This window comes from Priestia sp. FW507-14D1A (assembly GCF_058781295.1).
Window position 1 is genome coordinate 173014 of the sequence record NZ_JBYSWQ010000002.1, and the last position, 56397, is coordinate 229410.

The window sequence follows — 56397 nt, forward strand, 5'->3', positions numbered from 1 at the left end:
GGTAAGCTTTACGAAACTTTTTTAAATGTTCATCACAACGGGCTCTTTCAAACCAGCTGTGCGCATCTTTTGGGTTTTCTTTTAATAACGCGTCGAAAAGATTTCTGGCTTCTGCATATCTTTCTTTCTCCATTAAAATAAGTCCGTGATTGATTTGTGTATAAGATTCATCGCCATACATATTTAAGGAAATGGTCGAGCATTCAAAAGCTTTTTCGAGGTTTCCTTTGTACATATATGCAAGTGCTAAATAGCTCCAGTTCAAATGCTGCTCTACGTCTAATTGCAGGGAGCTCCGCAGTGCTTCAACAGCCTCATCATATCTCTCTTCATCGAGCGCAATTCTTCCTTTAAGATAGTGATAAAAAGAGCTATGCTTTTTGTTATCTATGTGGTGTAACAAGGAAGATGCTCCCTTACTGTCGTCAAGTTTAAAAAAGGCATATGCAGCGTGAAGCTTAAGATAATCATGATTGCTATACTTCTCTAACACATGGTTAATACACGTACGAATATAAGCTTCATGCTCTTTTCTATACAAATGCTTCATACTGTAAATAGCGGCAAATGGAACATGCTCATTTGCTTTTAGTAAAGAAACGAGATCATTAATGTGTGCCTCTTCATCCGCTTCAACTAGTTCGATTAAGTCATACAGCTGACGAATAAACACATCTTGCTCTTTAGAAAGTGAAGCGAGATCCGCTTCCGCTTTAGAAGCAACAATTGATAAAAAACCCGAATTAGCGTAATGCTGATCAAAATTTTTATATTCTACATACGTTGGACTTAGAAAATTAGCATCTTGTACATGAAAAAGTTCAAGTTCATCATCATAGCCAAATACAACTTGAACATGGGAAGCTTGTTCAAATTCCAGACTGACCAAAATAGGCAGCCCTTTGTCTAATAGTTCTTTAAACTGTTCAACTGTGCCTGTAAAAAACATCGCTGCAAAGCCAAGAGATTCAAAGTAGCTCACCGCAGTTGATAATTTGGAGCCTAACCCTCCGTAAATACGCGTCCCAATCTCATCCTGTGTTTTTTCGGTATGTAAAAGCCTTAACATCATACTCATACTAGCTGGCACGCAATAATTATCTTTTTGAACAATCGGTACAATAGGAAGCTTGATTGTACTGCATTTATCGTCTGTATTCTTTCCAATTAATTTTTGATAAGGTGAATCTTTTAAACACCGCTTAGTCGAGAGCAGATGCGTAAGCTGAGATTGCTGCTTCTGTTCAAAATAAATGTCGGCGCGCAGCAGCGTAAAAAAATCTTGATAATCGTGATAGGGTAACTTTGAATCGATAAATTCAATCGTTTCAAGCAAAAGAGAATACTCTTTTAAATCTTTTAATCGCATCACTTTATCCATATATAAAGACGGAAGCTGTGGGTAGCGGACAATAGCCTCGTTAATTTTTTCAAGCGATTGTTTATGCTTCCCTTCATAGGCATATAGATCTGCGAGCATTGCATAGCAAAAATCTCCATTCTCCTTATATGTCGTTCCTTCTTTTAAGCAGGCTTCAGCTTTCATTCTGTCGTTGAGCTGCAAATAAAAATAGCCCCATCTGTCAGCCATACCCTTTTGATTATGGGACGTTACTTGTTTCATCCACTCAGAAGCTTCATCCACTTGTTTCATTTCTAAAAGAATTCTTACCTTTAAAAAATAGATTTTCTCAAGCTGTTCCTCTTTAACTGATTCCGTATCCAGCTGAGAAATTAATAAAGAAAGTCTATCATCAGCGTCGAGTATCTTGCCTTCTCGCAGGAGATCATCACAATAAAGAGTTACCATTCGAATCGAGCTAAATCGACGATATCCATATGTCGTTAACATTCGACTTAAACGATTTAATAAAGCTTCATCACAAAAGCGGATAAGCTCGTACAGCTCTTCTTCCGTTTGTAAGTTTGCTAACCATTCTTTCACAATACCCGTAAGGCTCTTTGGTTGAAGGCTTTGTACTTCTTCTGTTATATACGCTACAAGATCAAATATTTGATAATGATCCACCATGCTTTTTAATTTCTGATAATTTATACTCAATTCAAAACCACCTTATTCAATAAAATAAGAACTATTGCATCTGCTGTCTATAAATTGAAGTATAAGAAATTTCAAGGATTTTTTCTAGACACAATATAAATTTAAGCATATTGACGGGTCTTTAAATAGCAAAGAGCTGTCTTTTATCATAAGACAGCTCTATAAAATCACACTTCAGCTTTCTTCAGTTTTACGCCGCCTTCAGGTTTTGGTTTGATCGCTTTTAAAACTAAAATGGCACCTACTGCACTAACCCCTAGAGACGTTTGGAACACAGCCATGTCCGACCACTTCATAAGCAATGTATAAAGAGGAGGTCCAGCTGCTACTCCGACAAAGCGCATCGAACTGTAAAGAGACGTAATGGTTCCTCTCTCTTCCTTTTCAATTCCTTCTGTAATAAGCGCATCAAGACTGGGAAGAGCTGCTCCAATTCCAATTCCACCAAGCACTAAAGTGAGTAAAATACTAAAAAGAGACGTATTAAAAAATAAAATGATGAAAGAACATGTTAACAATAAAAAGCCAAAAAAAGCAGACCACTTCATAACGATTTTATTGTTGCCAACTTTTTTCCCCGCTACAAAAGAAGAAATAGATAAAGCGAGCAAGGGAATAGCCATTACTAAACCTTTTTTCGTATTCACAATATGATAACGCTCCTCTAGTATGGTCGATAGGTAAAATAAAACCCCGAATAATACAAGCATAATAATGGCGCCTAAAATAAAAATAGCCATAAGCCATCCCATATTTTCTTTGAGCGTCTTCTTCAAATCCTTTAAAAACTGCGTAATACTTTTCTTTTTTTGTTCAGATTCAGAAGAACTGTCATTTTTCGGAACTTTTACTAAAAAGATAACTAAAAGAATCGAAATAAGGCAAAGAATAGGAATGAACCAAAAAGGAAGAAACCAAATCATAGCCGCTAAAAAAGCTCCCAGTATTGGGCTTAGTACTTTCCCAAACGTATTAGCTGTTTCAATTAAACCTAGTCCTTTTGTAATTTCTTGCTCGTCTTTGAACATATCTCCTACACAAGGCATCACAACAGGCATAGCTCCTGCTGAACCTATTCCTTGAATCGCGCGGCCAATTAAAATAACCCAGAATGGATTGGCCATTTGCCATGAAGCCCAGCCTGTTAAAGCCCCTCCTACTGCAGCAAGCAGCAAACTAGGAATAATAATTTTCTTGCGGCCAAATCGATCTGATAAATAACCAGCAATCGGGATTAAAAAAATAGCGAAAATTGAGTAGACCGTGATAATCATGGATACCTGCAGCGAGCTTATCTGTAGACGTTTTTCAATCACCGGCAACACCGGAATTAACATTGAATTTCCGAGGGTCATGATAAGTGGCACAGAAGCAAGAGCAAGTAAATCCAATTTTTTTCTACTTTCCATAGCGTCCTCCAAACCTTACTTCTAATTAACGTCACAATCACACGTTTTTCAATTTAAGCTTTATAAAACCTCTCGTGTTCATTGATTTTAAAGCTTAACTATCTCATTACATAAGATGATGTATATCTATATTTTTTAGCTAAAAAGGTGATTGCTATTCATGGTTTCACTGTTCTTCTTCAATTTATTGAACTTTGTTATTTATCCCTGTTAATACTTGTAAAATCACATATTTTTAATCCTATATATGAAGAAGCGTACGAGTATCTCCGTACGCTTCTTCATATATAGGTGTCATCTTGTTACACTACTTCACCTCGATGACCATCTCCATCATACATAAACTGTTTATCAATGATATGTTCGATATATATGGTTGTCAAATCACTTTTTTTCACTTGAGCTACAATTAATCCTAACGGATCGCCAATGGTGAAGCTTGTTCCATTTTGAAACATTAGCAGCTGCTCATTTAAATGCAATACGCGCTTATAAATTTGCTCTTTCTCTAGGTTGCTGCGGCTCTTTGCTGCTTCGAGCGTTGAAAATAACAAAATGATTTCTTTTCCATTTACTTGTGTACGATACATACACGACCCACTCCTTATCACCGCGTTAAAATTATGCTGACTATACTTTTATTATAAACTAAATTTTCAGTTATTTTTCATCTCATAAGAAATTTTTTTAGTTATAATTGTACTACGTCCAGGTTACATAAAAATTTAATTTTCAGAAAAGTTAAATTTTAATATTGAAATTTTATTTCTTCTTATTATATAATATAAACAATCATTTACCTCTATTGGAAATGATAATTCGAGTTTCAGCAGCATGAGGCTGCACAGTACTAGGGGGATTCAAGTTATGCAAAATGGTAAAGTAAAATGGTTCAACAATGAAAAAGGCTATGGCTTTATTGAAGTTGAAGGCGGCAGCGACGTATTTGTACATTTTTCTGCCATCCAAAGCGAAGGTTATAAATCCTTGGAAGAAGGACAAGAGGTATCTTTTGAAATTGTAGAAGGCAATAGAGGCCCGCAAGCCGCTAATGTCACTAAGCTATCATAAATAGATCTTTTTATTTTATAGTAAAAGAGACTCTTTTCCGAGTCTCTTTTTTGTTATACCTAGCGTTTGGCCTCAGTAAGCTGCTGTTCACATGTTTGAATAGACTGCATGCACTGCTGAAGAAATTGCTCGTCTACTCCTGTGCCATGAGCTTTGGCAGATTGAAGCTGTGCTTTTGCATCATTAAGCGCATTCGTTGCCTCTTCAAGCTGCTGAGGACTCATACTCATCGTAGCTGTCCCAATCATCTTTTGAGCAGATTGAATAGACACTTCTACTTGCTTTAAATCATTATATCCCGTTGTTACTTCTTCATTTGAAAACTTATCCATTGAAAGAACACCTCCATATGGATAGAATGAAGCTGCTGCCGGCAAATTATACACGCTTACTTTTTAGTCAGCAAATCTCCATACTGCTTAATTTTTTCTCCTACGGTACACTCTTTAATACAAAACGTCTGAGCGTATGTTTTGCCCTTTTCTTTATTAAACGTTTTTTTTACAAAACAATCACTACAGTAGTAATCCAATAACTCCGTTACTTCTTCTAATAATTGTTTACGTTCCACTCTCGTTCATCTCCATTTCGTTCTGTGTGTTACACTTGCTTCCTGCTAGCAATTGGTATCCCTTGAAGAGCTTGAGTAGCAAGCTGGTCGGCCTCTTCATTTTCTTTCCTTGAAATAGGCTCATATACGGGTCGGATACCAAGTTCCTGCATTTTATCTTCTATTCGATCTAAGTACCGATTAAACTCTTCTTCGAAACAGGGCCACTCCCCAGCCAGCTGATTTAATACAACCTGAGAGTCACCTCTAAACGTTACCGGTATATGATGAACACCAAGTTCCTCAAGCTCTTGTATCAAATAATAAAAAGCAGCATACTCTGCCTCATTATTTGATTCAATCTCTTGCAACCTTGAGTTGCGTCGTATTCGGTAAGAGCTGTTGTTCTGTTTAAAATAAATCACAACCCCAAGCCCCGCTAAGAGCGTATCATGCTCATAGCCTCCGTCAAAATATGCCACAATATCGTGAGGCTCTGTCTGTACTTCCTGTAAGAGCTTTTTCGCTTCTTTTACAGTCCATTTTTGCTGTTGCTCATCAAGTAGGAAAATTTCCTTCGTTCGACCTGTTTTTTCTAAATCACCCACAATCATTAGCGCCTCATTCGCATCTGTGAAATCGGATGTGAAAATTAACTGTTTATGTTTCGAGGATTTATAATGCCATTCAATTTGGAAATTCATAACGAGCATTCCTTTCATCAGCAATTTTGAATTCAACACTTTTTCTGCTTTTTTGTATTTTATCTTCTATTATGTCTTTTCATGACAGTTTTCTTACCTAATAAGCGGATTTTAGCGTTTATACGTGCTAATATAAAATAGCTGAAGTACTTATGATACAATACTATTGATGAAAAAACATGGTTTAAGCTTATATTGTTTTAACAAGGAGGCTGTATGATGATTGAAGTTTATATAGACGGAGCCACTGCTGGTAACCCTGGTCCTTCTGGAGCTGGTATTTTAATTAAAGGAAATGGTGAACATCATCGTTACGCTATTGCTCTTGGGACAATGACGAATCATGAAGCAGAGTACCATGCACTTCTTCATGCATTAAAAATTTGTTTAGAAAAAAAGTATACGAGCGTATCTTTTCGAACGGACTCTCAGCTAGTAGACCGCGCAATGAACCAAGAATACGTTAAAAATAAAGCGTTTGCTCCTTTACTGGAAGAAGCCCTCAAATTGTCCAGTCAATTTGAGTTATTTTTTATAAAGTGGATCCCTAGCTCTCAAAACGCAGGTGCTGATCAGCTGGCAAGACAAGCCATTAATCAAAAAGAAGCAGGAATGTAATCCTGCTTAAATCATACCTGATGACTTTAAATATTGAATGGCTTGTTTTTGATTGCTAATACGATGTGATGTCAAATTCTCGAGGAGCGATACAAAAAAACTGCCGTCAAATTCTTTTTGTACTTTTAGTGTCCATTCAATTGTAAATATGACCATCTCGTCAGCTGCACGCGTATACTGCTGACCAAATGAAATAAATCCACGTGCATCTTCTGCTAAATGAAAGCCTTTTTCTTCAAGATAAAGAAGATACTCTTCAACGGTTTGAGCTGTTTTTGTCACTTTTTCGTCCCATCCTTTTGCAAAGGTTCTTCTTTATCTTAGCTTACTTTTGGCTGTTTGACTATGATTTCCCTTCTAAAAAATAGCCAATCGCTCCAAGTGCTACTCCTAAAATGGCTCCGCCAATCACTTCTTCGGGCTGATGCCCAAGCATTTCTTTCAAGCGCTGTTCCGTCAAATCGTGAAAGCCTCCGTCTGGAAGACCCGCAAGCTTTTCAATTTCTTCATCTAACGTATTCACTTTAATAGTAATTTCGCCAGTCTGCCTTCGAATTCCTTGTGCATCGTACATCACAATAATTCCAAAAACAGATGCTAACGCAAAATCAATCGTAGAAACACCTCTTTTTAACGCTACATAGGTCGCTAAAGAAGATACGCCGGCTGAATGAGAGCTTGGCATTCCACCCGACGCAGCAATCATCCGCATATCCCATTTTCCTGTTTGATACTTTTTAATGGGGATTTTTAAGGCTTGGGCTAAACCGATTGATGAAAGAGCAATGACAATTCCTTTATTCATATTGCTTCACCTCATCTATAGTTTGCGATGGATTGACATCTCGTACCCAAGCAAATATTGCCCAACAAAAAACGCTGGGCTAATCTGCTGACAGAGCAGACTAATCCCGGCGCTTTTGGAAACAGTTCTGTTATTTTTTACGCTTTTTTTGTGCAGCATTATTCATTTTGGCAGATTCAACTTCAGCATAAGAGCCGAATTCTTGGCCATATTGATTATTTGCACTTTTATTAGCTTCTAACTTCTTGTTAACAGAATTGTTTTGGTTTTGTTGCACGTTGAACTCAGAAGCAAACTCCCCAGCATAAGTGTCATTTGCACTTTTTGCACGCTTTGCTTTTTGAGCCTGATTTGCTTTAAACTCAGAAGAGAACTCTTGGTTATAATTATGCTTTGCATTGTTATTCGCTTGCGCATTTTTATTACCTAATTTTTGACGACCCATCGCTATCTCCTCCTATTTGTACCTCGTTGGTACACTATTAGTATGGATCAAGCGGTACGTCATATCCTGTTCAAATTAAGGTAAAAACACCAGAGCTTAGCACGTTTATATTCTTGCTACGTACTCTTTAACCATTTCTTCTGTCACTACTTTACGGCCTGGAATGATGGTATATTTTTGAGACAGTTCATTAATTTCTGCTGTTACAGCATTAATACCATCTACAGAAAAGGGTTTCCCTTCTTTACACAAAAGCACAGCTGCTTCAATAGCTTGCTCGCGTCGAGCTTCTAAGCTGGCAAAAGCACGTACTAATTCGTGTTGTTTTTTAGAATGGGCTGAAATTTCTTTATGTACACTCATGTTCGTTCCTCCATTATATTATGCTGAGTTAGTAAAAATAAGTTAATGTCCTCATAACTGATTTGCTTTTCCGGTAATTCTTTTAAGCTTTTTTCTATCGCTGCAGCTTCTTTCTTAATGCTGTCTAAAAAGTTTTTCATCTTTTCATTAAAAGCAACTTTCCGGCTTATCTTGCACTGTACAAATTGCTCAATGATGGATTGCTGCCTATCGTCGAGATTTGCCTGCTTACATAAATCGGCAAATAAAATAACAGGGAAACTGCGCTGCTTTACTACTACTTTCAGTGATAAAAATGCACGAATCAGTTGAAGCATCACTTTTATATCCTCTATTGTAACAGAAGATGTCAGATTTCTTTTACTATTTATCGTTAAAATTTTAAAATAATGATATCCCAATGCTTTTAAGGAATATGATTGAGCCATCATTTGCCGCAGTGGCTCAGCAAACGATGGCTTCTGATAATAAACAAGAGGCGACCATAGCCACTCATAAAGCGAAGGGTTTGATTTTGCAAACAAATAAATGGTTTTGTACAAATCCCACCCTTGCATATCATAATTGCCTTCTGCTACATTAATGACCTCCTGAGGTCTATTGAGATGAAGATAGCGTGACGCTTTATATTTGTATATAAAGCGAACGTCAAAATCACTCATTGACGTGTCGAGTCCGTAAGCACGGCTGCCTGATTCACATGCAAACAAAATTTCCACATTATATTCTTTTTCAATTTCCTGTAAACGTTGATTTATGTGTGTAGACATAAAAATTAATGACCCTTTCTTTCCTCCAATACATGTTCTAACACCGTCATTGTACTTACCAATTCTTGAATTGGAAATTCTTCAGACACGGCTGCTTGCAGCTGTTTGTAATAATCATACCATTCTTCAGACACAGACTGTTTATGCGCTAAAACGTACTGATTCACTAAATGGGTATAGTGTGAATGAAGAGCGGCTTCTTCTTTCGCAATGTAGTGATTAACCTCTGGCTTAATACGTTCTAGTAAAGCAGCGTGAAGCTTTGCTTTCTCATTTTTTTCAAAAAAGCTTTTATTGTTTTTATACAGTGAAAGCTCTTTTTGATACGATTCATTCTCATCAAATTGATGACTTGTCACAACTTCACTGCCATTTGGAGGCTCTAACGAGTTCAACGTTGGAGTAAACGTCGGTTCATAGCGCTGGAGCTTTGTAATGATCATTCGATGCCAGTCTTCGATTAATTTTACGATGTATTTTTCGATTCGCAAAGTGGTCGCACGCACTTCTTGCGTTGCGTCAAAGGCAATAGACGTTAATAACTCCTGCAAACACAGGCGCAGCTGCTTTTGCTTTTCACCTCGATCATCCCTTAAGTTTGCCGGACTGAAGGCTTCTTTAAAGAAGTCATCGTACCTCACAAACAGACGTTTTTTCACATAAAATAAAAGCTCTTCTAATTCTCGGTCAAACTGCTGTTGTTCATATTCAAAATGAATTTCATGCAGTTTTGCTGCTACCTGCTCATTCTTTATGTGAAGAGATTGAATGTATCGCTTTTTATCCACTTCTGATTTTGTTTGCACCTGTTTCATTTCATTGGCAACTGCTAAAATTTGTTCGAAATCTGCATAAACACTTTGGATAGCAAGCTCTGGTAATTCATAATTTATGAAGCGGTAAAACGCATTTTTGAATGGCAGAAACATTTTATCCTCGTGGTTTTGCAAAGCCTGTAAGCTTGATACCGGGTATAAGCGCGGAAAGCGTATACCATACTGTTCAAGCTGCTCTTTTACGTACGTCTGAACTAACTGCAGCTCTGTATCCGAGCTGGCTAGGTCCGCTGCATTTACTAAGAAAAACATTTTATCAAGCGCAAATACATCTTTTACACGGCCAAGCTGAATAAGAAATTCGCGGTCAGCTTTTGAAAACGCATGATTATAATACGTTACAAATAAAATGGCATCTGCATTTTTGATATACTCAAACGCTACTCCCGTGTGCCTCGCATTGATTGAATCCGCTCCGGGTGTATCAACGAGCGTAATGCCTAAGCGAGTAAATTCACAGTCATAATACAGGTTAATAAATTGAACAAAGCACGCTTTTTCTTCTTTGGCTACATAATCATGAAATCCTTCCGTATCCACTACTACTTCTGAACCGATATGCTGCTTGACTTCGCCGTAGCCTTTTTCTACTGCCTGTAAAAACGACAAATGCAGCTGCAGCTCTTCTGTTGCCTTCAGGGTTGGAATAATTGTTAGCGCTTCGTCAATTGATTCTACTTCATGATGAAACAGCTTAAGTGCACCATTTAAATCTTGGATCATCTGCTCGTTTGTTTTCATTTGCACAACAGCTGTTTTATGCGGCCGTTTTTCTGTTGGAGGCATAATTTTATTGATGGTTGCTGTTGTTGGGTTCGGAGATACAGGAAGTAATCTTTCTCCAATCAACGCATTAGCAAAAGATGACTTACCGGCACTGAACGCCCCGAATAAAGCTACGGTAAACGTTTGATTTGATAGCTTTTTACGCTTTTCTTGAAGCCTGTTAATAAAGCGGTCTAACTTTCCAAATGAACGGAGCTGTTCGAGAACAGCTGATACATCTTGAAGAACCCTTTCTGTTCCTGTTTCATGCGCAGCTTCCTCAGGCTCTGAAACTAACTGCTGCTCACTCACGGCTTCATGCTTTTCTTCAGCTTTCATGATGCCCGTTTCATATTCTTCTTGTAACATATATGACAACTCGTTCGCATCTTCTGCCGTTAGGTCGTCATCAGTTTGCTGTAAAGATTGAAGCAAAGCTTTTGTACGTGCCAATTTTGCTTTCATTTCCTGAAGAGATGTATACGCTTCTTCAAATGCTTCACATTCCTGCAAGTGCTGATAAATTTTTTCACGCTTTACTTCATCTTGCTCCATTTTGCTTTGTTCAATTTGCGCATAAAGCTCATATAATAATCGCGTCGCTTTTTTCTTAATATGATCGGCTACATCTTTTGCGTACGTTAAAACATAATCACCATTAATTGTAGCTCCTGCCTTTACCGTTTCAATTAAATCATGCGGCTCTAACGGAATTTCAAACTGCTGAACCTGGCGTATAAGATCCGGGTCGGTAAGATTTTGATTTTTCACCAGCTCTTGCACATATTGCTGCAAGTGCCACTGCAGCTGAGAAGCTGCACGTTCTTTCATATCATCAAAAAATAACGTCAGCCGCTCTTTTTTTACTTCCTCGGTCTTTTTCTTAGCAAATAAAAGACCCACTTTAAAATCAGGCTTTGTCGTTTCTAAAAACAGCCTAGCTTTTTCTCTCATTTCATATGGTGTCAAATTGGCGTTGCTTAGTATCTTACCTGTTTCTTGTTGGTACGTTTCTGCTAGCTGCTTTTCAGCCCACCTCATTTCCGCTTCTTTTTCGAGAAGCTGCTCTTTTTGCTGCTTATTGATTTCATGGTTCTCAAGCGTCAGCTTATGGCGCAGATCGTCATGAATCGTTAACTTTTCTTCTTCTTGGTCTTCAATAAAGGCAAGGTGATCGTCAATTACCATTTGCATCGCATGTTGAATATGCTGATGTCGGTTTTCTTTTTCCGTCATCATAGCAAGTAATAGAGATTTTACGTACGAAAGGTCGTTATGACGGTTGGTTGGCTCTTTTAACGACGTATAGAAGATTCCTTCTGGTCTCACATTCCACTTTAAAAATGACGTTTCTACAGATTCTTTAAATGCTTGAAATGTTAGCTGATCTTCTTGGTGTTTATCGATTTGATTTACAATTAAATAAAGCGTTTTATTAGCTTCTTGCAGCTGTTTTGCAAATTGAAGATTTAATTCTGCCTGCACATGATTATAATCCATCACGTAGAAAATAACGTCCGCTAAGTGAAGAGCTGACTCGGTCGATACACGATGCGCATCATCTGTTGAATCAATTCCCGGTGTGTCCATCACCACAACATTTTTAGGAATAGCATCTGTATCTATCGATAAATGAATGGACTCTACTTCATCTCCATCGACAGCAAACTGCTTAATTTGCTCATACTCATAAGGCGCTTCATAACGCACCGGCGGCTGTTTGCGGTAATAAACGGTTGCATGCTCATCCCCAGCTTTTACTGATACTAAGTTTGCGCTTGTTGGAATAGGACTTGCAGGCAAAATTGCTTGCCCCATTAATTCGTTAATCATGCTCGATTTTCCAGCCGAAAAATGTCCGCAAAAAGCTACAACAAATTCACCGTTCACCCACTTTTTTAACAGCTGTATTGCTTTTGCTGCCTGCTGTTCATCTCCAGCTGCTTGAAATTGCTTATGTAAATGAAAAAGAGATGCTTCCAATCGGAGATTTTCTTGATGTTTCACACTCACTTTACCCATTATTACTCTACCCCTTTTGCCTCATTCAAGACTGTATTTAAATGTTCTCTATCCAGCTTCATTTCTGCTTATTCTTTCTCTATTTTACTTGATTCGCATGCGTTTTCCCATAAAAAACTGAATTTTTAGTTACAAAAACAATAAAAAAAGCTGTCAATAATTTGACAGCTTTTTTTATTCATCGCATGTATGTTACGCCTTTTGGGCTTTTTCAATATTTTTCATTACATACGTTGTGACGCCAACATATGTAGCAAGAGCTCCGATCACAAAAAGACTAACCATTACGTCCACCACCGTTTCTACTTGATGAAATTGATAATCTTTATCATTTGTTTCATCTTATCATGAAAGATAATCATTTTCAATTAGTTTTAAGATTTTTTTACAGGAAAGAAACGTCCCCTGTTTTGCATCACTTCGCCGTAATTTGTTTCATTCGTTAACGCTTGCTCTTCTAAGGGAATTCTAACAGCTAATATACACAAATTGAAAACAGAAAAAATAGCTAACGTCCAGTATGCCTGAAACATAAGCGGAACTAACACCAATTCTGCCGCTACTACCGTATAGTTAGGGTGCTTCATAAAACGATAAGGACCTCTTAGCACAACCTTCGCATTAGGCAAAACGATAATTTTTGTATTCCAATACTTTCCTAACGAAGAAATAGCCCATATTCTTGCAAGTTGCACAAGCGCAAAAAAGCTAAACAACAAAAAAGAAAAGTGATACATTCCATCGTTTAATACATACACTTCCGTAAAAAGAGCAGCAAAAAAAGCGGCATGCATGCTTACCATCCATTTGTAGTGACTTTGACCAGCTTCGTATGCTCCCTGCTTCTTCATCCAAGCTTCATTTCTTTTGGCAATAACCAATTCACATAGACGCTGTAAGATAATAAATACAAAAAAGCTATAAAAAAACAATCGCTTTACCTCCACTCTAATAGAAGCATTTCAGAACTAAATCCAGGGCCAAGAGCTGTTAATAAACCGTATTCTTCACTCGAAATTTCTTTCTTCATAAAGCGGTCTAATACATACAAAACGGTTGCGGAAGACATGTTTCCATGGTTTTTAAGTACATCTAGGGAATCAGCAATCATATTTTCGTTTAGCGACAGCGTTGATACATATGCTTCAAGCACTTTTTTCCCTCCAGGATGAGCAACAAAATGCTTTAAATCCCGACTGGTCAAATGCTGTGTTTGTAAAAATGACTCAACTTCTCCGCCTAACCACGAATCGATAATCGTGGGAATATCTTTTGAAAAGACAACAAATAGTCCATCATTTTTGATCTCCCACCCCATTACATCTTCTGAATTGGGCATGAGTGTCGATTGTGTATGTAAAATGTAAGGATAGCTTTTTGCAAGGGCAAAAGTGGTATCAGCTTCGTCACCTGCGACTAAAGCAGCCGCTACTCCATCTGCAAATAAAGACGTACCGATTAAGTTGCTTTTTGAACGATCATTTCGCTGAAAAGTTAAACTGCAAAGCTCAATGGATAAAACAAGGACTTTAGCACGCGGAAAGGCTTTGCAATACTCATAAGCTCTTGAAAGCCCAGACGCTCCTCCAGCACACCCTAATCCCCAAATAGGAATTCGTTTTGTGTGGTCTGAGAACGCAAGCTTATTCATAATTCGTGCTTCAATGCTAGGCGTAGCTAAACCGCTTGTTGAAACATAAAAAATAGCCTCAATTTCTCCACATGGCAAAGGGGTACTTACATAGTTCTTATTTGTTAAGCAGTCTTCAATTGCTTTTGTACCTAATTCAACAGCAGATTCTATAAAAGCATCATTTTTTTCTTCAAATGTATGGTCTTCTTGAAACCAAGATAAGTCTTTGGCAAAATTACGTTTCTCAATTTGACCATTTTGAAAAACGGTTAGCAGACGATTAATATCTTTAAACGATTCGGAAAAAAGTTCTTTTGCAAATAGCAGCGTGTCTTGCTGAGTTAATTCATAGGGGGGAACTCCAAATCCAACTGAGATAATCTTTGGCATACACTTCACCTCTTTGATTGCGTTACATTTAACATTTGTAATAGCTGGGGATTTATTCAATGCTTTTTTAGTGGAATGGAGGCGAAACATAAAAAAACTTTCCTGTAACTCAGGAAAGTCTACGTTTTGAAGAAGTGTATGTTTGTTGTGCACTTTTATTATAGCGCAAATAATCTGAATGTACAGATACAATTTATGGATTGACGAAAATAAGTGCTTATTTTTTATGAAAAGAAAATGGACATATAGATTTCATCTACATATTCATTGTTGAAATAAGCTTGTTCTTTCATAACGCCTTCTTGTTCAAATCCTACCTTTTTATACAATTCGTATGCCACTTTATTCGAAGCAAACACAGTTAAAGAAAGTTTATGAAGATTATTTTCTTTGCACCAGTTTAGCGTATAATTCATAAATTGTTTTCCTATTCCCATTCCCTGTGCTTTTGAAATAAGCCATGTACGGAAGAGCCCCGTGTGGCGCTTCATTTTAATTTCGCCTCTAAGAACACGTGCAATTCCAAGAACTTCACCTTCGACTTCAGCTACAACGTACATGTGATTGTTCTTTTCTACTGATGCAATAAAATCTTGCTCTTCTTGGACTGTGCGCGGCTCATCTTTTTGAATAAATTCACCGGCTTCAATAATTTCTCTTACCGCTGTTGTAATATGCTCTGCATCGCTTGCCTGCGCAGGGCGAATAGTGACTTCACGTCCGTCTTTTGCTTTAAATTTCACTATGTTTTTCTCTGCTGTAATCATCTATATCAACTCCTATATTTTTCACCATTCAGTACTACTATTTTGGTTCTAGCTTGCGTAATTTATCAGTGGTAAAGTTCTGCTTTTCATTTCATCTAACAAGCAATCATGTGCATTTGTTGTATTACCCACGCTTTAAACAAAGCTAAACCATTTTTGAAATATTTATTCTTGCACAGACACCCTAGAAATGCAATTAATTGCGCTAAAGAACTATTATTCCAAATTTTCTTTACAAAAGTGCATAAAAAAAGCTAGGACACAACGAAACACCTGAAAGTTACGTCCACCTTAACAACAAAAAAATACGAACTAACAACCAATCATTTTGATTATTAGTTGCTAGTTCGTATTTCACTTCGACTAAAATATTTTTGTCCCTCTGCTTTTGATTAAAGTCCCATGGAGATATATTTTACTTCTAAATAATCTTCAATGCCGTAATGACTTCCTTCGCGTCCAAGACCACTTTCTTTAAAGCCGCCGAATGGAGCTTGAGCTGCAGATGGAGAGCCATCATTTACTCCTACAATGCCGTATTCTAACTCTTCAGATACAAACGTTGCTTCCTTAATGTTTTCTGTAAATACGTAAGCGGCTAAACCATAAGGGCTATTGTTTGCTCGTTCTACGGCTTCTTCTACTGTTTTGAATGTTGCTACAGGTGCCAATGGTCCAAACGTTTCTTCAAACATGCAATTCATGTCATCAGTTACATTTGTAATAATTGTCGGCTCCATAAAGAAACCGTTTTTAGTTGTTATAGCTTGTCCGCCAACCACAACTTTAGCTCCTTTACTTTTTGCATCCGCAATTTGTGCTTTTACTTTCTCAACCGCTTTATCGTTAATTAACGGTCCAACTTGTGTACCTTCTTCTAATCCATTTCCTACTGTTAATTCCGCCGCTTTTGCTGCAAATTTTTCAACAAAAGCATCTGCAATGGATTCTTGTACATATACGCGGTTTGTGCAGATGCACGTTTGACCTGCGTTTACGAACTTAGAAGCAATTACGCCGTTTACAGCAGCGTCTAAATCTGCATTTTCTGTTACGATAAACGGTGCGTGACCGCCTAATTCCAGCGATAATTTTTTCACAGTATCAGCAGCACCGCGCATTAAATGTTTGCCAACCGCTGTTGAACCAGTAAATGTTAATTTTCGGATACGTCCGTCTTTTTGCCATGTGTCACCAATAGCTGCTGCATCTCCAGTAACAACATTGATCACACCTTTTGGAACTCCAGCTTCTTCTGCGAGCTCTACTAAACGATATGCTGTAAATGGTGTTTCTTCAGATGGTTTTAGAACAATTGTACATCCTGCTGCAAGAGCTGGGGCCACTTTACGCGTAATCATTGCTGCAGGGAAGTTCCATGGTGTAATAGCTGCTACAACGCCAACAGGCTGTTTTTTAACCGTAATACGTTTATGTGTATGATGAGCTGGAATCGTTTCACCGTATACACGCTTTCCTTCTTCAGCAAACCAAGCAATATAATCATTGCCATACTGCACTTCACCTTTTGCTTCTGCAAATGGTTTGCCTTGTTCCGTTGTCATAATTTCTGCTAGTTCATCTTTATGATTTTCAATTAGTTGATGCCATCTCATTAAAATAGCACTGCGCTCTTGAGCGGTTCTTTTCGACCATGTTTTAAAAGCTGCAGCCGCTGCATCAGCGGCAAGTGCTGCTTCCTTTGCGCCTGCCTTTGGAATTTGTCCTATTACTTCTTTTGTTGCTGGATTGACTACATCAATTTTCTCTTCTGTTGTTGTCCATTCACCGTTAATATATAGTTTGTTTGGATACATCATTCATCCTCCTAGTTGTGTGAATTTCTTTGTGCTGTGTTAACTACACTATATACACTAGCATCTTCATTGATTTATGAGAACTTCCCTTCTATACTATGGGTATAACAAAAGGTTATAGGTGATAAATATGAAAACAGAATGGCTTGAGTCTTTTATTGAAACAGCCAAAACAAAAAGCTTAAGCAAAGCAAGCGAACAGCTGCATATGACGCAGCCCGCGCTCAGTAAGCAAATGAGAAAACTAGAAGAAGATTTAGGGGTAACATTATTTATTCGCTCCGCTACAGGAGTAGAATTAACCTCAGCAGGTGAAATTCTTTTACAAGAAGGTGAATCCATACTATCAAGCGTTCATGCTCTTCAAAAAAAATTAGTGTCTACGCAAGAAGCTTGTGATTTAACTATCGGAACGTGGCAGAGTATGGCTGCTTTTTACTTACCTTATCAACTGGCTTCTGCTAAAGATCACAATCGCCATATTGATATAAAAACCTCGCATCACTATTATGATTTGTTAGAGCAGTTAGAAAGCAATCAAATTGATGGGGCTTTATTTGATGATCGAGAGGTTCAACATACTTACTGGTCAAAACTATTATTCAAAGAAGATTTTTATTTATTTGTGAATGATCAGCACCCGTTAGCCGAAAAAGAAAGCGTATCATTTAAAGATTTTAAAGAAGAACCCATTGTAGTTCTCCCGCCAGGGTGCGATGTTCGGACACTAGTAGAAAAAGCGTACAATCGTCATAACTTAAAAATTTCCATTGCCAATGAAATTGAATTTGCGCAAAGTATTATGGGATTTATTTCAGCTAATTTAGGTATTTCAATTCTGCCTGAAATTTTTATGCGCCATTTACAAAGCTCAACCATTAAAGCGTTACCCATTACAGACTTCAAATTCAAAAGAGAAATTTCATTAGTGGCAAAAAACCCTGATGTGGGAAAAATGCTTTATACACTGTTTTTCAAAACACGGTCTTAATAGGAAAAACGAACAAATTAGGCCTATGTTCCCCATTACAATGAAAAGATCCGAACGATTAATCGTTCGGATCTTCTCAACTAAAATATTTTTGTCCTAGCCTCTTTTTATTTCGATACTACTTCATTTGTTAACTTTGTTTCTGCAACTTGCGTACGTGGTGATTTCATCATATTAAAGACAATATTTAAAAAGATTGCTGTAAAACTCCCCATTACAATACCGCTTCCAGTAAGAACTTGAAGACTATCTGGTAAGTTTTTGAAGAGTTCAGGTACAACCGTCACCCCTAGACCCATGCCAACCGAACATGCAATCACAAGAAGGTTTTCTTGTTTTGCTAAATCAACTTGACTAAGGATTTTAATACCTGAAGAGATTACCATTCCAAACATAGCTACCATTGCTCCACCAAGGACAGAGCTCGGGATAACCGTCGTCACGGCTGCGATTTTAGGTAGAAAACCCAAAACGATTAAAATTCCACTCGCTGCAAATATAACATTTCTTGTGCGAACACCTGACAATTGTAAAAGTCCTACATTTTGAGAATACGCTGTATAAGGAAATGCGTTAAAAAATCCGCCTAATAAAATCGCCAGTCCTTCTGCACGATAGCCTTTAGATAAATCTTTTTCATCCACTTCTTTTTTACAAATATCACTAACAGCAAAATAAACGCCTGTTGACTCGACAATACCAACAAGTAAAACAAGGAACATTGTCAGAATGGCCATAATATTAAAAGTTGGCATCCCAAAGTACAAAACATGTGGCATATGAACCCACGCTTCTTCTTTTACGCCGGAAAAATCTACTTTTCCCATAAAAGAAGCTGCGATTGTTCCAACAACTAATCCTAATAACACAGAGACGGAGCGCATAAATCCTTTTGTAAATCGATACAGAACAATAATTAATAGCAAAACGCCAAAACCTAAACCTAAATTGCTCAAGCTGCCAAAATCTTTACTTCCTTCTCCTCCGGCTAAATCTTTAATCGCTACAGGAATTAACGTAATTCCAATAATCGTTACAACCGAGCCCGTAACTAAAGGAGGGAAAAACTTAACCAATTTACCTAAAAAAGCAGAAAGAAGGACAATGAGTAAACCAGCGACGATAATAGAACCATATATGGAAGAAACGCCGTAAGAACCTCCAATTGAAATCATAGGTCCTACTGCAGTAAACGTACACCCTAATACAACTGGAAGACCAATTCCAAAAAAACGATTTTTCCATACTTGCAGCAGAGTTGCCACACCACACATAAATAAGTCAATCGCCACTAAATACGTAAGCTGCTGCTGAGTCAAGCCAATGGCTCCTCCAACAATAAGCGGAACAACAATCGCACCTCCGTACATAGCTAAAACATGCTGTAAACCAAGTGAAAAGACTTTTCCTTTATTCATATTAAACCTCCACTGTTGGTTTATCTTCAGCAAATGTAACTTTACCATTTGATAAAGACTGAATGCGTGCTAATGATTCTACTTTAACGCCTGATTTACGAATTTGTTTTCCTCCATCTTGGAACGCTTTTTCAATAACAATCCCAATGCCGCCTACTTTAGCACCTGCTTTTTGTACGATATCCATCAAGCCGAATGCAGCTTGGCCGTTTGCTAAAAAATCATCAATAATTAAAATCACGTCATCTTCTCGAATAAATTTATCAGCAACTGAAATTTCATTTTCTTCTTTTTTTGTAAATGAATATACTTTTGATGTAATGAGTCCGTCTTGAAGTGTTAAAGATTTTCTTTTTCTGGCAAACACCATCTCAACGTTTAGCTTCAATGCGGTCATAATCGCTGGAGCAATTCCTGATGATTCAATCGTTAAAATCTTCGTAATTCCTGCATCTTCAAAACGTGAAGCGAATTCTTCTCCAATTTCTTTCATTAATACAGGATCCATTTGGTGGTTTAAAAATGTGTCTACTTTTAAAACCGTGTCCGATAATACGATACCATCTGTTAAAATTTTGTTTTGCAAAGCTTTCATAGTTCGTTCCTCCAACGTTTGTATTAAAAAAGCTCAAAAACATAGCTGCACTCGTATATGAGTAGAGCAATGTCCTTGAGCTGTTACGCACAAAAGTGAAAAACAAACTTCATCGCTCACCCATAGTCAAACTATTTACGGTAGTTTGGTAGATACTTACGAGCCTTATTCTCGTCATTATATGAGTGCGTTATTGAGTTAATTGTATTATATCAGCAAATCTTTTATTTGAAAATATCTAAAAGCGATATTTTCGAACATTTACTTGCGATACAAAACATAATATTCGGTTATAGCGCTTTTTATACGTGATAAATTTCTCCATATTTCTTTTCTAGATATTGAATTAAATAATCTACGTTTAAGCCTTCTCCCGTTACATCGTTTAAAATTTCAAGAGGCTTTTTCATTTTTCCGTACTGATGAATATGTTCTGTTAGCCAATTTGTAATCGGCGAAATTTCTCCTTTTTCAAGAAGTTCATCATAATTAGGCAAGTCTTTTAACATGGTATGCTTAAACTGCGCTGCGTACATATAGCCAAGAGCATAGGAAGGGAAGTACCCAAAGCTTCCTCCGGCCCAGTGTACATCCTGAAGCACGCCTTCTCCATCGTGACTTGGACGAACTCCTAAATATTCTTCGTATTTCTCATTCCAAATTTCCGGTAAATCTGCAACTTTATATTCTCCGTTTATTAATCCTTTTTCAATCTCATAGCGAATCATAATATGAAGAGGATACGTTAACTCATCTGCTTCAATACGAATAAGAGACGGTTTCGCCTCATTTACTCCTCGGTAAAAATCTTCTAAATCTACATCGTCAAATTGTCCCGGCGCATGCTTTTTTAGTACGTCGTAATGATGCTGCCAGAATGCCTTATTTTTACCGACAAACTGCTCAAAAAACAGTGACTGTGATTCATGAATTCCCATTGAAGTACCTTCACATAGAACTGTACCGACAAGATCCTTTGAAATATTCTGCTCATATAAAGCATGGCCGCATTCGTGAATTGTTCCAAAAATAGCCGTTCGAAAATCGTTTTCGGCATATTTAGTCGTGATGCGCACATCTCCCGGGTTTAAACCAGTAGCAAAAGGATGGACTGTTTCATCAAGTCGCCCCGCTTCAAAATCATAGCCAAGCGTTTTTAACACGTCTAGACTAAATTGCTTTTGCGCTTCTTTTGGGAAAGTACGGAATAAAAATTCCGTATTTGGCTTTGTATTCGACCCGGCGATTCGCTGAACAAGAGGCACAATATGCTTCCGTAGCTTTCCAAATACCTCGTCTAAGATTTCAACCGTCATCCCCGGTTCAAAAAGGTCTAATAAACGATTATATTTGTTTCCTTCATACCCCCAATACTCCACAAACTTCTGATTGAACGCTACAATTTTTTCGAGATACGGTTGAAATAAAGCAAAATCTGCTTTTTCTTTTGCGTCTTCCCAAACCGACTCAGCTTTTGAAGTTAATGTAACGTATTCTTTATATTCATGCGGAGGAATCTTTTTATTTAAGTCATATTCTTTTTTACATTCTTCCACTGCTTTTTTCGTAATATCGTTTATGTAAGGCTGTGACTCAGGGTTCGTTAATTTCTCAATAAAACCTGCCATTTCATCAGAAACCGAAAGATTGAACGCTTCTGATGACATCATGCCAATAACTTCAGAACGCTGATCCGCCCCTTTTTTTGGAGCACCCGTCCTCAAATCCCAGTACATCACTCCGATTGCCTCGTGATAACTTTTGATTTTATTCATGTATTCATAAAACTGTTTCTCAATTTTCTGTATGTCTTCTCTCATTGTTTTTCCTCCTTACTTTCCTTATTTCACCATAAATTATTTTATCATAATAGTAACGGCGTGTATATAACTGAATATTCAATCTATTATACGTATAAAAAAACGCGGCTACAACCGCGCTTTTTTATACGTTTTCTATTTTTGTTGGGACATTTTGTTCAATGATTGAACGCACTTTTGAATCTGTGCTTTTTGGCATAAAGATCGTGATTAGACCCTTATCGTTATGAGAGCGAATCAGCCTTCCAACTCCTTGCTTTAAGCGAAGAAGCATATACGGCATATCTGCATCCCAAAATGGATCGACTACTTGATTGCGCTTTGCTTCAAAGACCGGATCATTTGGTGGATACGGCAGAGACCAAATAATTACATTAGATAGCGAAGGTCCCGGAATATCCAATCCTTCCCACAAATGAACAGCGCATAAAATCGTTTTTTCTTCCCTTTGGAACTGAGATACTAATTTACTGATTTCTTGATCGCCTTCAAATAAGAATGTGTACTGATTTAACTCTTTGGAAACTTCTTTGAACATCTCTAGTTCTTCTTTGCTGTTAAACAGTAAAAGTGCTCGTCCGTTCGTTTTTTCGAGCTGCGCAACAGCAAAGGCGAATTTTTCAGCAAACGCTTCTTCTTGATCATCTGAAACATTTTTTACCGCAATTTTCATTTGCTCATCATAATCAAATGGCGATTCAACGGAAAAAGAAAGCGGCTTTGCAATTCCTAAGCTATATGCTAAATAATCGAACGATTGGTTATCTGACAGAGTGGCAGACGTGAAAATGTATGGTATTTTCTTTGCAAATACTCGTTCTTTTAAGACGTCTTTTACTGCTTGCGGCATAATAACCAACGTCAGCTGCCAGTTGTTTTCTTCCACCCAGTAGATGGCATTTTCGTTGTCCATAAATAAGCGCAGCGAATAATCAATTTGATCTAGGTACTCATCTACAATTCGCAGCGTATATTCGTCTACTGTATAGGTCTCACTCTCAAACACAAGCTCGTTTCCGATATGCTCAAGCAGCGATAAAAGTTCTTTTCCTACACTTTGTAATCCGTTTGTACGGGCTACTTCTTTACGGCTAGAACCGACGATTTCTGTGCTTGCTTCACTTAAACGGTCAAAGAACATTGCGTACACATCGATAGCGTGCTCGATCTTCACAGCAAATTCTTCTCGCACGTCATTTTCTAATAGACGCGTTAACAAGTTTTCTAACGTATCTTCTTGAATTCGATATGTTAAAGCCTTTTGTGCAGCAAATTCCAGCAGGTGACCTTCATCAAATACAACACAGCTGCTTTCAGGAAGAAGGGGAAGCTGTCCTTCACGCTTGCGGGCTTCATATGTCCAAATGTGCTCCATGTAAAAATCGTGAGAGCAAATAATTAAGTCATGTGCTTTTCTATAGTGCTCACGTGAAAGCGTTAAGCCGCATCTATGACGCTGCTCACAGGAAGAGCAGTCTTGAAACGTATCCCAGTTAATTTGATTCCATTCCTCATCCGTTAAATGAGGATATTCTTTACGGTCTCCGTAGTGATAGAACGACTGCATACCGCTATGATCATGAACAAAATCAGGAAGCGTATCGTAAATTTCTTCAATGTTTTCATTATCTGTTCGTGCTGTCACAGCATCTAATTTCTTTAAACACAGATACTGATCTTGAGATTTTGCTAGGCGAACATCCATGTTAATATCTAAAATACCAGAGAGCTTGGCAATGTCTCCTTCGGCTTTTACTAACTGTTCAATTAATGTTTCATCCGCACAGGCAATAATAGCTGGCTTGCCAATATACCTTGCATAACAAATAGCATACAGTAAATACACAATAGTTTTTCCTGTTCCTACACCTGCTTCTGCAAAGATTACATTTTTTTCTTTAAAAGCTCGTTCGATTTGAAAAGCCATAAAAATTTGTTCGTCTCGAAGTTCTAACCCTGCGTCTGGAAGATGATCATAAAAAACATCACCTATCCATTCATTTAATTTGTCAAAAAAGTTTTCATCCCGCTCAATTGTAAAAGGCAACCGCTCTCTCATCATCGATACTGACTCCTTTATTTATGTAAATATCTATCAATAAAAATTAGCTTCACTTCTTTTTTTCTAGTAAATTTCTCATGTAAGCAAAACTTAATTATTGACTACTTTATCTAAAATGTCAATAAAAAGAGCTGAACATAAAAAAGTTCTGCCTGTAAGGACAGAACCTTTTTGTATAAAAGCTGAGTGTATAGAACGCAAACGGAATAAGTGCTATTAAAAAATTAATTACAGCGGAATTTTGAGTCCGTGGAATGAGACAATAAAAAGGCCGCTTCATACTCGGCTTTTGCTTGTTCCAGCTGAGTAAGCGTCTCTCCGCTCACTTCTATTCCCTGCTGCATTAAATGATAGCTGTTTTCCAACGCTTGACGAATCATAGTGAACTGCGTGTTTCTATCCATTTATAAACATCCTCTCTCTGTAGTGCTTACTATAAAAGTGAATACTATCATTCTATACACCAGCTGTTTATTTTATTCTCAAAACCAGCATCTCTGGCTTAATAAATGGCTTCTTTCATTTAAGAAAATAATCGAACTTATTAAAATATTTTAATTCTCACTTGACTTATAGGAATAATATATTTTAAAATTACTTACAGATTCAATCACTCAAAACTACATAATACAGGCTTACCGGTCAACCGATAGCCTCTAATTGCCAGATACACGTACAATCCGTCTGTGCAATTAGAGGCTTTTATTTTTTTAAAAGCCTGCTGAAAGGAGAAAAAATGGCAGAACTGCAGTTACAGCACGTGTATAAAAAATACGGAAAAGATAGTCTTGCAGTTGATAATTTCAATCTTCATATTCAAGACAAAGAATTTATTGTGTTTGTAGGACCTTCAGGGTGCGGCAAATCCACTACCCTTCGAATGATCGCCGGCCTTGAATCGATAACAGAAGGAGAATTGCTTATTAATGGAGATCGTGCAAACGATTTACCTTCTAAGGACCGGGATATTGCAATGGTGTTTCAAAACTACGCGCTTTACCCTCATTTAACAGTTTACGACAACATGGCATTTGGCTTGCAGCTCCGCAAAGTCCCAAAACAAGAAATTGATGATCGCGTTCGTGAAGCGGCTCGTATTTTGGACTTAGAACCCTATTTAAAACGCAAGCCAAAAGCGTTATCAGGAGGGCAGCGTCAGCGAGTGGCTTTAGGAAGAGCCATTGTACGGAATGCCCAAATTTTTTTAATGGATGAACCTTTATCTAATCTTGATGCGAAGCTTCGCGTACAAATGCGTGCTGAAATCAGTAAGCTTCATCAGAGGCTGCAGACGACCATTATTTATGTAACCCACGATCAAACAGAAGCGATGACGATGGCAAGCAGAATTGTAGTTATGAAAGACGGAAAAATTCAGCAAATAGGTTTACCTATGCAAGTTTATAATGCTCCAGAGAATACGTTTGTAGCCAGTTTTATAGGATCGCCGGGAATGAACTTTTTCACAGGAAAAGTAGTGAACAACAAACTGTACATCAGTGAACATGAGTTTCAGCTGACAGAAAATCAAATGCATTCGTTACATGAAAAAGGCTACAACAATCAGTTCATTACTGTAGGAATTCGACCAGAGCATATTACGCGCGCCTCTTCTGATGCTTCTCATATTTCATTACCGGTAGAGGTGTCTGAGTTATTAGGAGCAGAGTACATACTATACAGTAGTTTAGGAGACCAGCTCTTTGTAGCTAAAATCCCTGGGGATGAACATATTCAAGTTCATCAGCACTTTCCATTTCATTTTCAAATGAATCATGCTCATTTCTTTGACCAAGCATCTACCAACCGTATCAAAATTGACCAATAACTATCTAAAAAGAATTCTATAAGTGGGGGAACTAAAATGAAAAAATTATTAATTCTGTTAGCAATGTTCACCGTGATCATCGCGGGCTGCGGCAAAAACAGTTCAACAAGCAGCGACAGCAGTGACTCTTCTAAAAAAGTAACCATTAACTTTACGCATTGGCGAGGAGAAGATTCGAAAGCTTTTGATTCTATCATTGAGCAATTTGAAAAGAAAAATCCAAATATTCATGTAGAAATGACCGTCTTTCCTTCTGATTCCTATCAATCACAAATTCAAGGATCTCTATTATCTGGAGAAGGTATCGATGTATTTGCTAGTTTTCCAGGAAGTCAATTTGAAACGATTCGCAAAGCAAACGGTTTTGCCAAGCTGGACGACCAAAACTTACTCAGCAAATTTGACGAAAAGCTAATCCAAGCGGGCAAAGCGGATAATACGCAATATGCTCTTCCTTATCAGCTAGTCTATAACATCCCTGTCTATAACAAAGGCATTTTTGAAAAACTAAATTTAGATGTTCCTAAAGATTGGAATAGCTTTTTAAAAACATCTGAAACATTAAAGAAAAATGGATACACTCCGATTTTATTTTCAGGAGACGTAAGTCCTTCTCAATTTATTAATCCAATGATTATGAATAACGAACCTACAAACAACGCCCTTCACGAAGTAGAAACGGGCAAGCGCAAGCTAACTGATGAATGGTTTATCAAAACCCTATCTCAAATTAAAGAATTAAATGACAAAGGTTACTTCCAAAAAGATGCTCTTGGTACGAAAAAAGAAAGTGCTGCAGCACTTTTTGCTCAGGAAAAAGGCGCAATGCTTGCTCAAGGTTCTTATATGATGGCTACAGTCAAACAGCAAAATCCGAAGATTGATCAAGGTTTGCTTGCCCCGATTACAGTGGATCAAGATAAAGCAAAATACGAAGGTGTTCATACCACGACATTCTTATTAGGTGTTGCTGAAAAATCAAAACACAAAGAAGCTGCTAAGAAATTTTTAACTTTCCTTGCAGATCCAAAGATTTCTTCTGAGTATGCGAATGCTACTGGCCAGTTATTAACGGTCAAAGACGTGAAATATGATTCACCTGAACTCAAAGAAAGCGCAAAATGGAAAGACAAAAAAACGGTTTTCCAACCTCGATTTACAATTTTAAATGAGCGCGTATCAAAAGCTGTTGAAACATCTGTACAGGACGTACTATCCGGTATGTCAGCGAAAAAAGCTGCTGAAAAAGCACAAGGAGAGGTAGAACGTGTCGCTAAAAACTAATACGTCTATTCAAGAAGAAGAAAAGAGAACCCCTTCGTTCTCTTTTCCTCTCTTTTCATTTAAAAGTATCTCTAAAAACAGAAATCTATGGTTGTTTTTACTTCCCGGTTTTATCATATATACTGTTTTCTTTGCATTGCCAACGCTTTCTGCTTTATTTTTAAGCACAACTGATTGGAATGGATTGTCTTCTCAGTTCTCATTTGTAGGGTTTCAAAACTTCAAAGAAATTTTAACAAACGATGCTATTTTTACACAGTCTCTTACAAACAACTTAAAGTTTACAATTGGCGTGCTGATCTTTCAAACATTATTGAGCTTAGGCTTTGCACTTTTACTTTATAAAAATTCTGCATGGAATACATTTTATCGTTCACTCTTTTTTGTACCGACGATTATTTCGTCCGTGTCGATTGCCTTCACGTGGAACTTTATGTATGACCCCAACATTGGAGGAGTGAACCTATTTTTAAGTAAAATAGGCCTTGAGCATTGGACCCAGTCTTGGATTGGAAATGGACATATCGCCATTTACAGCTTGGCTTTTGTACAATTTTGGGCACATACTGGTCAAATGCTTATTATTTTTGTAGCTGGAATTCAAGCTATTCCCAACGAGTTATATGAAGCTGCTAGTATTGATGGAGCAACAAGATGGCAAAAATTCAAGCGCATTACGTGGCCTCTTTTAGCTCCAGCTACGACAATGGTTGTAGCTTATACGACCATACAAAGTTTTAAAGCATTTGATTTAATCATTGCAATGACAAATGGAGGTCCCTCCAACTCAACTGAAATTCTTTCGACACTGCTTTATCACGAAGCTTTTATTAATTTTCGTTTCGGCTATGCCTCTGCCATTTCAGTTGTATTTATGATTGTAATTGCTCTTTTAACGTTTCTTCAATTTCGCGTACTTCGCTTAACCAAAATGTAAAAGGAGATTCTTTTATGAAACAAAACCCATTCAGACAACTGATTTTAGGGATATACGGTTTAATCATTCTGTTGCCCTTAAGCTTGGTTTTATTAACAACCTTTAAAACAACGCCTGAGCTTTACAGCAACCCAATCGGATTACCAGCAGGCTGGAATATTGAAAATTATAAACAGCTGCTCGTCAATGAACCCATCTTTGGCTATATTAAAAACAGCGTGATTGTTACCGTCTTTAGCACGTTTTTTATTCTATGGTTTTCAAGCATGATTGCTTATGCTATTATTCAGCTACCTCAAAAGCTTGGATGGATTGTATACGGCTTTTTTGTTTGCGGAATGATTGTCCCTACCCAAGTCAATATGATTCCTGTCTTTTTGCTGATGAATAAGCTTGGGCTCGTCAATACGCTAACAGGCGTCATTATCGTCTCCATAAGTTTTTTGCTTCCCATCGGTGTGTTTATTATCACGGGGTTTATGAAAACTTTGCCAAAGGAACTATTTGAAGCTGCTCGCATGGACGGAGCGTCAGAGTGGAAAATATATTCAAAAATCGCTCTTCGACTCTCAATACCATCAATGGCTACAGTAGGAATTTTTTCGTTTGTGATTGTGTGGAATGATCTGTTATTCCCTTTGCTCTTGTTAAAATCTAAAGAAGTAAAAACGCTGCCTATTGCACTATTGGACTTTCAAGGGGAATTTCTGACTAATTACCCTATGCTGTTTTCAGCAGTCGTTCTTTCTTCTATTCCATTATTGATTGCGTACGTGTTTTTGCAAAAGCATTTCATTTCAGGAATGACATCTGGAGCATTAAAATAGCGGGCAAGAAAATCACGCTTCCCTGCCTGCTCCTTTATTCTATAGGATTATTTTTTAAAGCACGCTGAGATTTTGGTTTCTCTACTACTAGATGTTGGTAAACGTACATTAAAGCAGCTTTCAACAGAAAGATACCTAGCAAATGGTACTCTTTAAATGTGCCTACCCTAAAAAGCTTTGCACGGCTCATAGCTCGTTGAAAAGGATAAACAAAAAATGTATCTACGATTGCATTTAATAACATATACCTTCCAAAATGGCCATATGTGAACTTTTTAATCCATAAAGAACCTGCTAAAAATGGACCTAAAAGTAAAGCAGCTTCACCTGTTAGATATGGATGAGGAGGATTAGGGAATATCCACCACTTCTTTTTTTCAGCAATATAGCTTTCAACCATAATCAAAAAGGAAATAAACATAGTAGATGATAAATAACGCTTAATATGCTGTCGTCCTATAAAAGGGATGGTTAACCATGAAAGAAGCATCATCCCGCCAAAAACCCGTGCTGATCGATTTTTTCTCATTTTATCACCTCTTAGGTTTTAGTATGAGATTTCCCTTTCGTAAATATGTTAGAAATAAGCTGATCATTTCTCGTTTTAAGCCTGCTAGTAAAAAGAAATGAATACATATATTGCCCCGCTACTCGCCCATACTATAAAAAAACACAATGGGGTGAGTACATGCATGATTATTATGACGGACTATATAAATACCTGCTTAATGCCACGTTTTGGTTTATTTTATTAATTGTCGTGCTCGGTATAGGCATGTTTGGAATGCTAGCTTATCGCGGTTTAAAAAAGAAATAACGTAAAAAAGCCAAGCTGTTTTTACACCGCTTGGCTTTTTATTATTGGTCGTTGCGTGGAGGACGAGGTCCCCAGTATTGATAGTAGTCTGTTTTAATAAATCCGTTAAATAATTTGCGTTTTTTCGTCGCTTTTTTACCGTAGTACTGTTCAAACTGTTCATGAGATGTAAGCATATAAATTGACCACGTATCAAGCTTAGAAAACGCTTGGCCCATTTCAGCATACATTTTTTCAACAGAAGGACGATCGCTTAAACGTTCGCCGTACGGAGGGTTACCAATAATGATTCCATATTCTTTCGGCGTCGTAAAATCGCGCACTTGCATTTGTTTAAATTGAATTAAATCTCCAAGTCCAGCTTCAAATGCATTTTGCTCCGCTACTTTTACCATACGATGGTCAATATCATGACCAGCAATATCTAGCACTTGGTCGTAGTTCGCTAAGTCTTCTGCTTCTTCGCGCGCTTTGTCCCAAATACTTGCTGACATCCACGGCCACTCTTCTGATAAAAAGTCACGGTTAAACCCTGGTGCGATATTTTGACCGATAAGCGCTGCTTCGATAGCAATTGTACCAGAACCGCAAAAAACATCGACAAACGGACGATCCGCATTCCACGGTGTTAGCATAATCAAAGCCGCTGCCAGCGTTTCTTTTAAAGGAGCTTCCCCTTGTCCTACGCGGTAACCGCGCTTATGAAGTCCTGCACCGCTTGCGTCAATTGTTAATGTAGCAACATCTTTTAATAGCGCTACTTCAATTTTAAACGTTGATCCTGTTTCTTCGAGCCATCCTGTTGTTTTGTTGTAATGTTTTTTCATGCTGTCAACAATTGCTTTTTTCACAATGCTTTGACAATCTGATACGCTGAAAAGTTTAGATTTAACTGATTTTCCCGATACAGGAAACTGTGCATCTACGGGCAAGTAATCTCCCCAATTTAATGCTTTTGTTTGTTCAAAAAGCTCATCAAACGTACGAGCTTTGAACTGTCCAACCTGCACTTTAATTCGATCTGCTGTACGAAGCCATAAATTGCAGCGAGCAATTGCGAGCTCGTCTCCTTCAAAGATAACCTTGCCATTATCTACTTCACATTCATATCCTAAAGCACGCACTTCTTTAGCGACCAGTGCTTCAATTCCCATTGCTGCTGTTGCAATAATTTTATATTTCGCCATTTTTCAACCTCATTTTGTTTCTAATTATCTACACTAAGTGTAAAAGTACCATATACATGCGCCGTAGTCAAAGCTTTCTCCGTCTTTTTATTAAAATACAAAAACCGCTGGCTCTTGACAGAGCCAGCAGTTTCTTCACCTATGTCGCAGATAAATGCGTTTTTAAAAGCTTTTCACTTTAAAGTTGCGCAATCGGTTGCTCAACTTGTTTATGAAAGTAAGTATACACGTGTTTCATATGGGTGCAGCGTACATTTTTCAAGCGTTTCGTTTGTATCCAACGGATAATTATGAATCAGCACTTCTCTGTTTGTAAATGCGCTCTCTGAAGGAAACTCGAACGTTTGATTTTTCGGTGACATATTACAAATAACAACAGCAGTTTTACCTTCTAATGTTCGCGTATACGCGTAAATAGCGGTATCTTCTTCTGCCAACAGCTTATAAGTTCCATACACCAGCACATCATGCTGTTTTCTAATTTTAATGAGCTGTTTGTAAAAATTCAGTACCGAATTCTTATCACTTTTCTGCTCTTCTACGTTAATATCTACGTAATTTGGATTCACCTTCATCCAAGGTGTACCAGTAGAAAATCCTGCATTTCTTTCTGTATTCCACTGCATTGGCGTTCTTGAATTATCGCGGCCTGTTTCCCAAATCACTTTCATAATTTCGTCATGTGAATCGCCTTTTTCACGCTGAATACGGTAGTAGTTAATCATACCAACATCATCATAATCGTCAATAGAATCGAACTTAACATTGGTCATTCCAAGTTCTTGTCCTTGATAAATAAACGGTGTTCCTTTCATTAAAAAGTATAGTGCAGCTAAGCACTTTGCACTTTCCACTCGGTAAGCTACGCTGCCGAATTTATTTACAGAACGAATTTGGTCATGATTTTCTAAATATAAAGCGTTCCAGCCGTTGATTTTTTCTAAACCATTTTGCCAATTAGTTAAAATCGTTTTTAACTCGATTAAATCAAGCGGTTTTTCTTCTCCTTTATCCCACAGTCCCATATGCTCGAACTGAAAAATCATATTGAAGTTTCCGCCATCTTCAGCTACCCACTCATCCGCGCTGTTCGATGTTACACCATTTGCCTCTCCAACCGTCATAATATCGTATTTGGCAAACGTATTTTCTTTTAGCTCTTTTAAATGTTCTTGAATTCCCGGTCGATTCATATGTCCTTCAAACGATGGCACATAATCTAGCTTTTCAGGGTTCGGTAGATCTGGGAAGCCGGCCACTTTCTTAATATGCGAAATAGCATCTACACGAAAGCCGTCAATTCCTTTATCTAACCACCAGTTAACCATTTCATAAAGCTCATGACGTACTTTTTCGTTTTCCCAGTTTAAATCGGGCTGTTTTTTAGAAAATACGTGCATGTAATATTCTTTTGTCTTTTCGTCGAACTCCCAAGCTGATCCGCTAAAAATAGATTCCCAGTTGTTTGGCTCTTTGCCATCTTTACCTTCGTGCCAAATATAATAATCACGATATGGATTCTCTTTAGAAGACCTGGATTCTAAAAACCAAGGGTGTTCATCTGAAGTATGATTAATAACTAAATCCATAATCAGCTTCATTCCGCGATGGTGAACTTCATCTAGCAGCTCATCAAAGTCTTCCATTGTTCCGAAATCTTTCATAATATCTTTATAATCACTGATATCGTAGCCATTATCGTCGTTAGGAGACTGATAAATCGGGCAAATCCAAATGACATCAATTCCAAGATCAGATAAATAGTCTAATTTTGAAATAACCCCTTGAATGTCACCAATTCCATCGCCGTTTGAATCCATGAAGCTTCGCGGATAGATTTGATACGCAACAGCTTCTTTCCACCATTTCTTTTCCATGTGCTCAACCCCTCAAAATAGTGCTTTTACGTAAGCGTTCGCCTTTACGCATATCGCTATTTTATAATGAATACATGCAAAAAAATAGGTTTTTCACAAAAAAAATCGTTATTCTCTTTTGAATAACGATTCTCACTGCGCTAATTTGTGTTTAAAGGCATAGATGACGGCTTGAGTCCGGTCCTGTACATCCAGCTTACTTAATAAATTGCTCACATGTGTTTTTACCGTCTTTAGCGCAATAAATAATTCGTCTGCAATTTCTTGATTTGTTTTGCCTTGTGTCATTAGCAGTAAAATTTCCATTTCACGAGCTGTCAGTTCTTCATGAGGTAACGACGGTTTTCTCATTTTAGACATCATTTTACCGGTTACTTCGGGCTCTAATACAGATTGCCCCTCATATGTACGGCGAATAGCAGCTGCAATTTCTCCTGCTTTAGACGTTTTTAATAAGTAGCTTGTTGCCCCTGCCTCTAGAGCGGGATATACTTTTTCGTCATCTAGAAAGCTAGTGACAATGATCACTTTTGCTTCTGGCCACTGCTTAATCAGTTGTTTTGTTGCTTCAATCCCGTCCATTTCTTCCATGACTAAATCCATTAAAATAATATCCGGGCGCAGCTGAAGCCCTAATTCAACGGCCTGTTGGCCGTTTGCTGCTTCAGCTATCACATGAATGTCTGCTTGAGCCGACAAATACGCTCCTACGCCAATACGAACCATTTCATGATCATCTACTAACAGTACGTTAATCATTTTGCTTCTCCTCTCTTTCTACTAACGGTACTTTCACTTCTAGCTTTGTTCCTTTGTCGGGCAAACTAATAATTTTTAATAGGCCTCCAATTTCAACTGCGCGTTCGTACATATTTTGCAGGCCGTACGATCCGACTTTTTCCTTTTCTACATCAAAACCAACTCCGTTATCAACGATACGTAAAATAATGGAAAAGTCACGTTTAATCAGCAGCACATCTAAAGCTGTTGCATTGGCATGACGCAGCGTATTTGATACGGATTCTTGCAAAATCCTAAACAAGTGGTCTTCAATGCCTTTATCAAGTTCAAAACCTTCTATTTTCCAATTTAATTCAAGCGGTACTTTTTGAGCAAGCTCATTCATCAGTTCTTTCATTCCGGCCTGTAGCGATTTTCCTTTTAATGCTGCAGGACGAAGATGAAGAAGCAAAGCCCTCATTTCAAGCTGTGATTGATTAATCATTTTTTCAACCATCTTTAATTGCTTAGCTTCAGAATCTTGCAGCGTAAGATTGGATTCCGTAATAGCAGACATAAGCATCGAAGCGGCAAATAGCTGCTGACTAACGGAGTCATGCAATTCTCTAGCAAGCCGATTTCGTTCCTGAGAAACAATTTCTTGCACTTGCTTTTGCTGATTTTCCACTTTTTCCGTTGCCATCTTTTGAGATTGCTGTGCTTGAAGAATCATTTTATGATCTACTTTATTTAAACGGCTTATAATTCGAGACGTTTCTTGAATAAACGGTTCATTTGCCGACATATGCCGATGGCCATTTTCTATTTCATATAATCGGTTTTCAACATATGTCCACTGCTGTCTCCACATAAACCCCATGATTCCTCCAATCACGCTTCCAATCGTAAGGCTTAAACTGAAGGAAAACAGCACAAAAGGCATGCCAAATACGCTTGTTTTCCATAAGTCGCTAAGTTGAAAAACAGGATATGCAAAAAACACGGTAAGGAGCACGGATACAAATACAAAAAAACTTAAGAAAATCCCCCATAATAACTGCCGTTGAAGAATACTCATATCCTTTGCACCTCTAAATCTCCAATCACAACAGTTGTAACAATCTTCACCCTATGAGCAGATTGATCAAATTCCTCTGTTTTGATAGACAAATTTTCATTGAACGAAAAGCCGCGCTGATGTCCAAAAACCGTTACGTTTCCTGCTAGTTTAGAATGATTCACAGATACTTCCGTTTCGTAAGGAATGAGCACTTTAATATTTCCAAACACCTGACGAATAAAAATAACCGCATCGCCTTTTGGCAGAACGGTATTGCTTAAATCAACCACAATGTCTCCCCATACGCTTTGAATATTAATATCATCCCATTCGTATACGGAGTCTTCAGTTCTTTGACTACCAAGAAGTTTATTCGTCAAAACCGGGCGGACCTGCACCAAACTTTGGTTTGGCTGCTGGGTAAATTGGTCAGTTGGTCTGAATTCAACCGGATGCTTTCTTGATTGAATAAATCTAAGTAAAAAATACAGAAAAAGAGCAATAACTAAAAACTTAAAGGCAACCGTATTAAATATATTCAACACAAGTCCAATAACGCCAATCCAAAATAAAATGCGCCCTAGTTTTCTTCTCATTTTTTTTCGCCCAATATACATGAACGCACCGGCAATTAATACAGAAAAGATCAAGCCGCTGTGAAAAAACATAATTTCAATAAACAGGACAAATAAACTGCAAATAAAAATGAACATAAGAGATTCTGTTTTGTTTACGCTTTGCACAGCTCTCTCTCCCTTCTCCTCGTAGATGACATAGCGTTCTTTGGATGCTACAGGTATCTATTCTCTCACCTTAAAAAGACGCAGAAACCTACGCCTTTTTTAGAATACCATGTTTTATGCAGAAACACTGATTTTTTACGATGATTTTACTCTTTTTTCTAATTCAGCAATCTTGCTGTCTACCGTTTGTCTATAGTAATTTGTATTAATTTGATTTTCAAGCTGGTCAATATAGGTTTCCATTTCGTCAAACTGGCTGTAGGACGTATAAGATGCTTCTGTTTTCATTACTGAATTCATACGATGATGCGCACGAGCAATATTTTCGCGTCCCATTAGTTCCATGCGGCGAATATGCATATCTTTTACCTTATGCTTCATTTCTTCATACTTTTGTTCAAGCTCTTCTAACTGCTTGGATGTATCTTCATAAGATTCTTTTACACGCTTTGCTCTCTCTTCGTAGTGAGCATGTTCTTTTAAAATAAATTCATGTAATTCCGTTTCTTCAGCTGCTTGTGCTACTTGTGCTTGCTCATGACGTTTTTTCATCATGTCAAGGGCCAGATGGTATTCGCGATTAAACTGTTCTTTTAACGTGTGCTGTCGCTCAACAAGCTGCCTTACCTTTTCGGTCTCCTGCTCGCATTGACGCAAATAGTGGTTTAGTGCAGCAATTGGATTTTTTTGTTCTTTGTGATCAAGTAATTGATGAAGGTCTGCAGAAATCGTTTCTTTCATTCGAGTAAATAAGTTTCTCATTTTGTTCATCTCCTTAGATAATAAAGTAAACTTTCATTATTTTTGATTTAAATCAGCCCACTGACGTTCAAAATGCTTAAACGGATCTTCTTTTTCCGTTTTTATAGGGCTGCTGCTGTTCCATTTTTTATATACAATGTAAAGTACGACTGCTGCGATGATACCAGCAAGGGCCGGGAGATTTGAAACAGTTGTTAAGAGTACGACAACACCTATAAACCCCCAGAGCCATTTTTTAAAGGGGGTCTCTGCTTTAACAAACCCTTTAAATGCTACGTACAAAATAACTAAGCCAAGTGCAAGTCCTACCATCGGACCGGCATTTGCAAGAAGAACGATAGCAGCTACCGCTCCAATCAAAAACAAACCAACTTTTTTCATTTTGTCTCCTCCTTTCGCTTATCTATATACTTAGTTTAAGGATTATGACGTTTTTTCAAAACGAGCTAAAGCTTTATTTTCTCCTAAGACCTGAGGCTGACAACAAGCTCAGTCTGGTTGTACAAAAAAATGACAGCTTATGATAAGCTGTCATTTTGACATAAAAAAAGCTCTTCCGTTATACGAAGAGCTGGGTTGGATTAAAATATAGTGTGTAACAACAAGTGTCGATTGCTTTTCAATAACGTTCTGTAAGCCATGTTTTGTACCATTGTACTGCAAGCGGCTAGCTACCTCGTACTCCGGTGGCAATTATCTATCTACAAAATGTAACCATTTTGTCCTTCCTTCCGTTCAGTTCCTTCCAGAAAGTTCCCCTACCATTATTTGGGTTTCTCGCTCGAGGGGTTTACCTCGTTCCACTCTTATCATTTCTGATAAGACTTCGTCACTGTGGCACTTTCAGAGTAGTCAAGCCATATCTTAAAAAGACTTAGGCTTTTTCCCCGCCGTTAGCTTTTAACAGCTACCCTAGCTTATGACTTCGCTAGGCACGAACACTACAGACATCGCAGTCTGTGCGAGCATGGACTTTCCTCTACATCCTCATATGTGATGCAGCAATTACCCGAACGTTATTGATAACGACTTTCCTTAGTATAATAAAAATAGGAGTTGAATGCAACTCCTATTTTTAGGTTATTCGTATAATTTACTTCCAAACACATGTTTTTCTAAGTTCGACAAACGTTTTAAAATATCAAAGTTTGTCGTACCCGCTTGCTGCTGCTGTTGAGCCGGCGGCGGGGTAAACGAAGGTTGTTGCGGCTTTTTAGATAATTCTTCTACTTGCTTTTTTAAGCGTAAATTTTCAGTTTGTAATGCTTCAATTTCTTCATGAAATGCTTCATAATCTTTAATAACAGAATCTAGATACTTATCTACTTCTTCTTGATTATAGCCTCTCATGCCTGTTTTAAATTCTTTTTCTAAAATTTCTTTGGCCGTTAAACGGATTTTATCAGCTAACATCTCTATCACCTCGAATACGATAAACCTTATCTTTATTATAATTCATTTTTTCAAAAATAGCTTCAAATGTCAATTTATCTTTTAAAATGTTTCGCCAAGTGGCGTTAAAAAGACGAAAATTTTTCTTCATCCACGATATCCTGTAAGTCATGAGACGTCACCATTATAATAGGGTATTCTTCTCGTTCAGCACGTTTTTTAGCCGTTTCTAACATATATTTGGGACTTCCTTCGTGCTCTTCATCGTAAACTAAACAAATACCTTCACTTTTTTCTACTAAAAATTGATTTTTCAACCGAAACTGTGCTGGACTTTCATATTTCTTTTTTGTAATGCTATCTACATAATCTGCTTGACTTAAGACGAATTCATACAATTCTTTATTCACGTCATTCCATTTTTCTTCTTGCTCCAAAAACGGTGTTAAAACAGCTAACTGAAGCTCGGGATAATCGAGCTGAAGATCAAATACCACTTCTGCTGCCCAAATTTCTACTCCTAGCTGGCCACTAATCAATACCCATTCTAATCCATCTTCTGCTAATTCCTGTAATTTTTTATAGAGTGCTTTTTTTATATATGTAATACCTTGATGTTTTTCATTAAAAATGCCAAGTTCGAATGGCTTATAACCGGTAACTGTTAGCACCTTCATTATATAACTCCTTTATAACAAAATAGAATAGGAACTGATGAAATCAGCTCCTATTAGCGTACATTATCTAAAATACCCTGAATTTGGTCCTTGGTGCGCGCCTTTTGTATGACAGCTTCCTTGGCCGCAACCTTTGTGTCCCGGATAACTAGCACCTGCTACTTGACCTGGGTAGCCTGCTCCTGCCACTTGACCTGGATAGCCTCCCATTTGACCTGGATAACCAGCACCTGCTACTTGACCTGGATAGCCTCCCATTTGACCTGGGTAGCCTGCTCCTGCCACTTGACCTGGATAGCCTGCTCCTCCTACTTGAGTTGGATATTGCTGCGCGCCGCCAAAAAACTGTTGATTTGAAGTTTCATTTACAACAGATTGCGTTTGCGGGAAGTAATGTACGTGCTTCACATTTGTATGATTCACCAATGTATTATGACTTGGATGAATGTGAGGTACTACTACCTCCTGAGAAGTAAACTGCGTGCAGCATTTTGTTGGATGCACAATTGGTGGCATACATTTTGTTGGTCTTGGATACATATCCTTTTTCCCCTTTCACTGTTTAGTTATTACACTATTACAATATGTGAAGGGCAATGTACATGTACTAAGACAAACACCTATTTTTGACCTACATAAAGGAGTTATACGAATTTTTCAAACTGCTTAAGACAATTACTGTTAAACAAATTAATGCGAAAAATGATACTAAAATCACATTTTTCATGGGGCCTCTCTCCATCTCACCAAAGTTCTGTTTTTAAGCTGTAAGAATAAGTCTTACATTGACTAATTTTATCAATGACTGAAAAATAGAACAATATAAAACATCCACAAAAACAAAAGAATAATAATTCTGAATTTTTTAAAATAAATCAGCTGAAGTCTATGCTTTAGCTGATTTATTTTTTAGTCTAAGAAGTCTTTTTTCAAGTGCTTCCTTCGACGTTTTTTTAGTCATTCCTCTGAGTTGATTCCACTTCTCCGAGGCTAGCTCAGTATATAGAAGTGCTTTATGAACATCTTTGAGACGATGCTCATAAATTTTAGCTAGCTCAACCAATGCTTCTATAGCGACGTCACCTTCACATGTTTGAACCAAGGGTTCAAACATGTCCACTGCCTCTTTCCAACTCTTCTCTTTTTTATAATGATAAGCCATCGCTAGCTGAGCTTTTTCATGCTCTTCTTTTTCTTTTTCTGCTACGCCCTGATAAAGAGAGAAGGCGTGCTTGTTCTCCCCTAACTGCTCATACCACCTTGCTACTTCGTATGTTTCTTTTTCTGTAAACTCCTCACTAGTAAGGAGATGCTTTGATAAATGAATGTATAAGGTAATAAGCGATAAAATATCATGTTCATTATGTTTCATAATATCGAATAAGCCTCTTGGATTTTTCGTTTCAATAAAATCAAAATAGATCATGGGAGCTAAAAAACCTGGAATATCATCAACTCGTTCAATTCCAAGTATTTCTTTTTCGACATTCGCAAGCTTCACCGAACTCATTTTGTGTTTCCACAGCCTTCTTGACGCATGCAGCAAATCAAAGTGACCGAACTTAGGCAGCTTGGGCAAATGATCTCTCAATAGCGTATGGCGAGTCTTCACGTGAGGCCAATCGAAAGATTTCCCATTATAAGTCACAAGCGTCGTATAGTCTACTTCTTTTAAAAAACTTTCGTAAAATGCTACTTCTCCACTTGGCTCCGTTAATATATGCTGACGAAAAACGACGGAATCTTTTAGCACCCTTGCATATCCTAGCAAAAAGATAGTCGTTCCCGTACCTGTACTAAGCCCCGTCGTTTCCGTATCAAAGAAAAATAAATCTGAATATGTGTGGCCTTTTGATGAAAGCGGATGAGCAACTGTAGACCGATTCCATACTTGCACTACTTTTTTTAGCTCATTAAATTCATAATGTCCATGTTTGTAGTCGAGCGGGTACACCACTTCTCTAATCATACAGTAGCTGTCTTCCGCAAAGTAAGGCACAGCATGATTTCCCTTCCATTCCTGCTCATAGGGAATAGATGCGCTCTTAGGCCGCTGCGGGTTACTTTCAACCGGCGGCTTTGCTTCTGTAACATGAAGATGCTTTTTCATACGGTTTAATTTATTTTTAAAAGACAAGAGTTCACCTACTTTGCAGTTGTTGTAGCAGCACGAGCGCATCGCTTTTTGCGTGTTCTCCCTGTGCTTCCATACCGATACAAGACGGACAGCCGCTTTCGCAAGAACAATTTACAATTAATTGATTGGTTTGATTTAGCACATCATTCATTTGTTCGTATACTTTATCACTTAGCCCAATGCCTCCCGGGTATCGATCATATAAGAAGATAGTCGGCTGTTCGTTGTGCACCGCTTTTATCTGAGGCACTACATGTAAATCAGCCGGATCGCACATCACCATAAGCGGCGCAATTGACTGAATGGCATTTGCCACCGAAATGAGCGCTTGTTCCAATCGTTCTTCAGATTCGTAAAACTGTTCTTTTTCAAAGCTTAGCCACACGGCATTTGTATGAAGTTCTTCTTCCGGAAGTGAAATGGGACCTGACCCTATGTTTTCATGCGTCTCAAACTTTATTTTTTTAAATATCGTAGCCATAGCGCTGACCATTACATCACCGTAACCGATTGAATATGTCCTTTCCACTCGTTCTTTATCAGCTTCTAGAACCTTTAAGTTAACCGCTAAGTTTGCATCGGTGAAATAGTCTACATCGACTTCACGAACATACGCTTTTTTCTCATCCCAGTCCAAGTATTCTACTTGATACTGAATGCCTTGATGCAAGTAAATCGCCTCATCATGAAGAAGCGTCATGGCACTAAAGCGATCCATTTCTCCAATTACTTTCACATTTGCAACGTCCGATTGATCAATGATGACAACATTTTCTTGGGATGCAGAGCGCAGACTGATATTATGAGCTGGAAACGAATCATTCATCCAGTACCATTTGTCTCCGCTAAAATGAATCACTCGCTCTTCTTGCAAAAACTCCAGCACGTCTTCAATTTCTACCCCATCAAATGTTTCTCCCTGCTTAAACGGCAGCTCATAGGACGCGCATTTTAAATGATCGACTAAAATAACAAGATTATCAGGATTAATTCGAGCTGTTTCTGGATTTCTGCTAAAAAAGTAATCGGGATGCTGAATCATATACTGATCAAGCGGACTTGAACTTGCGACCATCACAATGACGGCTTCTCCGTGACGTCTCCCTGCTCGTCCTGCTTGCTGCCAAGCGCTTGCAACCGTGCCTGGATAACCTGTCATCACACACACCTGCAGCTGCCCGATATCCACTCCTAGCTCTAAAGCATTCGTACTGACTACCCCGTAAATACTTCCCTCTCGAAGTCCTCTTTCTATTTCGCGTCGCTGCTTCGGCAAATATCCTCCGCGGTACCCTTGAATAGACTTATTTTGAAGCTGGTTTTTTACGAGCTCCTGCAGATACGTTAAAATAATTTCCACTCGTACTCGACTTCGTGCAAATACAATCGTTTGAATTTTATTTTTCAAAAACTCTCCTGCAATATTTCGCACTTCAAGGGTAGCACTTCTTCTAATGTTTAAAGGTTTATTAACAATAGGCGGGTTATAAAAAATAAAATGCTTGCGGCCGCTAGGCGCTCCGTTGTTATCTACTAACATAACATGAGCTCCCGTTAAATGCTCAGCAAGTTCTTTTGGGTTAGCGATGGTCGCTGATGTACAAATAAAGATAGGATTGCTTCCATAGTAGCGGCAAATTCGCTTTAACCGGCGTATAACGTTAGCTACGTGGCTTCCAAAAACACCGCGGTACGTATGAAGTTCATCGATCACAATGTACTTCAGGTTTTCAAACAGTGATACCCATTTAGTATGATGAGGTAAAATAGCTGAATGAAGCATATCTGGATTCGTAATAACAATATGACCTGCTTTTCTTACCTTTTGACGGATATTTGCCGGAGTATCTCCATCATACGTGTAGCTATTGATTGGTACTTCCATTTCTTCAATGATTTCATTTAATTCACTTTTTTGATCTTGGGCAAGCGCTTTTGTTGGAAACAAATAAAGAGCTCTAGCTTGATCATTCTCCATGATACTCTGAAGTACCGGCAAGTTGTAACACAATGTTTTCCCCGATGCTGTAGGCGTCACAGCCACAACATTCTTCTTAGCTGTCGCCAAATCAAACGCTGTTTTTTGATGCGTATAAAGCGAACCAATTCCTCGGTTCTCAAGTGCTTGCCGCAGTTTCGTATGCAAAGAAGCCGGAAATGGCGAAGTTTTAGCTTCTTTCTCTTCGATTGTATGCCAATGAACAATATTTTTCTGATACGATGGATTCGTTTGCAAGACATCCATTACTTCTTGTAAGTTTTTTCGTATTCTCATTTTCATCACCTGCTTCTATTTTAACGAATGAACGTTCGATAGAAAACCATAAGTTTTTGTATGTTTTTTGTGGATTCGGACATGGTATTAATACAGTAAATTTTTCAAGGAGATGTTAAAAATGGGAAGCCCTTATCTTTGCCCTAGCTGCAAAACAAATCGAACGCGTTTTAATATCATTGAACAAAATGCAAAACCTGTAAAAATGGATCCAAGAAGCGGAGACGTTGTAGAAGAATACACAAACGATACGCTCGATGCCTTTCACGCTGCTTATAACGGACCGCAAAAACGCATTCAGTGCGGAGCTTGCGGATTAGTAGAAGATGAAACCATGTTTGTACGGCATGCTGAATCCAATAAACTTCAATAAAAAAGGTGAGGCTCTTTGTCCTCACCTTTAATCATATAAATCTCTATGCTTTTTCTTAATCAAAAAGCAGACATTTTCATCTGAAAAATTCATGTCTTTTCTTATAGAAACATGCTAAAATACCTAAAAAAGATATGGAGATGATGGTCATGTCATTTCTTCTTTCGCTTTTACCTTTCTCCTTTTTGAAGAAATTTCGTTTTCCTTCTGGAAGAGAAGTTAATGAAGATAAAATGTTCGATAAAACGAATGTAGAGATGCTTCAACAGAGAGTCAAGCTAGTTTCACTTGCTCTTGTAGTTTCCTATCCTATTTATATTTATATAGGGTTTTCTTTACTTCAACATGCGGGGACATCTCAGTTTAGACATACACTAATTGGTATTCATTTCACTAGTTTTGCTCTCTCCTCTCTTTATTTATTTTTCTATTATGTTAGTAAGAGAAAAGAACGGTTTGCTAACTACTTAAGCACCATTGTATATGGCTATATATTTTATTACGTATTTGCTGCAGCACTTTCTACTATTAACAGTCAGCTTTTCACAGGTCGCGTAGACGTGTATATGATGCTTTTGATTTCCACAGCTGTTTTATGTCCTATGAAATTAAAACATCTGTGCATCATTTTTATTCCTAACCATCTTTTTTTACTATACGGCTTATCACGATATGTACCGGATTCTTCTTCCCTTATTTCAAAGCAGATCAATACAACTGCAGCAGTTGCTATCGCTTTGCTTATTTCATACATTCTTTATACATACCGTCACAAAGAATATATGAGTCATTTACAGCTAAAAGAAAGCGAACGTAATTTTTTTACGCTGTTCAAAATTAATCCCTATCCTTTGCTATTAACGAGATTATCCGACCACAAAGTGCTGCTCATTAACCATAAAGCTATTCACTTTTACAATCTTGTTTCTCAAGATCTTGATCAAATAGACGGATTTATAATCTATCCTACTGATGAAGATCGAGAGGAGATTTTAAAACGTCTTCAACAAGAGAAATATGTAAAAAACTACATCCTAGAAGCACGTGAACATGGAGATTCAAAGTGGGTTATGATCAATTATGAATTACTAGAGTATCAAAGCGAAAGCTGTATACTCGCAGGTATTACCGATATAACCGATTTAAAAGCGGTTGAGCATGAATTGAGCTTGCACGCTTCAACTGATATGCTAACCGGAATTTTAAATCGAAGAAGCGGAATGGAAAAACTGCAGCTGGAACTGCTGAGAGCTAAAACCAATCATACATCTTTCCTATTATGTTTTATCGATATTAATTCTTTAAAACTAGTAAATGATCAATATGGTCATAGAGAAGGCGACTGGCTTATTAAAACAATAGCAGAATCAATTAGTGGTTATATTGGCAACGATGATACGCTCTTTCGCTACGGAGGAGATGAGTTTTTATTAATTGCTCCTGAACAAACGGAAGAATACGTACAAGAGCTGTGGCAAAATATTAATGAACAGCTAGAAGATAAAAAGAAAGAATTTAATAAGCCGTATGCACTGTCTGCGAGTTACGGATTTATTATATGTGCGCCTTCAGACGACACCAACCTAGATACATTAATTCAAAAAGCAGATGCTGCCATGTATAAGCAGAAACACACGCGCGTTTCTTCCATATTTAAGTAAACTATCGAAGTTCTTGCGCCATCGCATCACGTAGGTTCGCTAAATAGAACGATCAAGGAATAAATCCGTGCATGAATTACGCATGCACTTTCTTTCTTTGCAAAGAAAAACTATAATAGATGATGCAAGTATTTTACTGATATATGGAAAGGACGTACATATGTTTACAATTAAAGAATATACAGCTGAACAATTGCAGGATCCATTTGGTCTCCTTCTAGGTGAACGCTATGAATTTCATTTATACATTGAGGTAGAAGAAGATGATGAATTATATACGGGCAACGACCTAGCACTACGCGTAGTATATATTAAAAGCGAAGATAACACTTCTATTGCCCAAACTCATTTCTACGAAGTTTCAACAAATAAAGTATTAGACTTCGACCTTGAAGAAGAGGAAGAAGAAGCTGTAAAAGAATTTTGCGGGAAGCATTTACCTTCAGAGGAAGGTACAAATAACGAGGAATAATTAAAAGAGACTGGGACAAACGTATTTTAGTTTAAGGAAAATCCGAACGATGAATCGAGGTTTTTGGTGGAGAATCAAACTCGTTCGGATTTTTTCATTGGGAGAGTGAACGTAGGTTTTATGTATGTAACTGCTTCTAGCTGTTGTGTAACAAACGAGCCCTACCAGCTCATTTGTTCGTCTGTAGATTGAATTGACTTCGTTATGTCCCAGCCTCATTTTTGATTTCGTTTTTCCATTAACTTTTTAACTACTTCTTTTGGCTCCCAGCATGTAAACTGATATGAAGGACGGGTTTCATAGCCTAGTCTTTTGCATCGATACTTCACTCCCTTATCCAATTTAATGCTTTGAAAATGTTCACATGTGGCACAGCAATGAAATGAACTCATGCCTTCCCTTCTCCCCTACTTTAATCTATTTTCTTAATCATACAAATAAAACAAATTTGTACAAAAAAAGCTGCCTATCGGCAGCTTTCATATGTAGCGTTGAATTATAATTTTACAACATTCTCCGCTTGTGGTCCACGTTGGCCTTCAACGATTTCAAATTCAACTTTTTGACCTTCTTCTAATGTTTTGAAGCCTTCAGATTGGATAGCTGAAAAATGAACAAATACGTCATTTTCGCCTGGTACTTCGATAAAACCGAAGCCTTTTTCACTGTTAAACCATTTTACTGTACCTGTAGTAGCCATGTAAAAAAACCTCCAAAAAATGTAAAAATTTTAATATGTTACTCTATATTTACATTTATACCGTAAATAAAAAATTCACATATTATAAAAGAGACCTACGCGAAGTAGATCTCCTTTATAACAAGTGAATTTTCACTAAATCTAATTCGAGTGTATGGTCAAATGTAGTATTCATCACATTTATTAAATTTGGTTGCGTTTACATTATACTATACCTATATGTAGAATGCAAATATTGGGCCATTCTTAACATATGGCTCATCCGTTTTGCAAAATATTTATCTTCCTTACGTCAACATGTTATCAATATGGGCGTCGATAATTTCTTTTCGTTTATTTTGCAGGGTCTCAAATAATAGCTTAGCTTCTTCTGAAGTTAGTGCAAACGTTGTTGTTTCTTCATGGTTTTCTTCTTTTGTATGAAGCACAAATATGCTTTGTTGAATTCCACTCATACATATTCCTCCTTTTTCGATAGTATAGGCTTTTTTATATTTTTCATGTATGCTTCACACGTTTTTAACAAATTATAAGAAAGGTTAAAACTTATAAGGAGTGATACTATCATGAAGAAATCGTTTTTGTTTGTTGTAGGCTGCATGACGACCCTTTCTTTATTCGGCTGCAGCACAGCAGATCAAGGTAAAGATGGCGTCATTGATGATGATACAGTCCGCAACGTCACATATGAAAATGGGAACAATAAAACGAAAATGAATGACGTAAACGATACGCAAGACGTACAGCGTAACGAAAAAGAACAGTATAATCAGTCCGGCGGAATGAGAGTAGCCGATGTGGCGGCTGATCGTATCGTAGCGTTAAAAAACGTAAAAGATGCTAATGTGATCGTAACCGATCATACAGCTTATGTGGCCGCTGTATTAGACGACAACAAAGAAGGTAATCTTACAAAAGATATGGAGCATAAAATCGCACACGAAGTAAGAAAAGCAGACGGTAGTGTTCATCGAGTATTTGTTTCAACAAACCCTGACTTTGTAAACCGTATGAACGGATATGTGGACAAGCTTCAAACAGGTAAACCAGTTTCTGGACTGTTTGACGAGTTTTCAGAAGTTGTTCGACGCGTGTTCCCGAATTCACGCTAATATACATGAATGTCAAAAGAGCATTTTATAAAATGCTCTTTTTATTTTACCTATTGCATAAAATATTGCATAAAAAATGCGCTTATAAATTTCTGAATATTTTTATTTTATTTTATTTTGAAATCGCTTTCATTTCTTTGTTATAGAGGGATAGGGGATTTTCGCCTCATGTATTTTACGGTTTTGTGGGTTGATAGTAAGGGAAAAGTTTGTTAGTTTTAGAAACCATAAGATGTTTGCATGGCGAGTAGTGCTCGTTTCATGCATAAAAAATGCATAAAGGGGAGATTCCGTGGATATTGGTGTTTATATTTCACTGGGCATTTATTTTGTAGGAATGCTTGGAATAGGATGGTATGCCTACACAAAAACAACTCAAGACGTATCGGGTTACATGCTAGGCGGACGCGGACTAGGTCCGGCTGTTACTGCGCTTTCAGCAGGTGCTTCAGATATGAGTGGATGGATGTTAATGGGTCTTCCGGGATCCATGTATGTGACAGGTCTTTCAAGTTTATGGCTTGCAGTAGGTTTATCTATTGGTGCGTATTTAAATTATTTAATCCTCGCTCCGCGTCTTCGCACTTATACGGAAGTAGCGAATGACTCCATTACAATTCCGGACTTTTTTGAAAATCGCTTTGGCGACCATGCCAAGGTTCTTCGAACAGTATCAGCGATTGTTATCTTTATTTTCTTCACTCTTTACACTTCAGCTGGTATGGTATCAGGCGGACGACTGTTCGAATCGGCATTTGGTGTGAATTATCAAATTGGCTTATTTGTAACAGCATCTGTTGTTATTGCCTACACCCTTTTCGGTGGATTTTTAGCGGTTAGTTTAACAGATTTTGTTCAAGGTGTTATTATGTTTCTTGCCTTAGTTCTAGTACCTATTGTAGCTTTCACCAATGTTGGAGGCGTTAACACAACAATAGATATTGTACAGGACATTAATCCAGCATATCTTGACATTTTTAAAGGTACGACCGTTTTAGGTATTATATCTTTCTTAGCCTGGGGACTTGGCTATTTCGGACAGCCTCATATTATCGTTCGCTTTATGGCTATCTCTTCTGTTAAGGAGTTAAAACCCGCACGTCGTATTGGAATGAGCTGGATGATTATTTCTATTATTGGTGCTATGCTGACAGGACTTGTTGGGATTGCATATGTAGAAAAAACAGGTATGAAACTAGCAGATCCTGAAACTATTTTTATTAAATTTGCGGATATACTCTTCAATCCGTTAATTACTGGATTCTTATATGCAGCTTTACTAGCGGCAATTATGAGTACCATTTCTTCTCAGCTGCTTGTAACGGCAAGCTCTGTTACAGAAGACTTTTATAAAACATTTTTCCGACGCAAGGCCTCTGACAAAGAGCTTGTGACGGTTGGAAGAGCTGCGGTTTTAGGTGTTGCAATTATTGGCATTTTGCTTTCTTTAAAACCTAGTGATACGATTTTAGGGCTGGTTGGATACGCTTGGGCTGGATTTGGTTCAGCTTTTGGTCCTGCTATTTTACTAAGTCTTTACTGGAAGCGTATGACTCGATGGGGAGCCCTTGCAGGGATGATTGTAGGTGCTGCTACAGTATTAATTTGGGTAAATACTCCATTGAAGGATGCCCTTTACGAAATGATTCCTGGGTTCTTTTTAAGCTTATTAGCTGTTATTATTGTAAGTTTACTAACAAAGAAACCGTCAAACGATGTTCAAAATCAATTCATTGAAATGAAAGAAATCTTAATTAAAGAATCGAAATAAACAAAAAGAAGCTGAAGAAAAGTATGTTAGTTGAAGGAAGATCCGAACGAATTTGATTCTTGATGAAGAATCAAATTCGTTCGGATTTTTTTATTGGTATGGTGAATGTAGATTTCATGTATGTAGGTGCTTCTAGCGGTTGATTTAGTTATGTCTCAATCTCTTTTTGTTTTTAATCTCCTTTTCTTATCATATATATACTAAAGATCAATAAAGGAGGTTTTTGGTATGCAACATTCTTATTTCCCTTATGAACCTACACAGCAACTGCGCGTAGATACACAAAATAGAGAAATTAAAGTAATTGGTGAAGGAAGTGTTTCAGCAGTTCCAAATGAAATTTCCATGACGATTGGAACCCGCACGGAAAACCGAGACGTTCAAGAAGCCTTAAAAGAAAATTCAGCTGTTTCAAATACTTTGCTGCAAGAAATAAAAAAACTTGGAATCAATGACCAGCAAATTGAAACAGCTTCGTTCACCATAAATCCTAAATATGATTACAGCGATGGAAAATCGACTCTTACAGGATACGAAGTACAGCACTTATTTAGAGTAAGAGTACAAGATGTAAAACAAGCTGGCGATGTCTATAACGCTACTTTTTCAAGCGGAGCCAACGTAGCGCAAGATCTTCAATTCCACGTTACAAATGATGATAAATATGAACAAGAAGCGATAAGCAAAGCTTTGCTTAACGCTAAAGAAAAGGCCTTTACCATTGCCAACACGCTGCAGCTCCCTATTAACCAAATTCCTATTTTAATCGAAGAAGGACCTGTCTATCAGTCATCTGGCTCCTCGCCTAAGTTATTAGCAGCCTCTCCCCCTATTCAAGCTCAGTCCTTGATTGTATCTGCTTCTGTAAAAGTTACGTACACGTATTAATACTTGTGGTAAACTATAGATTATTATAATGAAGAAACTAATCTAAAGGAGCTCTTTGCACAATGACTTCTGAACATTTACTAGCAGCTTATCAAACCCTATGGTTGAACCGTTCGTTCGCTTCTAAACAAGCCATGACAAGTGAAGATCAGCTTCACGAAGCCATTATGAAAGATTTAAAAGATGAAATGACTCATCCACGCGTCCGGCAAACACCGTATGTAAAATATCACCTTGGCATAAAAAGAATTCTAAACAGCAGTCTTTCCTCTGATGAAAAAGTTGCGCTTGCGTCCCTATACACAAACCTTTTAGATAGCTGTATATAACGATAAAAAAGGACTTCCTTGATGGAAGTCCTTTTCTTTATTTAATTAACGCTTTTTCTTCTAAGCTTTGAAAAACCGCCTTAAAGTCTTGCTTTAAATCTTCGAATTCCTCTAACCCTACTGAAAGACGAAGAAGTGAATCAGTAATTCCTTTTTCTTCACGCACTTCTTTTGGGATACTTGCATGAGACATTGTTGCAGGATGCGTTAAAATGGATTCAACTGCACCTAGACTAACGCCAATTGAAGCCAATTTTACTCCTTGTAAAATATGTCGTGCTACCTTTTCATCCTGTACTTGGAATGAAATCATAGCTCCGTATCCATTTGCTTGTTCTGAAATCAGTTTGTGGTCTGGATGACTTTTTAAGCCTGGATAATATACATGGCTTACTAGAGATTGTTCTTCAAGCCACTTTGCAAACTGCAGCGCTGTTTTTAACTGCTGATCTAAACGAACTTTTAATGTCTTAATTCCTCGAAGCAGTAAAAAACAATCCTGCGGTCCCAAGATAGCACCAAAAGCATTTTGTACAAACTTTACTTCTTCTGCTAGCTTTTCATCGCTTACTACAACTAAACCGCCAATGACGTCACTGTGACCGCTGATATATTTTGTAGCACTATGAATCACAATGTTTACACCAAGGTCAATCGGCTGCTGTAGATAAGGTGTTAAAAACGTGTTATCCACAATTGTAAGGAGATTGCGCTCCTTCGCCAAACTTGCTACTGCTTTAATATCCGTTACCTGTAAAAATGGATTTGAAGGGCTTTCGATATAAATAGCCTTCGTATCCTTTGTGATAGCTTCTTCAACTTTCTCAACCTTCGTTGTATCAACAAAAGTTGTTTTGATACCAAACTTTGAAAATAATCGTGTTAATACACGATATGTCCCGCCGTACGTATCATGTGAAACTAAAATTTCATCCCCCGATTCAAAAATAGATAACACCGATGAGATAGCAGCCATACCTGATGAAAAAGCAAAACCAGCGTATCCATTTTCTAGCTGAGCAATGGTGTTTTCTAAAGCCTCACGAGTTGGATTTCCTGAACGAGAATAGTCATAGCGGCCGTTGTTCGTCTCATCTTCTTGGTTAAATGTAGATACCTGATAAATAGGTACGTTAACCGCTCCAAAATGACCGTCAATTCCTGTATTTGCATGAATTAAGTTCGTACCAAATCTATGTTTATTATTGTTGGTATGCATCAAATGCCTCCTTCAAATCTTTAATTAAATCATCTGCGTGCTCAATTCCAACTGATAATCGCAGTAAACAGTTTGTTACTCCGACACGATTTCGAATTTCTTCCGGAATATCAGCATGTGTTTGACGAGCTGGGAATGTCATTAAACTTTCCACGCCTCCTAAGCTTTCTGCAAATGTAATAACTTTGACATTTTCTAAAAGTACTGACACGATGTCAGGGTGTGAGACAGCAAAAGAAATCATGCCTCCAAATCCAGTTGCTTGTTTCTTCATGATTTCATAGCCTGGATGTGTTTCAAGACCAGGGTAATACACTTTTTCCACGAGATCATGAGCAGTAAGCCAATTTGCAATTTTCAGTGCGTTTTCATTATGCTTTTCCATACGAAGCGCTAGCGTTTTAACACCGCGTAATAACAGCCAGCTATCCTGTGGACCTAAGATTGCCCCAGCTGCATTTTGATAAAAACGAATTTTCTCTCCTAAGCTACTACATCGAGCCACTACAAGACCAGCAACTACATCATTATGACCCCCAATGTATTTGCTTGCACTATGTATCACAATATCTGCTCCAAGCTCTAAAGGACGCTGATAATAAGGGGACATGAAGGTATTGTCAACGATAGTAAGCAAATCATGCTGTTTAGCTAACGAAATTGCTTCTGGCAAATCAGTCACGTGCATCATTGGATTCGTAGGTGTTTCAATAAATAAAGCTTTTGTGTTGGGACGAAGCGCATCTTTTACTTGCTCGAGATGGGCTGTGTTGACGTACGAAACAGTAATTCCTTGCTCTGAAAAAATTTCATTTAGTACTCGGTACGTTCCTCCGTATAAATCCTCTGATACAATTAAATGATCTCCGTTTTTAAATAGTGCCAAAACTGCCATTACACCCGCCATTCCTGAAGCGAATGCTACTCCTACTTCTCCTTTTTCCAAAGCTGCAATTGCTTCTTCCAATGCTGTACGAGTAGGGTTTGCCGTACGTGCATAGTCAAATCCTGTACTTTGCCCTAAAGCAGGATGAGCAAATGTTGATGCTTGGTAAATGGGTGTTGTAATAGAACCTGTTGAAGGATCACGACCTACTCCTGAACGAACTAATAAAGTTTCAATTTTCATCTATTTCTCTCCTTAACTCAAAATAAAAAACACTCTTCACAGATGGAAGAGTGTTCGTTTATACACGATTTCTCTCATCTGTTAGAACAATACTGATGTTCCACAGGAATTAGCACCGTTCAAATGAATGTTTCATTTGATGGTTGCCGGGCATCGCAGGGCCAGTCCCTCCGCCACTCTTGATAAGAGTTCTATATAATTGTTGGTGGTTAACGTTTGTTGTTACTAACTTTAATAAAGATTTTCTTTATTGTCAACATAATTTTCTAAAAAATTTAAATCATCTCATTTGTTTATTCAATATACCTGTCTTGATAAGCACATAAAAAAAAGAGACGAAAGCGAGGTCTCTTTTTCTAAGGCAAGTGTACAGATTTTACGTGAGCTAACTTCCAATACATACTTTCTCCATTTGCCGTAATTAGTTCAACAATATTATTAGAAACTTCTTTAAGTACGCCAATTTTTTCTGATTGATCCCCTAAATCTAATACGACCAGTTGATTTTCATATTTTTTAAGCTGCTCTTCAAAGTTTCTGACAAAAGGTGCAGAGGCGGGCCTTACTGGGAGCTCTTTGTCACTTAAAGAATAAGGGGTTAACTCATTGCTGTAAGGAGTGAGCCATTTCAAATGATGTAGAGAAACAAAGACATTTTTATACACTGGAGAATAAAACACAAGATAATCATTCAGCACGCTTGTGATATAGCCATGCAATGATTTCCCTCCCGTTACATAAATTTCAATAAATTTCCCTTTTGCCTGCTGTAAAATATTACGATAAGAAATCCGCTGACTTTCTTCTATTAAGTTCTCTTCTATGGTTCGTAAAGGTGTATAATCTTCTTCTGAAACCTCTCGCAAGCGATGTATGTGTAAAAGGGGAATATACAAATAATCATGTCCATTATATAAAACCATTACATCTAACCCGAGATCAACAAGTTTTCCTACAAACGTTGTTTTACCTGATATATCGACTTCAACAATTTTATCAATATAATGATTCATACTCATACTCATTCTCCTCCTTTTTCCTATATGATAGAAAAGGTGCTTTATAAGCACCTTTTATGTTCCAGTTCATCATGCTTTCCAACGATAATTTTTCGTTTTAATAACTTTTTCACCTGGTGTTGAAGAGCGTGAACCCGTACGGCGACCTCCCGAGCGATCGTCTGTGCGACCTCCTGTACGTCTTCCTGTACGTCTTCCGGTACGGTCTCCAGTACGGCCATCCGTGCGACCTCCGGTTTTATCTACTGTAGTTGATTCTTGCACAGAATCTTCTTCATTTGTATCTCCATTTTGCTCAGAATTTTCTTCATTTTGCTTGAAAGATCCTTTTGATCCTAAGGCAATGGTTTTTACGTGTCTTGGTTGTAAACGTAAAACTTGATTATTTTGTACAAGAGTAAAGTTTCCATTGCGACTTTGAACTAACACACCTTCTACAGCCTCTGGCCCTCCACCGTTAATAGCTACCCATCTATGCGAAAACTCTTCAAACAGTTCATTGAAACTTTTCGCCTTAATATACTCAGGTGTTTCTTCAACTAATAATGGGTTTTGCGGAACAACAGGCGTATTTTTGCTTACAACTTCACTTACACTCTTTATGTGCTCTACATTGATATAAACGACGCCGTCATCTTCTGTTAGTAATACGACATACGCAGATTCAAATGAGCCTAATACATCAAGGATCTTACCCAATTTTTTCTCTGGCCCTCCTTGATTTATTTGCACTTGTTTATCTTTCATCAATAATAAAGTGCCTGCAAATGTGTTGGCTCTGTGCAGTTCTACTTCACTATTAAATCCAGAAAATGTTTGCGCGGAATTAGACTTTGTATCCTCTGTAATGCTTTTAACATGAGCGAGCTGGTAATAAATAAATGTATATTGCTGTTGTGGAATAAGCTGCGCCGGTTGATTATTTTGCTGGTTGTTATTTTGTTTTGTTTCAAGAGCAAGTGTTAAATAATCTGATTGAACGTCGATTAAATATCCCGTTTTAGATTCAGGCCCCCCGCGATAGACAGTTACTACTCTCCCTTTTAATGGTTTAAAGTGGGCAGAGTAGCCCGTGCTTTCAGATTGTTGAACTTTACGAGCGCGACTACGATTTGCATTTTGAGTTTGGTCTTGATTTTGGTCGTAGTAATAGTTACTCATTATTTTTCCTCCTTATTAATTGTCCTTATTGGTCATTCATAATGTATATATACGTATCATGTACAGCTATTGTCTTCCTGCATTTGCCTATTATTCTTAAATTCCACTTTTGCCTATCAGTCTAGTAAAATTCAAAAATCAAAAAGATGACTTTTAATGTACGCTGTTCGGTCTTTTACGAAAGAAAGCATAAGGTCTGGTTCCTTATAGAATTGCTCCAAGTTATCTTTTACGTAAGGATCTTTTAATACATATGGAGCAATATAATCATGCAGTTGATAAATGATTGGTTTCATGTATTCTATTGTAAATTGATTATTTAGAACATTGTTCATTTTTTGAATATATCGCTTTTTAATGCTATTCACCGCCAGTAAGCGAGCTGTAAGCGTATTAAATCCTTGTGCACGTACATAGTCTCCTTCCATTACTTTTCCATTTACATCTCTTCCCCAAGTTGCATCATAATCCCATGGAATCAGTTCAAAGCGCCCGCTTTCATGATTTAGATAGAGGGCATAGTTATGGACAAAACCGTCGTAATTCTGCATACAAATAATACCAACTAACCAAGATAAGTAGCGGTCGACGTTCAGGTACTTCTCAATATTCTGTTCGAATTCTGTATTTGTCCATGTATTAAGATTAAATATAAACTTTTCTAATTTTTCCTCGTCTCCTTCTCTCACTGCTTTATCTTCATATCCAGATAACAAAGTTGTTTTTGGCTTTTTATCCAAATCGCTCATCAAAGAAAAATTAGCATCTCCGTCTACTGCATAAAATATAGATCCATCCGCTAAATTTCTTTTTTTCAAAAATAGTTCATCTACCGATTCGAGCTGAAGATATATTCCTTCATTTTTCCCATTAATCTTAAGAGTGACAAACTGAGAGTGGGGAGATAAAACATCTAAAGAAGAGAAAAAATCGAGGGACAATTTATTGCGCATAAGCGATGGATCTTTGTATTCAGCGTTTAGGTGTATTTCTTTGGCGCGCTGAAATATTTTCGGAGAATAAAATTCAATATAATATGACTTTTTCTTCATCTTCCGAATATGGGAGCCTCTTAGGAGCAAATCAATATCGTAGCGTTTTTTGTTAAACTTCATCGTTGCCTGAACCGCTTCTTCTGACCAAATATCTCTTTGCATTTCCTTTAAATCTTTTACATTCACAAACAGAGCGTATTGAGGGATTTCTTTTTGCTTCATGATTCGACCACCTTTCTTCAATTATTAAAGTATATGAAGGGTAAATTCTCCATGATACCCCGCAGCATCAACTATTTCCGCAAACTCCACTTTTGACTCATATCAAGGACAAGCATCATCGCGTATTCTATTAATGCAAGACCTAGTCCAATTGACAAGGAGGTTTTTGTATTGCATATTACACCTGAAAAAATTAAAGAGGCTGCTGAAGCCCTAGAATGTACAGAACTGAAATCTTTTATGTTTCAAGAGCCAACTGCCGGTCCACTAACAAAGCCACGTCGCTCTTCTCGTAGCACTGGCCGCAGCTCTCGTCGTTCTACCCGCGGTACGCGTCGCTCTTCTCGCGGCTCTCGTCGTTCTACTCGCCGTTCTCGTCGTTCTACTCGCCGTTCTCGCCGTTCTACTCGCCGCTCTCGCCGTTCTACTCGCCGTTCTCGCCGTTCTACTCGCCGCTCTCGTCGTTCTACTCGCCGCTCTCGCCGTTCTACTCGCCGTTCTACTCGCCGCTCTCGTCGTTCTACTCGCCGCTCTCGCCGTTCTACTCGCCGCTCTCGCCGTTCTACTCGCCGCTCTTAATTTCTCTAAACGCTCATCTTTATTGCAAAAAAACGCCGAAGAACTACGAATGTCTTCGGCGTTTTTTTCCACTTATAGAAGGTGCACATTTGGAAATATACTAAGATGGAGCGTTATTCATTTTACATAGAAATAGAAAAGGAGAGCTTTTATGAAAAAAAACAAGCATCGAATTTTAACTTCATCAACCACAGATGTCGAAGAAATCAAACGTTTAAATGCGCAGTCTGGACTAACTTACAATGAAGTATTTGCACTTCTTGGAGAAAACTATTTGAAAAATCAACAGAAAAAATAATAAGCTGGGACTAGAAAACAACTTCTAGTCCTT

Annotated in this window: 60 protein-coding genes, 1 other RNA gene and 2 riboswitches (2 of these 63 cut by a window edge); of the genes, 17 read left to right on the forward strand and 44 right to left on the reverse strand. The window is 37.8% G+C overall.

All coding sequences use genetic code 11. The features are described 5' to 3' along the window. From AC3WJG_RS09315 to AC3WJG_RS09325, 3 genes are all read right to left on the reverse strand, one after another. Positions 1-2062, reverse strand: the start of a protein-coding gene (locus AC3WJG_RS09315; protein ID WP_337133410.1) for a tetratricopeptide repeat protein. The gene continues 2144 nt to the left of window position 1, outside the view; only the first 2062 of its 4206 coding nucleotides appear in the window; the start codon lies at positions 2060-2062; its stop codon lies off the left edge, out of view. A 167-nt stretch (positions 2063-2229) separates the two neighbouring features. After that, positions 2230-3471, reverse strand: coding sequence for a bacillibactin exporter BcbE (gene bcbE / locus AC3WJG_RS09320; protein WP_028408011.1), 1242 nt, complete (start codon positions 3469-3471; stop codon positions 2230-2232). 302 nt (positions 3472-3773) lie between these two features. Then, a complete protein-coding gene (locus AC3WJG_RS09325) occupies positions 3774-4061 on the reverse strand; it encodes a hypothetical protein (protein WP_013056176.1) in 288 nt (95 codons plus the stop codon). A 277-nt stretch (positions 4062-4338) separates the two neighbouring features. Between AC3WJG_RS09325 and cspD the strand changes: the two genes are divergently transcribed. Then, the gene (gene cspD, locus AC3WJG_RS09330) at positions 4339-4542 is read left to right on the forward strand and encodes a cold-shock protein CspD (protein WP_013056175.1); all 204 of its coding nucleotides are present in this window, start codon (positions 4339-4341) and stop codon (positions 4540-4542) included. Between the two features lie 59 nt (positions 4543-4601). Here the strand turns inward: cspD and AC3WJG_RS09335 are convergent, their stop codons facing one another. Genes AC3WJG_RS09335 through AC3WJG_RS09345 form a run of 3 tightly spaced genes read right to left on the reverse strand, consistent with a single transcriptional unit; the run spans position 4602 to position 5796 of the window. Beyond that, on the reverse strand, positions 4602-4874 hold the full coding sequence (locus AC3WJG_RS09335) for a DUF2564 family protein (protein WP_013056174.1): 273 nt from the start codon (positions 4872-4874) through the stop codon (positions 4602-4604). A 56-nt stretch (positions 4875-4930) separates the two neighbouring features. Continuing rightward, positions 4931-5113: a zinc-finger domain-containing protein gene (locus tag AC3WJG_RS09340; RefSeq protein ID WP_013056173.1), complete on the reverse strand. Its 183-nt coding sequence runs from the start codon at positions 5111-5113 to the stop codon at positions 4931-4933. A 29-nt stretch (positions 5114-5142) separates the two neighbouring features. Beyond that, complete coding sequence (locus AC3WJG_RS09345) at positions 5143-5796, reverse strand: ribonuclease H family protein (protein WP_060746039.1); 654 nt, start codon at positions 5794-5796, stop codon at positions 5143-5145. 219 nt (positions 5797-6015) lie between these two features. Here AC3WJG_RS09345 and AC3WJG_RS09350 point away from each other — a divergent pair, with 219 nt between their 5' ends. Further along, a complete protein-coding gene (locus tag AC3WJG_RS09350; protein ID WP_016763502.1) occupies positions 6016-6414 on the forward strand; it encodes a reverse transcriptase-like protein in 399 nt (132 codons plus the stop codon). Positions 6415-6420: 6 nt separating this feature from the next. Here the strand turns inward: AC3WJG_RS09350 and AC3WJG_RS09355 are convergent, their stop codons facing one another. The 10 genes from AC3WJG_RS09355 to AC3WJG_RS09400 all read right to left on the reverse strand — a co-directional run bounded on the left by AC3WJG_RS09355 (position 6421) and on the right by AC3WJG_RS09400 (position 17027). Next, entirely contained in the window at positions 6421-6696 is a 276-nt protein-coding gene (locus AC3WJG_RS09355) for a DUF6123 family protein (RefSeq protein ID WP_028408009.1), read from the reverse strand. Positions 6697-6757: 61 nt separating this feature from the next. Continuing rightward, positions 6758-7219 carry a divergent PAP2 family protein gene (locus AC3WJG_RS09360; protein ID WP_013056169.1) on the reverse strand — a complete coding sequence of 154 codons (462 nt, stop codon included), beginning with the start codon at positions 7217-7219 and terminating at the stop codon, positions 6758-6760. 130 nt (positions 7220-7349) lie between these two features. Next, entirely contained in the window at positions 7350-7664 is a 315-nt protein-coding gene (locus AC3WJG_RS09365; RefSeq protein WP_013056168.1) for a hypothetical protein, read from the reverse strand. 105 nt (positions 7665-7769) lie between these two features. Beyond that, positions 7770-8027 carry a DUF2533 family protein gene (locus AC3WJG_RS09370; RefSeq protein ID WP_013082381.1) on the reverse strand — a complete coding sequence of 86 codons (258 nt, stop codon included), beginning with the start codon at positions 8025-8027 and terminating at the stop codon, positions 7770-7772. Then, positions 8024-8797, reverse strand: coding sequence for a nucleotidyltransferase domain-containing protein (locus AC3WJG_RS09375; protein WP_098248331.1), 774 nt, complete (start codon positions 8795-8797; stop codon positions 8024-8026). The genes AC3WJG_RS09370 and AC3WJG_RS09375 overlap by 4 nt, the downstream gene beginning before the upstream one ends. 5 nt (positions 8798-8802) lie before the next feature. Next, on the reverse strand, positions 8803-12420 hold the full coding sequence (locus AC3WJG_RS09380; protein WP_221840290.1) for a dynamin family protein: 3618 nt from the start codon (positions 12418-12420) through the stop codon (positions 8803-8805). A gap of 374 nt (positions 12421-12794) precedes the next feature. Then, the gene (locus AC3WJG_RS09385; RefSeq protein ID WP_060746042.1) at positions 12795-13352 is read right to left on the reverse strand and encodes an isoprenylcysteine carboxyl methyltransferase family protein; all 558 of its coding nucleotides are present in this window, start codon (positions 13350-13352) and stop codon (positions 12795-12797) included. 5 nt (positions 13353-13357) lie between these two features. After that, positions 13358-14443 (reverse strand): type III polyketide synthase, encoded by a 1086-nt coding sequence (locus AC3WJG_RS09390; RefSeq protein ID WP_098248333.1) that lies wholly within the window; start codon positions 14441-14443, stop codon positions 13358-13360. Between the two features lie 224 nt (positions 14444-14667). After that, the gene (locus AC3WJG_RS09395; RefSeq protein ID WP_013056162.1) at positions 14668-15210 is read right to left on the reverse strand and encodes a GNAT family N-acetyltransferase; all 543 of its coding nucleotides are present in this window, start codon (positions 15208-15210) and stop codon (positions 14668-14670) included. Between the two features lie 392 nt (positions 15211-15602). After that, positions 15603-17027: an NAD-dependent succinate-semialdehyde dehydrogenase gene (locus tag AC3WJG_RS09400; RefSeq protein ID WP_028408005.1), complete on the reverse strand. Its 1425-nt coding sequence runs from the start codon at positions 17025-17027 to the stop codon at positions 15603-15605. Between the two features lie 130 nt (positions 17028-17157). On the opposite strand from AC3WJG_RS09400, the gene AC3WJG_RS09405 reads away from it, so the two are divergent. Continuing rightward, positions 17158-18018 carry a LysR family transcriptional regulator gene (locus tag AC3WJG_RS09405; protein WP_060746045.1) on the forward strand — a complete coding sequence of 287 codons (861 nt, stop codon included), beginning with the start codon at positions 17158-17160 and terminating at the stop codon, positions 18016-18018. A gap of 107 nt (positions 18019-18125) precedes the next feature. Here the strand turns inward: AC3WJG_RS09405 and AC3WJG_RS09410 are convergent, their stop codons facing one another. The 5 genes from AC3WJG_RS09410 to AC3WJG_RS09430 form a co-directional block, all read right to left on the reverse strand. Further along, positions 18126-19436, reverse strand: coding sequence for a nucleobase:cation symporter-2 family protein (locus tag AC3WJG_RS09410; RefSeq protein ID WP_028408003.1), 1311 nt, complete (start codon positions 19434-19436; stop codon positions 18126-18128). 1 nt (position 19437) lies between these two features. Next, positions 19438-20031, reverse strand: coding sequence for a xanthine phosphoribosyltransferase (locus AC3WJG_RS09415; protein ID WP_028408002.1), 594 nt, complete (start codon positions 20029-20031; stop codon positions 19438-19440). A gap of 103 nt (positions 20032-20134) precedes the next feature. Continuing rightward, a riboswitch (purine riboswitch) is annotated at positions 20135-20236 on the reverse strand. A 97-nt stretch (positions 20237-20333) separates the two neighbouring features. Beyond that, positions 20334-21851: a carboxypeptidase M32 gene (locus tag AC3WJG_RS09420; RefSeq protein WP_060746046.1), complete on the reverse strand. Its 1518-nt coding sequence runs from the start codon at positions 21849-21851 to the stop codon at positions 20334-20336. Positions 21852-21975: 124 nt separating this feature from the next. Next, positions 21976-23913 (reverse strand): ATP-dependent DNA helicase, encoded by a 1938-nt coding sequence (locus tag AC3WJG_RS09425; RefSeq protein ID WP_028408000.1) that lies wholly within the window; start codon positions 23911-23913, stop codon positions 21976-21978. Positions 23914-24137: 224 nt separating this feature from the next. Next, a complete protein-coding gene (locus AC3WJG_RS09430) occupies positions 24138-24317 on the reverse strand; it encodes a hypothetical protein (protein ID WP_028407999.1) in 180 nt (59 codons plus the stop codon). A 332-nt stretch (positions 24318-24649) separates the two neighbouring features. Between AC3WJG_RS09430 and AC3WJG_RS09435 the strand changes: the two genes are divergently transcribed. The 4 genes from AC3WJG_RS09435 to AC3WJG_RS09450 are packed head-to-tail and all read left to right on the forward strand — an operon-like array spanning position 24650 to position 28789. Then, entirely contained in the window at positions 24650-25741 is a 1092-nt protein-coding gene (locus AC3WJG_RS09435; RefSeq protein WP_102813287.1) for an ABC transporter ATP-binding protein, read from the forward strand. Between the two features lie 36 nt (positions 25742-25777). Then, on the forward strand, positions 25778-27025 hold the full coding sequence (locus tag AC3WJG_RS09440) for an ABC transporter substrate-binding protein (RefSeq protein WP_337133411.1): 1248 nt from the start codon (positions 25778-25780) through the stop codon (positions 27023-27025). After that, positions 27009-27962: a carbohydrate ABC transporter permease gene (locus AC3WJG_RS09445; protein WP_337133412.1), complete on the forward strand. Its 954-nt coding sequence runs from the start codon at positions 27009-27011 to the stop codon at positions 27960-27962. The genes AC3WJG_RS09440 and AC3WJG_RS09445 overlap by 17 nt, the downstream gene beginning before the upstream one ends. Before the next feature lie 14 nt (positions 27963-27976). Next, positions 27977-28789 (forward strand): carbohydrate ABC transporter permease, encoded by an 813-nt coding sequence (locus AC3WJG_RS09450; RefSeq protein WP_028407995.1) that lies wholly within the window; start codon positions 27977-27979, stop codon positions 28787-28789. A 34-nt stretch (positions 28790-28823) separates the two neighbouring features. Here AC3WJG_RS09450 and AC3WJG_RS09455 read toward each other — a convergent pair whose 3' ends face one another. Continuing rightward, positions 28824-29318 (reverse strand): hypothetical protein, encoded by a 495-nt coding sequence (locus tag AC3WJG_RS09455; protein WP_060746050.1) that lies wholly within the window; start codon positions 29316-29318, stop codon positions 28824-28826. Positions 29319-29477: 159 nt separating this feature from the next. Here AC3WJG_RS09455 and AC3WJG_RS09460 point away from each other — a divergent pair, with 159 nt between their 5' ends. After that, the gene (locus tag AC3WJG_RS09460) at positions 29478-29606 is read left to right on the forward strand and encodes a hypothetical protein (protein WP_013056148.1); all 129 of its coding nucleotides are present in this window, start codon (positions 29478-29480) and stop codon (positions 29604-29606) included. Between the two features lie 41 nt (positions 29607-29647). Here AC3WJG_RS09460 and AC3WJG_RS09465 read toward each other — a convergent pair whose 3' ends face one another. The 13 genes from AC3WJG_RS09465 to AC3WJG_RS09525 all read right to left on the reverse strand — a co-directional run bounded on the left by AC3WJG_RS09465 (position 29648) and on the right by AC3WJG_RS09525 (position 42436). Continuing rightward, positions 29648-30793 (reverse strand): THUMP domain-containing class I SAM-dependent RNA methyltransferase, encoded by a 1146-nt coding sequence (locus AC3WJG_RS09465; RefSeq protein ID WP_060746051.1) that lies wholly within the window; start codon positions 30791-30793, stop codon positions 29648-29650. 209 nt (positions 30794-31002) lie between these two features. Then, on the reverse strand, positions 31003-32670 hold the full coding sequence (locus AC3WJG_RS09470) for a glycoside hydrolase family 13 protein (RefSeq protein ID WP_028407993.1): 1668 nt from the start codon (positions 32668-32670) through the stop codon (positions 31003-31005). A 132-nt stretch (positions 32671-32802) separates the two neighbouring features. Then, complete coding sequence (locus tag AC3WJG_RS09475) at positions 32803-33429, reverse strand: response regulator (RefSeq protein ID WP_013082360.1); 627 nt, start codon at positions 33427-33429, stop codon at positions 32803-32805. Beyond that, on the reverse strand, positions 33422-34468 hold the full coding sequence (locus AC3WJG_RS09480; RefSeq protein ID WP_098333584.1) for a sensor histidine kinase: 1047 nt from the start codon (positions 34466-34468) through the stop codon (positions 33422-33424). The genes AC3WJG_RS09475 and AC3WJG_RS09480 overlap by 8 nt, the downstream gene beginning before the upstream one ends. Further along, positions 34465-35193, reverse strand: a complete 729-nt coding sequence (gene liaF / locus AC3WJG_RS09485; protein WP_028407991.1) for a cell wall-active antibiotics response protein LiaF — start codon at positions 35191-35193, stop codon at positions 34465-34467. Before liaF ends, AC3WJG_RS09480 begins: the two co-directional genes overlap by 4 nt. Before the next feature lie 135 nt (positions 35194-35328). Then, positions 35329-35955, reverse strand: a complete 627-nt coding sequence (locus tag AC3WJG_RS09490; RefSeq protein ID WP_098248336.1) for a PspA/IM30 family protein — start codon at positions 35953-35955, stop codon at positions 35329-35331. Positions 35956-35991: 36 nt separating this feature from the next. After that, positions 35992-36336, reverse strand: a complete 345-nt coding sequence (locus AC3WJG_RS09495) for a lmo0954 family membrane protein (RefSeq protein ID WP_014460940.1) — start codon at positions 36334-36336, stop codon at positions 35992-35994. Between the two features lie 247 nt (positions 36337-36583). Further along, an RNA gene (rnpB, locus tag AC3WJG_RS09500) (RNase P RNA component class B) lies at positions 36584-36972 on the reverse strand. 63 nt (positions 36973-37035) lie between these two features. Continuing rightward, positions 37036-37368: a cell division regulator GpsB gene (gene gpsB, locus AC3WJG_RS09505; protein WP_013056140.1), complete on the reverse strand. Its 333-nt coding sequence runs from the start codon at positions 37366-37368 to the stop codon at positions 37036-37038. A 104-nt stretch (positions 37369-37472) separates the two neighbouring features. Continuing rightward, entirely contained in the window at positions 37473-38024 is a 552-nt protein-coding gene (locus AC3WJG_RS09510) for an SLOG family protein (RefSeq protein ID WP_028407989.1), read from the reverse strand. Between the two features lie 63 nt (positions 38025-38087). Next, on the reverse strand, positions 38088-38564 hold the full coding sequence (locus AC3WJG_RS09515; protein WP_328105336.1) for a spore coat protein: 477 nt from the start codon (positions 38562-38564) through the stop codon (positions 38088-38090). Positions 38565-38910: 346 nt separating this feature from the next. Further along, positions 38911-40161 (reverse strand): ribonuclease H-like domain-containing protein, encoded by a 1251-nt coding sequence (locus AC3WJG_RS09520; protein WP_098248338.1) that lies wholly within the window; start codon positions 40159-40161, stop codon positions 38911-38913. A gap of 4 nt (positions 40162-40165) precedes the next feature. After that, positions 40166-42436, reverse strand: coding sequence for a DEAD/DEAH box helicase (locus tag AC3WJG_RS09525; protein ID WP_028407986.1), 2271 nt, complete (start codon positions 42434-42436; stop codon positions 40166-40168). A gap of 121 nt (positions 42437-42557) precedes the next feature. On the opposite strand from AC3WJG_RS09525, the gene AC3WJG_RS09530 reads away from it, so the two are divergent. From AC3WJG_RS09530 to AC3WJG_RS09540, 3 genes are all read left to right on the forward strand, one after another. Next, positions 42558-42809, forward strand: coding sequence for a hypothetical protein (locus tag AC3WJG_RS09530; RefSeq protein ID WP_013056134.1), 252 nt, complete (start codon positions 42558-42560; stop codon positions 42807-42809). A gap of 149 nt (positions 42810-42958) precedes the next feature. Beyond that, positions 42959-44470 carry a sensor domain-containing diguanylate cyclase gene (locus AC3WJG_RS09535; protein WP_221840286.1) on the forward strand — a complete coding sequence of 504 codons (1512 nt, stop codon included), beginning with the start codon at positions 42959-42961 and terminating at the stop codon, positions 44468-44470. Between the two features lie 160 nt (positions 44471-44630). Beyond that, a complete protein-coding gene (locus tag AC3WJG_RS09540) occupies positions 44631-44942 on the forward strand; it encodes a DUF6509 family protein (RefSeq protein WP_025749354.1) in 312 nt (103 codons plus the stop codon). Between the two features lie 215 nt (positions 44943-45157). Here the strand turns inward: AC3WJG_RS09540 and AC3WJG_RS09545 are convergent, their stop codons facing one another. From AC3WJG_RS09545 to AC3WJG_RS09555, 3 genes are all read right to left on the reverse strand, one after another. Continuing rightward, entirely contained in the window at positions 45158-45334 is a 177-nt protein-coding gene (locus AC3WJG_RS09545; protein WP_337133413.1) for a hypothetical protein, read from the reverse strand. Between the two features lie 104 nt (positions 45335-45438). Continuing rightward, positions 45439-45642 carry a cold-shock protein gene (locus AC3WJG_RS09550; RefSeq protein WP_013056130.1) on the reverse strand — a complete coding sequence of 68 codons (204 nt, stop codon included), beginning with the start codon at positions 45640-45642 and terminating at the stop codon, positions 45439-45441. 287 nt (positions 45643-45929) lie between these two features. Further along, the gene (locus tag AC3WJG_RS09555; protein WP_013056129.1) at positions 45930-46097 is read right to left on the reverse strand and encodes a hypothetical protein; all 168 of its coding nucleotides are present in this window, start codon (positions 46095-46097) and stop codon (positions 45930-45932) included. Positions 46098-46208: 111 nt separating this feature from the next. Between AC3WJG_RS09555 and AC3WJG_RS09560 the strand changes: the two genes are divergently transcribed. The 4 genes from AC3WJG_RS09560 to yoyC all read left to right on the forward strand — a co-directional run bounded on the left by AC3WJG_RS09560 (position 46209) and on the right by yoyC (position 49742). Beyond that, entirely contained in the window at positions 46209-46754 is a 546-nt protein-coding gene (locus AC3WJG_RS09560) for a YhcN/YlaJ family sporulation lipoprotein (RefSeq protein ID WP_016763474.1), read from the forward strand. Between the two features lie 292 nt (positions 46755-47046). Beyond that, positions 47047-48525 (forward strand): sodium/proline symporter PutP, encoded by a 1479-nt coding sequence (putP, locus tag AC3WJG_RS09565; protein ID WP_028407983.1) that lies wholly within the window; start codon positions 47047-47049, stop codon positions 48523-48525. Between the two features lie 228 nt (positions 48526-48753). Further along, positions 48754-49413, forward strand: a complete 660-nt coding sequence (locus tag AC3WJG_RS09570) for an SIMPL domain-containing protein (protein ID WP_028407982.1) — start codon at positions 48754-48756, stop codon at positions 49411-49413. Between the two features lie 62 nt (positions 49414-49475). Continuing rightward, on the forward strand, positions 49476-49742 hold the full coding sequence (gene yoyC / locus AC3WJG_RS09575; RefSeq protein ID WP_060746058.1) for a protein YoyC: 267 nt from the start codon (positions 49476-49478) through the stop codon (positions 49740-49742). Positions 49743-49779: 37 nt separating this feature from the next. Here yoyC and AC3WJG_RS09580 read toward each other — a convergent pair whose 3' ends face one another. The 5 genes from AC3WJG_RS09580 to AC3WJG_RS09600 all read right to left on the reverse strand — a co-directional run bounded on the left by AC3WJG_RS09580 (position 49780) and on the right by AC3WJG_RS09600 (position 55490). Next, a complete protein-coding gene (locus AC3WJG_RS09580) occupies positions 49780-50961 on the reverse strand; it encodes a trans-sulfuration enzyme family protein (RefSeq protein WP_028407980.1) in 1182 nt (393 codons plus the stop codon). Next, positions 50945-52090 carry a trans-sulfuration enzyme family protein gene (locus tag AC3WJG_RS09585; protein WP_028407979.1) on the reverse strand — a complete coding sequence of 382 codons (1146 nt, stop codon included), beginning with the start codon at positions 52088-52090 and terminating at the stop codon, positions 50945-50947. The genes AC3WJG_RS09580 and AC3WJG_RS09585 overlap by 17 nt, the downstream gene beginning before the upstream one ends. A 71-nt stretch (positions 52091-52161) precedes the next feature. After that, positions 52162-52279: riboswitch (SAM riboswitch) on the reverse strand. Between the two features lie 167 nt (positions 52280-52446). Continuing rightward, complete coding sequence (locus tag AC3WJG_RS09590; RefSeq protein WP_033578431.1) at positions 52447-53109, reverse strand: hypothetical protein; 663 nt, start codon at positions 53107-53109, stop codon at positions 52447-52449. Positions 53110-53178: 69 nt separating this feature from the next. Further along, positions 53179-54270: a spore coat protein gene (locus AC3WJG_RS09595; protein ID WP_217599220.1), complete on the reverse strand. Its 1092-nt coding sequence runs from the start codon at positions 54268-54270 to the stop codon at positions 53179-53181. A gap of 131 nt (positions 54271-54401) precedes the next feature. Beyond that, on the reverse strand, positions 54402-55490 hold the full coding sequence (locus AC3WJG_RS09600; protein ID WP_371264468.1) for a CotH kinase family protein: 1089 nt from the start codon (positions 55488-55490) through the stop codon (positions 54402-54404). Positions 55491-55658: 168 nt separating this feature from the next. Here AC3WJG_RS09600 and AC3WJG_RS09605 point away from each other — a divergent pair, with 168 nt between their 5' ends. Together AC3WJG_RS09605 and AC3WJG_RS09610 are read left to right on the forward strand one after the other, a co-directional pair. Then, positions 55659-56066, forward strand: a complete 408-nt coding sequence (locus tag AC3WJG_RS09605; RefSeq protein WP_492588180.1) for a CotG/ExsB N-terminal domain-containing protein — start codon at positions 55659-55661, stop codon at positions 56064-56066. Between the two features lie 151 nt (positions 56067-56217). Then, the gene (locus tag AC3WJG_RS09610; protein WP_165635688.1) at positions 56218-56364 is read left to right on the forward strand and encodes a hypothetical protein; all 147 of its coding nucleotides are present in this window, start codon (positions 56218-56220) and stop codon (positions 56362-56364) included. 31 nt (positions 56365-56395) lie between these two features. Here the strand turns inward: AC3WJG_RS09610 and AC3WJG_RS09615 are convergent, their stop codons facing one another. Then, positions 56396-56397 carry a 2-nt sliver of a YppG family protein gene (locus AC3WJG_RS09615; protein ID WP_028414073.1) on the reverse strand. It continues 412 nt past the right edge of the window, so a 2-nt sliver of its 414-nt coding sequence is all that appears in the window; the start codon falls outside the window, past its right edge — the gene reads right to left on this strand; the stop codon is cut by the window's right edge — 2 of its three bases fall inside, at positions 56396-56397.

What these genes read in the sequence shown, in the direction of transcription:
- AC3WJG_RS09480 (WP_098333584.1), bottom strand. Translation starts at nt 34,468, where the DNA reads ATGAGTATTCTTCAACGGCAGTTATTATGGGGGATTTTCTTAAGTTTT.
- AC3WJG_RS09475 (WP_013082360.1), bottom strand. Translation starts at nt 33,429, where the DNA reads ATGATTAACGTACTGTTAGTAGATGATCATGAAATGGTTCGTATTGGC.
- AC3WJG_RS09420 (WP_060746046.1), bottom strand. Translation starts at nt 21,851, where the DNA reads ATGAGAGAAGACATACAGAAAATTGAGAAACAGTTTTATGAATACATG.
- AC3WJG_RS09525 (WP_028407986.1), bottom strand. Translation starts at nt 42,436, where the DNA reads ATGAGAATACGAAAAAACTTACAAGAAGTAATGGATGTCTTGCAAACG.
- AC3WJG_RS09460 (WP_013056148.1), top strand. Translation starts at nt 29,478, where the DNA reads ATGCATGATTATTATGACGGACTATATAAATACCTGCTTAATGCCACG.
- AC3WJG_RS09440 (WP_337133411.1), top strand. Translation starts at nt 25,778, where the DNA reads ATGAAAAAATTATTAATTCTGTTAGCAATGTTCACCGTGATCATCGCG.
- AC3WJG_RS09570 (WP_028407982.1), top strand. Translation starts at nt 48,754, where the DNA reads ATGCAACATTCTTATTTCCCTTATGAACCTACACAGCAACTGCGCGTA.
- AC3WJG_RS09515 (WP_328105336.1), bottom strand. Translation starts at nt 38,564, where the DNA reads ATGTATCCAAGACCAACAAAATGTATGCCACCAATTGTGCATCCAACA.
- yoyC (WP_060746058.1), top strand. Translation starts at nt 49,476, where the DNA reads ATGACTTCTGAACATTTACTAGCAGCTTATCAAACCCTATGGTTGAAC.
- AC3WJG_RS09350 (WP_016763502.1), top strand. Translation starts at nt 6,016, where the DNA reads ATGATTGAAGTTTATATAGACGGAGCCACTGCTGGTAACCCTGGTCCT.
- AC3WJG_RS09535 (WP_221840286.1), top strand. Translation starts at nt 42,959, where the DNA reads ATGTCATTTCTTCTTTCGCTTTTACCTTTCTCCTTTTTGAAGAAATTT.
- AC3WJG_RS09365 (WP_013056168.1), bottom strand. Translation starts at nt 7,664, where the DNA reads ATGGGTCGTCAAAAATTAGGTAATAAAAATGCGCAAGCGAATAACAAT.
- AC3WJG_RS09370 (WP_013082381.1), bottom strand. Translation starts at nt 8,027, where the DNA reads ATGAGTGTACATAAAGAAATTTCAGCCCATTCTAAAAAACAACACGAA.
- AC3WJG_RS09590 (WP_033578431.1), bottom strand. Translation starts at nt 53,109, where the DNA reads ATGAGTATGAATCATTATATTGATAAAATTGTTGAAGTCGATATATCA.
- AC3WJG_RS09555 (WP_013056129.1), bottom strand. Translation starts at nt 46,097, where the DNA reads ATGAGTGGAATTCAACAAAGCATATTTGTGCTTCATACAAAAGAAGAA.
- bcbE (WP_028408011.1), bottom strand. Translation starts at nt 3,471, where the DNA reads ATGGAAAGTAGAAAAAAATTGGATTTACTTGCTCTTGCTTCTGTGCCA.
- AC3WJG_RS09400 (WP_028408005.1), bottom strand. Translation starts at nt 17,027, where the DNA reads ATGTATCCAAACAAACTATATATTAACGGTGAATGGACAACAACAGAA.
- AC3WJG_RS09410 (WP_028408003.1), bottom strand. Translation starts at nt 19,436, where the DNA reads ATGAATAAAGGAAAAGTCTTTTCACTTGGTTTACAGCATGTTTTAGCT.
- AC3WJG_RS09430 (WP_028407999.1), bottom strand. Translation starts at nt 24,317, where the DNA reads ATGGATAGAAACACGCAGTTCACTATGATTCGTCAAGCGTTGGAAAAC.
- AC3WJG_RS09490 (WP_098248336.1), bottom strand. Translation starts at nt 35,955, where the DNA reads ATGAGAAACTTATTTACTCGAATGAAAGAAACGATTTCTGCAGACCTT.
- AC3WJG_RS09435 (WP_102813287.1), top strand. Translation starts at nt 24,650, where the DNA reads ATGGCAGAACTGCAGTTACAGCACGTGTATAAAAAATACGGAAAAGAT.
- cspD (WP_013056175.1), top strand. Translation starts at nt 4,339, where the DNA reads ATGCAAAATGGTAAAGTAAAATGGTTCAACAATGAAAAAGGCTATGGC.
- AC3WJG_RS09610 (WP_165635688.1), top strand. Translation starts at nt 56,218, where the DNA reads ATGAAAAAAAACAAGCATCGAATTTTAACTTCATCAACCACAGATGTC.
- AC3WJG_RS09360 (WP_013056169.1), bottom strand. Translation starts at nt 7,219, where the DNA reads ATGAATAAAGGAATTGTCATTGCTCTTTCATCAATCGGTTTAGCCCAA.
- AC3WJG_RS09450 (WP_028407995.1), top strand. Translation starts at nt 27,977, where the DNA reads ATGAAACAAAACCCATTCAGACAACTGATTTTAGGGATATACGGTTTA.
- AC3WJG_RS09345 (WP_060746039.1), bottom strand. Translation starts at nt 5,796, where the DNA reads ATGAATTTCCAAATTGAATGGCATTATAAATCCTCGAAACATAAACAG.
- gpsB (WP_013056140.1), bottom strand. Translation starts at nt 37,368, where the DNA reads ATGTTAGCTGATAAAATCCGTTTAACGGCCAAAGAAATTTTAGAAAAA.
- AC3WJG_RS09380 (WP_221840290.1), bottom strand. Translation starts at nt 12,420, where the DNA reads ATGGGTAAAGTGAGTGTGAAACATCAAGAAAATCTCCGATTGGAAGCA.
- AC3WJG_RS09405 (WP_060746045.1), top strand. Translation starts at nt 17,158, where the DNA reads ATGAAAACAGAATGGCTTGAGTCTTTTATTGAAACAGCCAAAACAAAA.
- AC3WJG_RS09415 (WP_028408002.1), bottom strand. Translation starts at nt 20,031, where the DNA reads ATGAAAGCTTTGCAAAACAAAATTTTAACAGATGGTATCGTATTATCG.
- AC3WJG_RS09465 (WP_060746051.1), bottom strand. Translation starts at nt 30,793, where the DNA reads ATGGCGAAATATAAAATTATTGCAACAGCAGCAATGGGAATTGAAGCA.
- AC3WJG_RS09595 (WP_217599220.1), bottom strand. Translation starts at nt 54,270, where the DNA reads ATGAGTAACTATTACTACGACCAAAATCAAGACCAAACTCAAAATGCA.
- AC3WJG_RS09335 (WP_013056174.1), bottom strand. Translation starts at nt 4,874, where the DNA reads ATGGATAAGTTTTCAAATGAAGAAGTAACAACGGGATATAATGATTTA.
- AC3WJG_RS09455 (WP_060746050.1), bottom strand. Translation starts at nt 29,318, where the DNA reads ATGAGAAAAAATCGATCAGCACGGGTTTTTGGCGGGATGATGCTTCTT.
- AC3WJG_RS09425 (WP_028408000.1), bottom strand. Translation starts at nt 23,913, where the DNA reads ATGATGAGAGAGCGGTTGCCTTTTACAATTGAGCGGGATGAAAACTTT.
- AC3WJG_RS09495 (WP_014460940.1), bottom strand. Translation starts at nt 36,336, where the DNA reads ATGAAAAAAGTTGGTTTGTTTTTGATTGGAGCGGTAGCTGCTATCGTT.
- AC3WJG_RS09470 (WP_028407993.1), bottom strand. Translation starts at nt 32,670, where the DNA reads ATGGAAAAGAAATGGTGGAAAGAAGCTGTTGCGTATCAAATCTATCCG.
- AC3WJG_RS09580 (WP_028407980.1), bottom strand. Translation starts at nt 50,961, where the DNA reads ATGCATACCAACAATAATAAACATAGATTTGGTACGAACTTAATTCAT.
- AC3WJG_RS09375 (WP_098248331.1), bottom strand. Translation starts at nt 8,797, where the DNA reads ATGTCTACACACATAAATCAACGTTTACAGGAAATTGAAAAAGAATAT.
- AC3WJG_RS09530 (WP_013056134.1), top strand. Translation starts at nt 42,558, where the DNA reads ATGGGAAGCCCTTATCTTTGCCCTAGCTGCAAAACAAATCGAACGCGT.
- AC3WJG_RS09390 (WP_098248333.1), bottom strand. Translation starts at nt 14,443, where the DNA reads ATGCCAAAGATTATCTCAGTTGGATTTGGAGTTCCCCCCTATGAATTA.
- AC3WJG_RS09560 (WP_016763474.1), top strand. Translation starts at nt 46,209, where the DNA reads ATGAAGAAATCGTTTTTGTTTGTTGTAGGCTGCATGACGACCCTTTCT.
- AC3WJG_RS09540 (WP_025749354.1), top strand. Translation starts at nt 44,631, where the DNA reads ATGTTTACAATTAAAGAATATACAGCTGAACAATTGCAGGATCCATTT.
- AC3WJG_RS09585 (WP_028407979.1), bottom strand. Translation starts at nt 52,090, where the DNA reads ATGAAAATTGAAACTTTATTAGTTCGTTCAGGAGTAGGTCGTGATCCT.
- AC3WJG_RS09545 (WP_337133413.1), bottom strand. Translation starts at nt 45,334, where the DNA reads ATGAGTTCATTTCATTGCTGTGCCACATGTGAACATTTTCAAAGCATT.
- AC3WJG_RS09325 (WP_013056176.1), bottom strand. Translation starts at nt 4,061, where the DNA reads ATGTATCGTACACAAGTAAATGGAAAAGAAATCATTTTGTTATTTTCA.
- AC3WJG_RS09510 (WP_028407989.1), bottom strand. Translation starts at nt 38,024, where the DNA reads ATGAAGGTGCTAACAGTTACCGGTTATAAGCCATTCGAACTTGGCATT.
- AC3WJG_RS09550 (WP_013056130.1), bottom strand. Translation starts at nt 45,642, where the DNA reads ATGGCTACTACAGGTACAGTAAAATGGTTTAACAGTGAAAAAGGCTTC.
- AC3WJG_RS09395 (WP_013056162.1), bottom strand. Translation starts at nt 15,210, where the DNA reads ATGATTACAGCAGAGAAAAACATAGTGAAATTTAAAGCAAAAGACGGA.